General features: G+C 60.0%; 41 protein-coding genes and 2 pseudogenes (1 of these 43 cut by a window edge). 17 read left to right on the top strand and 26 right to left on the bottom strand.

The features are described from left to right. Positions 1-65 carry the 5' portion of an alpha-1,4-glucan--maltose-1-phosphate maltosyltransferase gene (locus OYW20_RS12250; RefSeq protein WP_268800938.1) on the bottom strand. The gene continues 1,972 nt to the left of window position 1, outside the view, so 65 of the gene's 2,037 nt are visible here — the first part of the coding sequence; it begins with the start codon at positions 63-65; its stop codon lies beyond the left edge, outside the window. Positions 66-400: 335 nt separating this feature from the next. On the opposite strand from OYW20_RS12250, the gene OYW20_RS12245 reads away from it, so the two are divergent. Beyond that, positions 401-574: a hypothetical protein gene (locus OYW20_RS12245; protein ID WP_268800937.1), complete on the top strand. Its 174-nt coding sequence runs from the start codon at positions 401-403 to the stop codon at positions 572-574. An 18-nt stretch (positions 575-592) separates the two neighbouring features. Here the strand turns inward: OYW20_RS12245 and OYW20_RS12240 are convergent. From OYW20_RS12240 to OYW20_RS12200, 9 genes and pseudogenes are all read right to left on the bottom strand, one after another. Further along, positions 593-904, bottom strand: a pseudogene (locus OYW20_RS12240) (MgtC/SapB family protein); the annotation flags it as partial. 88 nt (positions 905-992) lie between these two features. Next, positions 993-1,739 carry an SDR family oxidoreductase gene (locus OYW20_RS12235; protein WP_268800936.1) on the bottom strand — a complete coding sequence of 249 codons (747 nt, stop codon included), beginning with the start codon at positions 1,737-1,739 and terminating at the stop codon, positions 993-995. Positions 1,740-1,793: 54 nt separating this feature from the next. Beyond that, a pseudogene (locus OYW20_RS12230) lies at positions 1,794-3,883 on the bottom strand (putative bifunctional diguanylate cyclase/phosphodiesterase). 129 nt (positions 3,884-4,012) lie between these two features. Next, positions 4,013-5,506, bottom strand: a complete 1,494-nt coding sequence (locus tag OYW20_RS12225) for an efflux transporter outer membrane subunit (RefSeq protein WP_268800935.1) — start codon at positions 5,504-5,506, stop codon at positions 4,013-4,015. After that, positions 5,503-8,610, bottom strand: a complete 3,108-nt coding sequence (locus tag OYW20_RS12220) for an efflux RND transporter permease subunit (RefSeq protein ID WP_268800934.1) — start codon at positions 8,608-8,610, stop codon at positions 5,503-5,505. Before OYW20_RS12220 ends, OYW20_RS12225 begins: the two co-directional genes overlap by 4 nt. Before the next feature lie 124 nt (positions 8,611-8,734). Continuing rightward, a complete protein-coding gene (locus OYW20_RS12215) occupies positions 8,735-11,830 on the bottom strand; it encodes an MdtB/MuxB family multidrug efflux RND transporter permease subunit (protein WP_268800933.1) in 3,096 nt (1,031 codons plus the stop codon). Continuing rightward, on the bottom strand, positions 11,827-13,167 hold the full coding sequence (locus OYW20_RS12210) for an MdtA/MuxA family multidrug efflux RND transporter periplasmic adaptor subunit (protein WP_268801110.1): 1,341 nt from the start codon (positions 13,165-13,167) through the stop codon (positions 11,827-11,829). The genes OYW20_RS12215 and OYW20_RS12210 overlap by 4 nt, the downstream gene beginning before the upstream one ends. A 193-nt stretch (positions 13,168-13,360) precedes the next feature. After that, positions 13,361-13,861, bottom strand: a complete 501-nt coding sequence (tpx, locus tag OYW20_RS12205; protein WP_268800932.1) for a thiol peroxidase — start codon at positions 13,859-13,861, stop codon at positions 13,361-13,363. A 76-nt stretch (positions 13,862-13,937) separates the two neighbouring features. After that, on the bottom strand, positions 13,938-14,879 hold the full coding sequence (locus OYW20_RS12200) for a LysR family transcriptional regulator (RefSeq protein WP_268800931.1): 942 nt from the start codon (positions 14,877-14,879) through the stop codon (positions 13,938-13,940). A 128-nt stretch (positions 14,880-15,007) separates the two neighbouring features. On the opposite strand from OYW20_RS12200, the gene OYW20_RS12195 reads away from it, so the two are divergent. Further along, complete coding sequence (locus OYW20_RS12195) at positions 15,008-16,003, top strand: aldo/keto reductase (RefSeq protein ID WP_268800930.1); 996 nt, start codon at positions 15,008-15,010, stop codon at positions 16,001-16,003. 354 nt (positions 16,004-16,357) lie between these two features. On the opposite strand, the gene OYW20_RS12190 is transcribed toward OYW20_RS12195, so the two are convergent. The 3 genes from OYW20_RS12190 to OYW20_RS12180 all read right to left on the bottom strand — a co-directional run bounded on the left by OYW20_RS12190 (position 16,358) and on the right by OYW20_RS12180 (position 22,508). After that, the gene (locus OYW20_RS12190; RefSeq protein ID WP_268801109.1) at positions 16,358-19,990 is read right to left on the bottom strand and encodes a translocation/assembly module TamB domain-containing protein; all 3,633 of its coding nucleotides are present in this window, start codon (positions 19,988-19,990) and stop codon (positions 16,358-16,360) included. Between the two features lie 56 nt (positions 19,991-20,046). Then, positions 20,047-21,777, bottom strand: coding sequence for an autotransporter assembly complex protein TamA (locus OYW20_RS12185; RefSeq protein WP_268800929.1), 1,731 nt, complete (start codon positions 21,775-21,777; stop codon positions 20,047-20,049). Between the two features lie 68 nt (positions 21,778-21,845). Beyond that, the gene (locus OYW20_RS12180; RefSeq protein WP_268800928.1) at positions 21,846-22,508 is read right to left on the bottom strand and encodes a GNAT family N-acetyltransferase; all 663 of its coding nucleotides are present in this window, start codon (positions 22,506-22,508) and stop codon (positions 21,846-21,848) included. Between the two features lie 224 nt (positions 22,509-22,732). Here OYW20_RS12180 and xthA point away from each other — a divergent pair, with 224 nt between their 5' ends. Both xthA and OYW20_RS12170 read left to right on the top strand, forming a co-directional pair. Further along, a complete protein-coding gene (xthA, locus tag OYW20_RS12175) occupies positions 22,733-23,545 on the top strand; it encodes an exodeoxyribonuclease III (protein WP_268800927.1) in 813 nt (270 codons plus the stop codon). Between the two features lie 98 nt (positions 23,546-23,643). Beyond that, the gene (locus tag OYW20_RS12170) at positions 23,644-24,987 is read left to right on the top strand and encodes a phosphate ABC transporter substrate-binding/OmpA family protein (protein WP_268800926.1); all 1,344 of its coding nucleotides are present in this window, start codon (positions 23,644-23,646) and stop codon (positions 24,985-24,987) included. A 47-nt stretch (positions 24,988-25,034) separates the two neighbouring features. Here the strand turns inward: OYW20_RS12170 and OYW20_RS12165 are convergent, their stop codons facing one another. Further along, complete coding sequence (locus OYW20_RS12165; protein ID WP_268800925.1) at positions 25,035-26,267, bottom strand: acyl-CoA dehydrogenase; 1,233 nt, start codon at positions 26,265-26,267, stop codon at positions 25,035-25,037. Positions 26,268-26,425: 158 nt separating this feature from the next. On the opposite strand from OYW20_RS12165, the gene OYW20_RS12160 reads away from it, so the two are divergent. The 7 genes from OYW20_RS12160 to OYW20_RS12130 all read left to right on the top strand — a co-directional run bounded on the left by OYW20_RS12160 (position 26,426) and on the right by OYW20_RS12130 (position 35,222). Continuing rightward, positions 26,426-27,361 carry a LysR family transcriptional regulator gene (locus tag OYW20_RS12160; protein WP_268800924.1) on the top strand — a complete coding sequence of 312 codons (936 nt, stop codon included), beginning with the start codon at positions 26,426-26,428 and terminating at the stop codon, positions 27,359-27,361. Between the two features lie 160 nt (positions 27,362-27,521). Then, entirely contained in the window at positions 27,522-27,902 is a 381-nt protein-coding gene (locus OYW20_RS12155; protein ID WP_268800923.1) for a MerR family transcriptional regulator, read from the top strand. A 56-nt stretch (positions 27,903-27,958) separates the two neighbouring features. Beyond that, positions 27,959-28,858, top strand: coding sequence for a hydroxymethylglutaryl-CoA lyase (locus tag OYW20_RS12150; RefSeq protein ID WP_268800922.1), 900 nt, complete (start codon positions 27,959-27,961; stop codon positions 28,856-28,858). A 693-nt stretch (positions 28,859-29,551) separates the two neighbouring features. Then, entirely contained in the window at positions 29,552-30,715 is a 1,164-nt protein-coding gene (locus tag OYW20_RS12145; protein ID WP_268800921.1) for an isovaleryl-CoA dehydrogenase, read from the top strand. A gap of 99 nt (positions 30,716-30,814) precedes the next feature. Further along, positions 30,815-32,422 (top strand): carboxyl transferase domain-containing protein, encoded by a 1,608-nt coding sequence (locus OYW20_RS12140; protein WP_268800920.1) that lies wholly within the window; start codon positions 30,815-30,817, stop codon positions 32,420-32,422. Positions 32,423-32,436: 14 nt separating this feature from the next. Beyond that, the gene (locus tag OYW20_RS12135) at positions 32,437-33,255 is read left to right on the top strand and encodes a gamma-carboxygeranoyl-CoA hydratase (RefSeq protein WP_268800919.1); all 819 of its coding nucleotides are present in this window, start codon (positions 32,437-32,439) and stop codon (positions 33,253-33,255) included. After that, positions 33,252-35,222: an acetyl/propionyl/methylcrotonyl-CoA carboxylase subunit alpha gene (locus OYW20_RS12130; protein ID WP_268800918.1), complete on the top strand. Its 1,971-nt coding sequence runs from the start codon at positions 33,252-33,254 to the stop codon at positions 35,220-35,222. The genes OYW20_RS12135 and OYW20_RS12130 overlap by 4 nt, the downstream gene beginning before the upstream one ends. A gap of 199 nt (positions 35,223-35,421) precedes the next feature. On the opposite strand, the gene OYW20_RS12125 is transcribed toward OYW20_RS12130, so the two are convergent. Beyond that, complete coding sequence (locus OYW20_RS12125) at positions 35,422-38,913, bottom strand: indolepyruvate ferredoxin oxidoreductase family protein (RefSeq protein ID WP_268800917.1); 3,492 nt, start codon at positions 38,911-38,913, stop codon at positions 35,422-35,424. Positions 38,914-39,125: 212 nt separating this feature from the next. Here OYW20_RS12125 and OYW20_RS12120 point away from each other — a divergent pair, with 212 nt between their 5' ends. The 3 genes from OYW20_RS12120 to OYW20_RS12110 all read left to right on the top strand — a co-directional run bounded on the left by OYW20_RS12120 (position 39,126) and on the right by OYW20_RS12110 (position 41,964). After that, positions 39,126-39,593, top strand: a complete 468-nt coding sequence (locus OYW20_RS12120) for an Lrp/AsnC family transcriptional regulator (protein WP_268800916.1) — start codon at positions 39,126-39,128, stop codon at positions 39,591-39,593. A gap of 513 nt (positions 39,594-40,106) precedes the next feature. After that, positions 40,107-40,652: a sigma factor-like helix-turn-helix DNA-binding protein gene (locus tag OYW20_RS12115; RefSeq protein WP_268800915.1), complete on the top strand. Its 546-nt coding sequence runs from the start codon at positions 40,107-40,109 to the stop codon at positions 40,650-40,652. Positions 40,653-40,821: 169 nt separating this feature from the next. Continuing rightward, positions 40,822-41,964 carry a M14 family metallopeptidase gene (locus OYW20_RS12110; protein WP_268800914.1) on the top strand — a complete coding sequence of 381 codons (1,143 nt, stop codon included), beginning with the start codon at positions 40,822-40,824 and terminating at the stop codon, positions 41,962-41,964. Between the two features lie 147 nt (positions 41,965-42,111). Here OYW20_RS12110 and OYW20_RS12105 read toward each other — a convergent pair whose 3' ends face one another. The 4 genes from OYW20_RS12105 to OYW20_RS12090 all read right to left on the bottom strand — a co-directional run bounded on the left by OYW20_RS12105 (position 42,112) and on the right by OYW20_RS12090 (position 46,808). Next, positions 42,112-42,648: a cytochrome b gene (locus tag OYW20_RS12105; RefSeq protein WP_268800913.1), complete on the bottom strand. Its 537-nt coding sequence runs from the start codon at positions 42,646-42,648 to the stop codon at positions 42,112-42,114. Next, on the bottom strand, positions 42,645-43,736 hold the full coding sequence (locus OYW20_RS12100; RefSeq protein ID WP_268800912.1) for a catalase family peroxidase: 1,092 nt from the start codon (positions 43,734-43,736) through the stop codon (positions 42,645-42,647). Before OYW20_RS12100 ends, OYW20_RS12105 begins: the two co-directional genes overlap by 4 nt. A gap of 145 nt (positions 43,737-43,881) precedes the next feature. After that, on the bottom strand, positions 43,882-45,456 hold the full coding sequence (locus OYW20_RS12095; RefSeq protein ID WP_268800911.1) for a lactate dehydrogenase: 1,575 nt from the start codon (positions 45,454-45,456) through the stop codon (positions 43,882-43,884). Between the two features lie 104 nt (positions 45,457-45,560). Then, positions 45,561-46,808, bottom strand: coding sequence for an MFS transporter (locus OYW20_RS12090; RefSeq protein WP_268800910.1), 1,248 nt, complete (start codon positions 46,806-46,808; stop codon positions 45,561-45,563). 105 nt (positions 46,809-46,913) lie between these two features. On the opposite strand from OYW20_RS12090, the gene OYW20_RS12085 reads away from it, so the two are divergent. Next, positions 46,914-47,462, top strand: a complete 549-nt coding sequence (locus OYW20_RS12085) for a TetR/AcrR family transcriptional regulator (protein WP_268800909.1) — start codon at positions 46,914-46,916, stop codon at positions 47,460-47,462. A gap of 92 nt (positions 47,463-47,554) precedes the next feature. Further along, positions 47,555-48,865 carry a leucine-rich repeat-containing protein kinase family protein gene (locus OYW20_RS12080; protein ID WP_268800908.1) on the top strand — a complete coding sequence of 437 codons (1,311 nt, stop codon included), beginning with the start codon at positions 47,555-47,557 and terminating at the stop codon, positions 48,863-48,865. Positions 48,866-48,912: 47 nt separating this feature from the next. Here the strand turns inward: OYW20_RS12080 and OYW20_RS12075 are convergent, their stop codons facing one another. Further along, a complete protein-coding gene (locus tag OYW20_RS12075) occupies positions 48,913-49,617 on the bottom strand; it encodes a YebC/PmpR family DNA-binding transcriptional regulator (RefSeq protein ID WP_268800907.1) in 705 nt (234 codons plus the stop codon). 337 nt (positions 49,618-49,954) lie between these two features. Between OYW20_RS12075 and OYW20_RS12070 the strand changes: the two genes are divergently transcribed. Continuing rightward, complete coding sequence (locus OYW20_RS12070) at positions 49,955-51,490, top strand: contractile injection system protein, VgrG/Pvc8 family (RefSeq protein ID WP_268800905.1); 1,536 nt, start codon at positions 49,955-49,957, stop codon at positions 51,488-51,490. Here OYW20_RS12070 and OYW20_RS12065 read toward each other — a convergent pair. The 6 genes from OYW20_RS12065 to OYW20_RS12040 all read right to left on the bottom strand — a co-directional run bounded on the left by OYW20_RS12065 (position 51,477) and on the right by OYW20_RS12040 (position 57,593). After that, positions 51,477-52,250, bottom strand: coding sequence for an enoyl-CoA hydratase (locus OYW20_RS12065; protein WP_268800903.1), 774 nt, complete (start codon positions 52,248-52,250; stop codon positions 51,477-51,479). The genes OYW20_RS12070 and OYW20_RS12065 overlap by 14 nt on opposite strands. A gap of 91 nt (positions 52,251-52,341) precedes the next feature. Next, positions 52,342-53,544 carry an acetyl-CoA C-acyltransferase gene (locus tag OYW20_RS12060; protein WP_268800902.1) on the bottom strand — a complete coding sequence of 401 codons (1,203 nt, stop codon included), beginning with the start codon at positions 53,542-53,544 and terminating at the stop codon, positions 52,342-52,344. Positions 53,545-53,558: 14 nt separating this feature from the next. Further along, positions 53,559-54,326, bottom strand: coding sequence for a 3-hydroxyacyl-CoA dehydrogenase (locus tag OYW20_RS12055; protein WP_268800900.1), 768 nt, complete (start codon positions 54,324-54,326; stop codon positions 53,559-53,561). A 155-nt stretch (positions 54,327-54,481) separates the two neighbouring features. Beyond that, the gene (locus OYW20_RS12050) at positions 54,482-55,441 is read right to left on the bottom strand and encodes a 3-hydroxyacyl-CoA dehydrogenase (RefSeq protein WP_268800899.1); all 960 of its coding nucleotides are present in this window, start codon (positions 55,439-55,441) and stop codon (positions 54,482-54,484) included. A gap of 60 nt (positions 55,442-55,501) precedes the next feature. Next, on the bottom strand, positions 55,502-56,389 hold the full coding sequence (locus OYW20_RS12045) for a DMT family transporter (RefSeq protein ID WP_268800898.1): 888 nt from the start codon (positions 56,387-56,389) through the stop codon (positions 55,502-55,504). Positions 56,390-56,993: 604 nt separating this feature from the next. Then, complete coding sequence (locus tag OYW20_RS12040) at positions 56,994-57,593, bottom strand: biliverdin-producing heme oxygenase (RefSeq protein WP_408005512.1); 600 nt, start codon at positions 57,591-57,593, stop codon at positions 56,994-56,996. Between the last annotated feature and the right edge of the window lie 78 nt (positions 57,594-57,671).

Genomic DNA, 57,671 nt, shown 5'->3' with positions numbered 1-57,671 from the left:
GTTGGATGGGGAACATCAGTGGCCAGGGAATCCGGACCGTATGGCTGATCAGCAGTCACATTCATCGAGCATCACTCCTCACGCCCCAGGGACGCTCCTTGTGCGAGTCCATTCAATTCGATATCCGTTATATAGAAGAAGGCGAGCTCGTCGGAGCAAAAGACGTCCAACGTCGCCGCATAGGTTCCGAACGTGGGCCGAGGGGTAAAGTTCAAAGAGCTTGTGCTTTGAAATACGCTTTCGATGCTGGCGTTTCACGCGCTGCTGCAACCGACACCGCGGGCAGGGAATCTGTGCTGAGTCATTGCGCGAGGGGCGTGGTCACAAGAAGGTAGCAGTGCCTGTGTCTTTCCTCACGCAACGTGTCACCCACGCAACGCAACGTATTGAAGGTGAAGCAATGAGCATTCCAATTCCGGCTGAAACCCCCGAACCGAACATCGACGACCCCAACCTGCCGGTGCCAAAGCCACAGGATCCGCCTGACACCATGCCCCCGGTGATCGAGCCTCCGGTGGGCGACCCGCCGTCGAAAGAGCCGCCAGCGGTGCTTGACGACGGATTCCCGGAATAGCCTGTCAGCCGATGAGCGTTAGGGCTGATCGGTCTCAACGCCGCTATCGGCCGGTGGATCGAAACGGTTAACGATCCATGGCATCAGGCTGAAAATGCCCAGCGCCAGCATCGTACTCAGCACCGCAGTCGCCTCGCGGCCCATACCGGCCGCGATGCCGATGGCTGCGGTCATCCACAAGCCTGCTGCGGTGGTCAGGCCCTTCACTTGATTGGTGTTGATTTCCTTGCCCTTCAAGATCGTGCCAGCCCCGAGAAATCCAATCCCGGCGACGATCCCCTGAACCACGCGGCTCAAGGCTGCGCCGTCAGCCCCGTCCCTGCTGGGCAGTGGACGCGCTGCAGGTTGAAAATGCCAGGGACAGGCGCCACCGCAGCATGGGTGTCGCGCAGGGTGAAGATTGCGCGGCGATGTGAATTCAGCGACCGCCACCCAAATCTATGAACGTGCCGGTGGAGTACGAAGCCTTGTCCGAGAGCAACCATACAATCGCCTCGGCCACTTCATCGGCCAGGCCGCCGCGCCCCATGGGAATGGTCGGTTCGAGTTTGCTTACGCGCTGCGCGTCGCCACTCAGGGCGTGAAACTCGGTGAAGATATAACCGGGACGCACCGCGTTGACCCGCACGCCCTCGCCGGCCACTTCTTTCGCCAGGCCAATGGTGAAGGTGTCCAGCGCGCCCTTGGAAGCGGCATAATCCACGTACTCACCCGGCGACCCCAGCCGCGCGGCCACGGACGACACGTTGACGATGCTGCCACCCCGCCCGCCATGGCGCGGCAACATGCGCTGCAAGGCGTGTTTGCTGCACAGCATCGGGCCCACCACGTTGCTCATCATGATCTTGAGCAGACGAAACTCCGACATCGACTCAACCCGCGACGCTTGCGCCACAGTGCCGGCGTTGTTGACCAGCGCCGTCAGGCGCCCCAGTTCGGCATCTACCCGCGCGAACAGATGAATGATCTCATCCTCGTTACTGACATCGGCCTGCACGGCGATGGCATGACCACCGGCTTCGCGAATCTGCCCGCACACCCGCTCCGCTGCTGCGTGGTTGGTCAGGTAGTTGATGCACACACGATAACCCTGCGCCGCCGCGAGAAGCGCGGTGGCCGCGCCAATTCCGCGCGATCCACCGGTGATCAGTAAATTCTTGTCCATGAAGAGTTCTTCCGAATTAATGCCACTGCTTTATTGTGAGCCAAGCGAAAACGGTCAGTCGCTGGGCTCAAGAGGCTGTCGTTGCGCGGCATTAATATCGGCCATGAAACGCTCGGCTGGCAATGGGCGTCCCAGTAAATAACCCTGTAGCGCGTCGCAGCCAAGGCGGGTCAGGAAACGTTGCTGGCTGCTGGTCTCCACGCCCTCGGCGACGATGCGCAGGTTAAGCGCCCTGCCCAGCGCGACGATGGCCGACACAATTGCGGCATCGTCACTGTCGTTCTCCAGATCGCGTACAAAGCCGCGATCAATCTTCAGCTCGTTGGCCGGCAGACGTTTGAGGTACATCAGGCTCGAATAGCCGGTGCCGAAGTCATCGATGGACAGGTCGATGCCCATTGCCGACAACTGCTCCAGCACCGCCATGCTCGCATCGACGTCGCTCATGGCCGTGGTTTCAGTGATTTCAAGGGTCAGGCTGTTGGCCGGCAAACCGTGTGTTTGCAGGGCATCGGCCACCGTCGCAACCAGCCCCGCGTGACAGAACTGGACCGCCGACAGGTTGACCGCCATGCGCCAATGGCTAAACCCCATGTCGTACCAGACCCGCATCTGCCGACAGGCTTCATTCAGCACCCAGTCGCCCAGGGGAATGATCAGACCGGTGCGTTCTGCCAGTGCGATAAATTTATCGGGCATCAGCAAACCTGCTGCGGGTGATTCCAGCACACCAGCGCTTCAGCGCCTAAAGGCTGGCCATCGGCGGCATTGAATTTGGGCTGGTAATGCAGGCAGAACTGCTGCTCTCGCACGGCAACGCGCAGGTCTTGCAGCAACTGCAACTGGTTGCGCGCATTGGTGTTCATCGATACATCAAAGAAGCTGTAGCCGTTTTTGCCGGCACTTTTGGCGTGGTACATCGCGGCATCGGCGTTCATCAGCAACTCTTGCTGCGTGACACCGTTGCCCGGATACAAGGTGATTCCGATGCTCACCGAGACCTGTAACGACTGGTCGCCAACGCAGAACTGACTGGCGATCAACGAGACCTGCCGAGCAGCAACCACGCTGACGTCGTCGGGGCTGTCGACTTCAACCAACAGCACGAATTCGTCGCCACCAATGCGCGCCAGCGTGTCGTGGCGGTGAAAGTTTTCGCGCAGGCGCAACGCGACTTCGCGAAGCAATTGGTCACCCACGTGATGACCGAACGCATCATTGACGGGTTTGAAGCCGTCCAGGTCCATGAACATCAGGGCAAACATGCCGCCCTCCGTATCGACCTTGGCCATCGCCTGTTCGATGCGAGCAGCCAGCAGGACGCGGTTGGGCAAACCGGTGAGCGTGTCATGCAACGCCAACTGGATCAGCTCACGATTGGCTTCGTGCAGCGAGTTGGACAGCTCGGCGGTGCGCGCCTCCATGCGGGCGTCGAGGATTGAGGTCAGCAAGGTGATGGTGAGGACTGCAAGGATGGTGACCAGCACCAGTTTGCCGAGCCCATCGGTGCGCAGCCCGCCATCGAGCGCACCACAAAAGCTGCCTTCGTCAAAATTGGCGGCCGCCATGCCGGTGTAATGCATGCCGACGATGGCGAAGCCCATCACCACTGCCGCGCCGCTGCGCGCCAGCACCACGTGAGGCGTTTGTTGACGCAGCCTGAAAGCGATCCACAGGGCCACAGCGGACGCCGTCACCGCGATCAGCAGTGAGGCGACGAACAACGCGGGGTCGTAGTCGATGCCCGGCTGCATGCGCATGGCGACCATGCCGGTGTAGTGCATCGCGCTGATACCCATGCCCATCGCCAGCGCGGCGAGCGCCAGTTGCCAGAACGGAAACAGCGGTTGTGTTACCAGCCACAGCGCAAGTCCCGAGGACAGGATGGCGATGGCCAGCGACAACAGCGTGATGGGGATATCGAAGCCCATATCAATCGGCAGGCTGAAGGCAAGCATACCGATGAAGTGCATCGACCATACGCCGATGCCCATCGACATGGCGCCACCGCCGATCCACACCCAGACCGCGCGGCCTTTGGCCGAAGTAATTCGACCTGTCAGATCAAGCGCTGTGTAAGAGGCAAGGCTCGCGACCAGAGTGGAAATCAGGACCAGAGAGAACGTGTACTGCCCAATTAACATGGCGGCGACTCAAGACTGCACGATAGAACGGTAGAAGAGGCTAAATAGCCACTACGCGATTGTACCGATTGGAACAGAAAAGTCGCCTACCTCTAACACAGTAATAGCAATGAGCCAGTTATTTGTTCTCTATCGCTCCGAGACTCGCGGCGCAGGTTCGCTTAAGCCCGTCTGAGCATTCCAGCCGCCGCCCAGCGCAGCAATCAGCTGGACACTGGCAATCAGCCGGCTTTGCAGCACGTTCAGCACGCTTCGCTCATTGCTCAACGCAGTGGCTTGAACGTTCACGACATCCAGATAACCGATCAGCCCGGCCTTGTACTGGTTGCTGGTCAGACGCAGCGACTCGCGGGCGGCGGCGAGGGCCTCGGCGCGTATGCCTGCCTCGTCCTCGTACACCTTGAGCTGAACCATGTAGTCCTCGACTTCACGGAAACCGTCGAGCACGGTCTGCCGGTATTGAGCCACGGTCTGGTCGTAGACCGCTTCGGTGCGGTCCACTTCGGCGGCACGCTGCCCACCGTCGAACAGCGTCATCGCCAATTGCGGCCCGACCGACCAGAACCGGTTAGGCAAGCTGATCCAGTTGCTGAAGATGCTGCTGCTGTAACCGCCACTCAGGCTCAGGGAAAGGTCCGGGTAATAAGCGGCCTTGGCCACGCCGATATTGGCGTTGGCCGCCATCACCGAGCGTTCAGCCGCGGCAATGTCCGGACGTCGTTCCAGCAATTGCGACGGCACCTGCACGGGAATCTGCGGCAGGATTGGAATGTCTTTGGTGATCGCCAGATCAAAATCTGCCGGAGCACGGCCCATCAACACCGCAATCGCGTTTTCGAACTGGGCGCGTTGCCAGGCCAGGTCGATGAGGTCCGCCTGCGTGCTTTTGAGCTGGGTCTGCGCCTGGGCCACGGCGTCGCGGCCGGAAATGCCGGCGCGGTACTGGTTTTGAGTGAGGTTGAGCGAGCGCTGGTACGCATCGACGGTCGCTTCGAGCAAGCGCTTTTGCTCATCGAGCACCCGCAGTTGCAGGTAGTTCTGAACCAGTTCCGATTGCAGGCTCAATTGCATCGATGCCAGATCGGCAAGGCTGGCCTGGGCACTGGCCTTGTCGGCTTCCAGGCCGCGGCGCAACTTGCCCCAGATGTCTGCCTCCCAACTGACGCCCAACTGAGCGTTATAAGTGTCGCGAATGCCGCTGCTGGAGCTGCTGAGGCTCGAACTGCTGCTGCCGGTGCCCTGGCTGGATCGGTTTTTGCTGCCTGTCAGATCCAGCGTCGGGAAGAAGGCCCCGCGGGCGCTGCGCACCAGGGCCTGAGCCTGGCGATATTGCGCTTCGTATTGGGCAACCGTCTGGTTGGAGCGGTTGAGTTGCTCCACCAGGCCATTGAGCTGCGGGTCGTTGTAGACCTCCCACCACGCGCCGCGGGCCATGGCGTCGCTCGGCGTTGCCTGGGTCCAGCCCTCGGCCTGCTTGAATTGCGCCGGTGCAGGCATGTCCGGGGTGCGGTAATCGGGGCCCACCGCGCAGCCGCCCAAAAGCAACGCGCACAGGCCGATGCCGAAACGCCGTTTAAAGGCGCGTGTCCGCAGTTGCAGAGAAAGGTGCAGGCGATCGGTCATAGCGGAGTGTCCAGGGCAGCATCCGTCCGCACACCGCGCCACTTGTTGACGCGATGACGCAGACGGTCGAGATAAAGGTAAACCACCGGGGTGGTGTACAGCGTGAGTATCTGGCTGAGGATCAGCCCGCCGATGATCGTCAGGCCAAGGGGCCGGCGCATTTCCGCACCTTCGGCACTGCTCAGAAGAAGCGGCACAGCGCCAAGAATGGCGGCCAGCGTGGTCATCAAGATCGGCCGCAGGCGCTGCAGGCAGGCATGACGAATGGAGTCCAGCGGGGTCATGCCGCTGTCACGCTCAAGCTGCAGCGCAAGGTCGATCATCAGGATGGCGTTCTTCTTCACCACACCGATCAGCAGGAACAGGCCCAGCAGGGAAATCAGGCTGAACTGCCCACCCGTGAGGTAAATGCTGAGCAGTGCACCGACACCCGCCGAAGGCAGTGTCGAGAGAATCGTCAGAGGGTGAACGTAGCTTTCGTAGAGAATCCCCAGCACCAGGTACACCGCCACCAGCGCCCCGAGAATCATCCACGGCTGGCTTTTCTGGGTGGCGGCGAATGCGTTGGCGGTGCCGGCCATTTTGGCGATCACGTCCTCGGGCAAGCCCACCGCCGCGACTGCACGCTCGATGGCGGTGGTCGCCTGATCCAGCGAGACGCCCTCGGCCAGGTCGAACGAGACGTTATCTGACGCGAACTGGCCATCGTGAACCACCCGGTCATCTTCCAGGCTGCGCTCGTAATGGGCGAATGCCGACAGCGGCACCCGCGCGCCATCGGCAGTGATCACTTGCACCTGCTCCAGCGTGGCGGGGTCCTGGGCGTATTTGGGATTGACCTCCATCACCACCTGATACTGGTTGAGCGGGTCATAAATGGTCGAAACCTGGCGCTGGCTGTAGGCGTTGTTAAGCACCGTGGTGACCATGTTCATGTCGATGCCCAGACGCTTTGCGGCATCACGATCAACCTTGAGCGTCACTTGCTGGGTGCCGCCGCCATCGTTGGCGTCGATGGACGTCAGCTCCTTCAGGGATTTGAGCGCCGCCACGACTTTCGGGTACCACAGACGCAGGCTGTCCAGATCACCGCTTTGCAGGATGTATTGATACTGCGAGGTGGTCTGCTCGCGACCGCCGCCCAGTTGCAGGTCTTGATCCGGTTGCAGGAACAAACGCCCGCCCGGCACTTTGGGCATCTCCTTGCGCAGCCGCTCAACCACCTGTTCAGCACCGATCCCGCGCTCCTTGATGGGTTTGAGACGCACGATGATGAACGCGTTGCCGGTGCCGCCGTTACCGCCGATAAACCCGGCAACGCTCTCCACCGCAGGGTCCTTGAGGATGGCCGTGCGGTAGATATCCATTTTTGGCTGCATGACCGAGAACGACAGACCGTCGTCGCCGCGAACGAAGCCCATGAGCTGACCGGTATCCTGCTGCGGCAGGAAGGTCTTGGGCACCACGATGTACAAGGCTATGTTCACGCCCACCGTGATCAGCAGTGTCAGCAGGGTCAGGCGGCGGTGCTTGAACACCCAGCCCAGGCTGCGATCGTAGCCTGCCACCATGCGGTCATTGACCCGCTGGCTCCAGCGTTGCAGGCGGTTTTCCTGTCCCGGCACGTGCGGCTTGAGCCACCGCGCGCAGAGCATTGGCGTCAGGGTGAGCGAGACGATCAGCGACACGATGATCGAGGCCGACAGGGTGATCGAGAACTCGCGGAACAGGCTCTCCACCAGACCGCCCATGAACAGGATCGAGATGAACACAGCCACCAGCGACACGTTCATCGACAGCAAGGTAAAGCCGACTTCTTTGGCGCCCAAGTACGCGGCCTCCATCGGCGGCACCCCTTTATCGATGTGCCGGGAAATGTTTTCCAGCACCACGATGGCATCGTCCACCACCAGCCCGGTAGCCAGAATCAGCGCCATCAGCGAGAGGTTGTTCAGCGAAAAGCCGAACAGGTACATGATCGCGAAGGTGCCGACCAGCGACACCGGCACTGCCAGCGTGGGGATCAGCGAGGCACGGAAGTTACCCAAAAACGCGAACACCACCAGAATCACCAGCACTACGGCGATCAGCAGGGTCATTTCCGCTTCGTGCAGCGTGGCCTTGATCACCGGGGACCGGTCCATCGCAAGGTCCAGCGTTACGCTCGCCGGCAACACCGCTTGCAACGCCGGCAATTGCGCCTTGATGCTGGCCACCGTCTCGATGATGTTGGCCCCGGCCTGACGGTTGATCACCAGCAGCACGGCGGCCTTTTCATTGAAGAAACCGCTGTTGTAACGGTCCTCGACCGAATCCCTGACTTTGGCCACATCCTTGATACGCAGCGCCGCACCGTCTTTGTAGCGAATGATCAGCGGCTCATAATCCTTGGCTTTTTCCAGCTGATCATTGGCCTGAACCTGCCAGTTGTGTTGTGCGTTTTCGACCGAACCCTTGGGTCGGCGAACATTGGAATTGGAGATGGTGGTGCGCACCTCATCCAGCGACACGCCGTACTGGTCGAGCATTTTCGGTTCCAGCTCGACCCGCACTGCCGGCAACGAACTGCCCCCAATCTGCACCTCCCCCACGCCAGTCACCTGAGACAGGCTTTGCGACAGAATGGTCGAGGCCAGATCGTAAAGCTGACCCTTCTCCAACACGTCAGAGGTCAGAGACAGGACCATGATCGGCGCCTGCGAAGGGTTGACCTTCTTGTAGGTCGGCATGCTGCGCATACCGCTGGGCAACAGACTGCGCGCCGCGTTGATCGCCGCTTGCACTTCCCGCGCGGCGCCATTGATGTCGCGGTCCATGTCGAACTGCAAAATGACCCGCGTGCTGCCCTGGCTTGAGCGACTGCTCATGGTGTTGACGCCGGCAATTGAGCCCAGCGAGCGCTCCAGCGGGGTTGCCACGCTGGACGCCATGATCTCGGGGCTGGCACCGGGTAACGAGGCCGAAACCACGATCACCGGGAAATCCATGTTGGGCAGCGGCGCTACAGGCAACAGGCCAAAGCTCATACCACCCAGCAGCATGATCGCCAGACTCAGGAGCATGGTTGCCACGGGGCGGCGGATGAACGGACCTGAGAGATTCATGAGCAGCAGCTCCAAGCGGCAAGCTTCAAGCTGCAAGTAAAAGCAGAAGCAAAAGCCACGGCGTGCGCAGTCCTGCTTCTAGCTTGCGGCTTGAAGCTTGACGCTTGCAGCTCACAAGCGCCCGTCACCCTGCCACCTCGGTATCGGCTTTGCGGCTAAACCTGCGACCCAGCCGATCAAAGTACAAATAAATGACCGGCGTGGTGAACAGCGTCAGCACCTGACTGACCAGCAGACCGCCGACCATCACCAGCCCCAGGGGCTGACGCAACTCGGCGCCGGAACCGGTGGCCAGCATCAGCGGGATAGCGCCAAACAGCGCCGCCATGGTGGTCATCAGAATCGGTCTGAAGCGCAACAGCGCAGCCTCATAGATGGCGGTTTCCGGGTCAACGCCACGGTTGCGCTCAGCGTCCAGCGCAAAGTCGATCATCATGATCGCGTTCTTTTTGACGATACCGATCAACAGGATGATGCCGATGATCGCGATCATCCCCAGGTCATTACCGCTGATGAGCAGCGCCAGCAACGCGCCAATGGCCGCCGATGGCAGGGTCGACAAGATTGTGATCGGGTGGATGTAACTCTCGTACAGCACCCCCAGCACGATGTACATCGTGACCACGGCCGCCAGTATCAGCAACAGCGTGCTCGACAGCGACGCCTGAAACGCCTCGGCCGCACCCTGAAATTGCGTCTGCACGCCAATCGGCATGCCGATGTCTTTCTGCACCTGCTCGATAATGTCCACCGCGTGCCCGAGTGCAACGCCCTCGGCGAGGTTGAACGACATCATCACCGCCGGGAACTGGCCAATGTGAGCGATCGCCAGTTGCGCCTGACGTTGCTCGACCTTGCCCAGACTCGACAGTTTGACCTGCCCGCCATCGGTGGTCTTGACGTGAATCTGCTCCAGCGCCTGAGGCCCGATATCGGCACTGGACGCGGCCTGCAGCACCACACGGTACTGACTGGCCTGGGTGTAGATGGTCGAAATCTGCCGCTGACCGAACGCGTCGTACAGTGCGTCGGTGATGTTGGCCACCGTCACACCCAGGCGGCTCGCAGCGTCGCGGTCGATGTTGAGGTACACCTGAAGACCTTTGTCCTGCAGGTCACTGGCGACATCCGTCAACTCGGGCCGCTGAGCCAAAGCGTCCACCAGCTTGCCGCTCCACAGCGCGAGCAGGTCGGGATCGGGCGATGACATGCTGAACTGGTATTGCGTGCGGCTGACCCGGTCTTCGATGGTCAGGTCCTGTACCGGCTGCATGTAAAGACGAATGCCCGGCAGATCCGCCAACTTCGGTTGCAGGCGCTGAATCACCTGCGCCGCGGTCAAGTCACGCTGTGCATGCGCCTTGAGATTGATCAGCAAGCGCCCGCTGTTGAGCGTGGCGTTGTCGCCGTCCACGCCAATGTAGGACGACAGGCTGGCCACGGCGGGGTCTTGCAGAATGATCTTCGCCAGTGACTGTTGACGCTCGCTCATGGCCGCGAACGACACCGACTGCGGCGCTTCGGAAATGCCCTGAATGACACCTGTGTCCTGCACCGGGAAAAACCCCTTGGGCACAACCAGATACAGCAAAACGGTGATACCCAGGGTCGCAATCGCCACCAGCAAGGTCAGGGGCTGATGCTTGAGCACCCAACGCAGCCCACGCCCGTAACCGCTGATGAGCCAGTCGATCCACGCGCCACTCGCGCGGTAAAACCGGCTCTGCTCTTCTTCCTTGGGCTCACGCTTGAGCAATCGCGCGCACATCATCGGTGTCAGGGTGAGCGACACCACCAGCGAAATCAGGATCGCCACCGCCAATGTGATGGCGAATTCGCGAAACAGCCGTCCCACCACGTCGGCCATGAACAGCAACGGGATCAACACGGCAATCAGCGAAACGGTCAGGGAGATCAGGGTGAATCCAATCTGCCTGGCGCCCTTGAGCGCGGCCTGCAAAGGTGTTTCACCCTCCTCCAGGTGCCGGGAAATGTTCTCCAGCATGACGATGGCATCGTCCACCACAAAGCCGGTGGCAATGGTCATCGCCATCAGGGTCAGGTTGTTGATCGAGAAGCCGGCCAGGTACATCACGCCAAACGTACCGATCAGCGACAGAGGCACCGCAACCGAAGGGATGATCGTGGCGCTGAACCGGCGCAGGAACAGAAAGGTGACCAACACCACCAGCACAATGGCAATCAGCAACTCGTGCTGGACGTCAGTGACCGAGGCGCGAATGGTCTGCGTGCGGTCCGTGAGCACTGTTACGTCCAGCCCTGCGGGCAGGTTGTCGGTGATGCTTGGCAGCAGCGTCTTGATCCGGTCGACCACGTCGATCACGTTCGCGCCGGGCTGACGCTGAATATTGAGCAGCACGGCCTGATTTTCATTGGCCCACGCGGCGAGGCGGTCGTTTTCCGCACCGTCGACGATCTGCGCCACGTCCTTTAACCGCAGCGGTCCGCCGTTGGCATACGCGAGGATCAGGTTGGCGTATTCCTCGGGGGACTTGAGCTGATCGTTGGCGTCGAGCATCGACACCCGCGTCGGGCCATCGAAGTTGCCTTTGGGCGTATTGACGTTGGACGCGCTGACCAGCGTACGCACATCGGCCAGGTTCAGGCCATTGGCCGCGAGCGCCTCGGGGTTGACCTTGATCCGCACGGCCTGGCGCTGACCGCCGGCAATACTGACCATGCCGACGCCGCTGATCTGGGCGATCTTCTGCGCCATGCGCGTATCGACCAGATCGTTGAGCTTGGGCAGGAGCATGGTTTTGGAAGTGATCGCCAGGGTCAACACCGGGGTGTCGCCCGGGTTGACCTTGTTGTAGGTGGGAGGCGCCGGCAAGTCGGTCGGCAGCAGATTGGTCGCGCCGTTGATTGCCGCCTGCACTTCCTGCTCGGCCACATCCATGTTGAGGTCCAGGCTGAAACGCAGGGTGATCACCGAGGCGCCGCCAGAACTGGTCGAGGCCATCTGCGTGAGTCCCGGCATCTGCCCGAACTGGCGTTCCAGGGGCGCCGTCACCGCACTGGTCATCACTTGCGGACTGGCGCCGGGATACAGCGTCATCACCCGTATCGTCGGGTAATCCACCTGCGGCAACGCTGACACCGGCAGCAACGTGTAGGCGATCAGGCCGGACAGCACAATCGCCAGCATGCTCAGCGTGGTTGCGACCGGCCTCAGGATGAACAGGCGAGACAGGTTCATACGTTGCCTTTTTTCACGGCGCCGGTGTCTGCGGACTCACCCGACGTCTTTGACGGCTGGCCCTGCAAATGCTGGCCCGGGGTGGTGGGTACGTCCTTGCTGTCGTTGACCACTTCGACTTCGCTGCCGTCCTTGAGTCGGTCAGTGCCCTCAAGCACCACGCGATCCCCCGCGGCCAGGCCTTCGGTGATGACGGTCGAAACCTCGTCGCTGGCACCGGTTTTCAGCGAGCGAATCTTGACCTTCTTGTCACCCTCCATCACGTACACGAACGTACCGTTCACGCCAAACTGCACGGCCGCTGTCGGCACCAGCACGACCTGTTTGAGCGTGTCGGCACGCAGGCGCACGTTGACGAACTGGTTGGGAAACAGCACTTCATCCTGGTTGTCGAAACGGGCCTTGAACTTGAGCGTGCCGGTGGTGATGTCGATCTGGTTGTCGAGGCTTGCGAGTACGCCAGTTGATTGCAGCTTCACGTCGCCGCGGTCCCAGGCCTCGACCGGCAGTTTGTCGCCGCTGCGGTAGCGGGCGATGACCGCCGACAGGTCTTTCTCGGGCAAGGTGAAATTGACAGTGATGGGTTTGGTTTGCGTGATAACCGCGAGCGCGGTGGTGTCGTTGGCGGCCACCAGGTTGCCGACGTCCAGCTGACGCAGGCCGATACGGCCGGAGATCGGTGCGCGGATCTTGGCGAAGTCGAGGTTCAGCTTGGCGTCGCCGACGGCGGCCTGATTGGTCTTGATCGTGCCTTGGTACTGGCCGACCAGGGACTCAGCGGTGTCGAGCGTCTGTTTGGCGATGCTGTCTTCTTTGAACAAGCCCCGGTAACGCTGCACGTCGATCTGGGCGTTCTTGAGCAGCGCCTGGTTTTGCATCAGCGTACCTTCGGCCTGCTGCAACGCAATCTGATAGCTGCGCGGGTCGATTTCCGCCAGCAGGTCGCCAGCCTTGACCAGTTGTCCTTCCTGGAAATTGAGCTTGACCAACTCCCCCGCCACTCGACTGCGCACGTTGATGGTGTTCATCGCCGTGACCGTGCCCAGCGCCTTGTAGAGGATCGGGAAATCACCCGTTGTCGCAGCAGCGACGCGCACAGGAATCGGACCCGTCGAGCCACCGAAACCCGGACGGTTGGAAACGGCTTTGCCAGCGCCGCCCGAGCGGCTTGCACCTTTTTGGGTGGTCTCGCCGGAGGTGGCCGTGGCGCCTTTGTGCACGCCTGAACCTGGCCAGAACCACCAGCAAAGGCCCGCAATGATCAACAAAACCAACAGGCTAATCAGCCAGCGACGGGAATTACGAGGGCCAGACGATTGCATGTATATATCAACCAGTGTGCGCGTGAGCGTCTTCGGGAAGCTGAACAATAAGCACAGATAAGGCCAGCGCAAAGCGCCTTTACCGGCAATTTACCTAGTGCTTACTTTGGTTAAGGTGCTGAAGCATAAATAAAAACGGCCTGAACAGGTCAGGCCGCCGAATATTGCCCGTGTGTACCCTATAGGTACCTATCGGGCGACAACCACGTTACTTGAGGACTGACAACGCTGCGTCGTAGTCTGGCTCCTGGCCGATTTCCGGTACCAGTTCGCTGTGCAGCACGTGGTTGTTTTCATCCAGTACCACGACCGCACGCGCGGTCAGGCCAGCCATCGGGCCATCAACAATGGCAACGCCGTAGGTTTCCATGAAGTCCGCGCCACGCATGGTGGACAGATTCTTCACGTTGTCCAGGCCTTCGGCGCCGCAGAATCGAGCCTGTGCGAACGGCAGATCAGCCGAAATACACAGCACCACGGCATTGCTCACATCGTTGGCCTGCGCGTTGAACTTACGCACGGAAGTGGCGCAGGTCGGGGTATCGACGCTTGGAAAAATATTCAGCACCTTGCGCTTGCCAGCGAAGGTTTCAAGGGTTACGTCCGCCAGATCGCCACCCACCAGTGTGAATGCTGGGGCGGTGCTGCCAACCTGGGGCAATTCACCTTTGATCTGAACCGGGGTGCCGCGACGAGTCACTTGAGGCATGAGCTGGGTCCTTGTGTTGAGTTGCAATGCTGGGTTTCAGAAAACCACGAAGTTAACCACGAAAGTGCTGAGCGACCTACGGGTGGTGGCCAGTTTGTTCACACGTATCGAGCTTGTCCAGCAGTCCGGGACGCTGGCACAGTTCGACCAGCCAGTCGATGAACACCCTCACCCTTCGCGACATTTGCCGATGCGCCTGATACAACGCAGTCAACGGCAGCCGCGGCTGGGGAAAAAGTCCCAGCACCTCGATTAGAGCACCGCAGCGCAACGGTTCCGCAGCATGGTAGTAAGGCGTCTGCACCAGGCCGTAGCCCGCTTCGCAGGCAGCCAGATAACCATCGGCGCTGTTGATCGACAAGGCTTTGGCCATGCTGACTTCTCGGTCCCTGCCGTCGATCACAAACTCCAGCCCGTAGCGCTTGTTGGAGCCGCTGGAGAAATATTCAATCACCTTGTGCTGAGCCAGGTCGTCAAGGGTCAGGGGCATGCCGTGGCGCTCCAGGTATTCCCGGCTGGCACACACGACCTGCCGCATCTGGGCCAAAGGACGCGCAACCAATGAATGGTCCAGCGACTGACCGCCGCGCACCACGCAATCGACGCCTTCACGGATCAGGTCCACCGGCCGGTCCGTCATGCCCACTTCCAGCTCTATCTGCGGATAGCGATTCGTGAACTCAGGCAGCGCGGGCATGACGATCAGACGGCCGAAGCCTGCGGGCAGATCAATTCTCAGCACGCCTTTTGGGGCGCTGCCGATGGCAGAAAAAGCGGTTTCGGTTTCTTCGAGGTCGCTGAGCAGGGAGACGCAGCGCTGGTAATAAGCCTGACCGTCCAGTGTCGGGCTGACGTGCCGGGTGGTGCGTTGCAGGAGCTGCACGCCCAAATGCGCCTCAAGCTGCTTGATCAGAATGGTCACCGAGGCGCGTGGCATGTGCAGATCGTCGGCGGCCTTGGCGAACCCTCCCAGCTCGACAATGCGCGTGAACGCGCGCATGGCGTTGAATTTGTCCAAGGCAATTCCTGACCTTTTCTGGATGACTGTTTAGAAAATCCGAACAGTGAAAGCACTTTTAGCCGGTTTATTCCTGTTCTGTCGAGGGGTAACAATGGGCGGTCTTTTTATCCAGCAAGGATTCTTTCATGCAAACCCGTCAACTCGGCAAGAACGGTCCTCAAGTCTCAGCCATAGGTCTGGGCTGCATGGGCATGACCGATTTCTACACCACCGGCACCGATACCCGCGAGGCCATTGCCACCCTCCATCGCGCACTGGAGCTGGGCGTGACGCTGCTCGATACCGCAGACATGTATGGCCCGCACACCAATGAAGAGCTGATTGGCAAAGCCTTGCAGGGCAAGCGCGACCAGGTGTTTCTCGCCAGTAAATTCGGCTTTGTACGTGACGCCAACGATGCCGCGGCGCGAGGCGTCAATGGCAGCCCGGAATACATTCGTACGGCCATCGAAGGCACGTTGCAGCGCCTGAAAATCGACACGCTCGACCTGTATTACCAACACCGCATCGACCCGCAAATCTCGGTCGAGGAATCGGTAGGCGCCATGGCTGAACTGGTCAAGGAAGGCAAAGTTCGCTATCTGGGATTGAGCGAAGCGTCCTCCGCCACACTGGAGCGCGCGCAGAAGGTGCATCCAATCACCGCGTTGCAGACCGAATATTCGCTGTGGAGCCGCGACCCCGAGGAAAACGGCGTGCTCGAAACCTGTCGCCGACTGGGGATTGGCTTTGTCCCGTACAGCCCGCTTGGCCGAGGCTTTCTGACCGGAACGTTGAAAAGCCCCGATGATTTCGCCGCCGACGACTACCGCCGCAACAGTCCGCGCTTTCAAGGTGAGAACTTCACCAAAAATCTGCTGCTGGTGGACAAAGTACAGAAGCTTGCGACAGACAAAGGCGTTACGGCAGGTCAGCTGGCGCTGGCGTGGGTTCTGGCCCAGGGCAATGACGTGATCCCGATCCCCGGCACCAAGCAGCGTAAATACCTCGAGGAGAACGTCGCAGCCTTGGACATCTCCCTCAGCGCCGAGGAACTGAAAGCGCTTAAAGATCTTTTCCCGGTCAGCGCGGTGGCGGGTAAACGGTATACCGAAGCGTCGTTAAAGCTGGTGAACGGCTAGCCGGCTTGAATCAATTGCGCCGCCACGCGAATGAATTCGCGGCTACAGGTCGGCCACCGATTCTTTAGGAGCTGACGAGCCCTGGCGAGGCCGCGATGCAATGTGTCTGACACACCGCAATCGCGGCCTCGCGCTGGCTCGTCAACTCCTACAAAAAGCAATCGGGCCGTCTCTTACCGTTTTTGTTCCTGCAGCACTCATGAGCAACGGGGCGCTACGCTAACGAATTCGCGCCTACAGATAAATATGGGGGTAAAACCCCGCGCGAACGGCGAACCTGATTCTGTAGGAGCCAACTTGTTGGCGAGGCGGCTTCAATGGCTACCTCTAAGTCTGAGACGCACCGGCCTTACCCTAGAAATCCCGTTTGTAGAAAATATCCAGCGAACTGGCCACGCCTCCCGCCACCTCCAGATACACCTTTTTGCTAAGCAAATACCTTAAAGCAAGGGTGTTGGCAGGCTCAAATACCCCAACCCCGTAACGCAGGCTGAGCTTGTCGGTGATCTTACCGCTGGCCACTACCGCCGTGGTGTTGCCACTCCCTGAAGTGTCCAGCTCGAAATCCTTGATCCCCAAATCTGTTGCCAGCTTGCCAGCAGTTGAGGAGCTTCCGGCCAACCCGAGAGCCAACGCGGCCTGGGCCATCATGTTGCTGTCTTCCCCGCTGGTGCTCAACGGACGACCGAGCACCAGATACGACAGCGCCTGTTCCTGGCTCATGGCCGGTTCGGAAAACACTTCTGTCGTGGGTTGCTCTGCGCTGCCGGTCAAGCGTATGCCTGCGATGACCTCGTCAGTCTGGCGAATGGCTTCGATGTCCAGATATGGCTGATCGATAGGCCCGGCAAACAGTAGCCGGGCCTTGCGGATGGTCAACCGCTGCCCATAAGCCCGGTAGCGGCCGTCATTCAGATTCAGCTCGCCGCGCGTGTCGAGGTTGTCACCAATGTGCACACGCCCCGCGAGATTGGCAGTCAGGCCAAACCCGGTAAAGGTCAGCTTGTCTTTGCCGACCTCGACATCAATGTCCATGGCAATTGCCATTGGCGGTTTGCCTTGCTCCGTCTGTTGACCAACGATCACCGTGTCATCCGACACCTTGACGGTGGACGGAGGCAACTGGCGAACGGTGATGTCGCCCGTAGGCACCAGCACCTTGCCGGACACCGCCAGCTTGTCTCCCTGAAGGCTGATTTTGAGATCCGGCGCCGCTTCAAGCTTGGCGTAAGGTTCGACCGTGATGGGCAGCCGTGTGCCTTTGAGGCTCACATCAACATCCAGTCCTTGCGCCCACGCAATCTGCCCGGCCAAGGTGCCCTGCCCGTTTGGACCGCTGTTCCATCGCCCTTGCAACTGCACTGCCTCACCTGCAATCACCGCCTGAACATTGAGCTTTTCCAGACTGACAGGCAGTTCGGGGCCGGACACTTCGCCGTCGCTCAGCACTACATTGCCGTTAACCTGAGGCGCCAACAGCCCGCCAGAGATGCGACCGCTGCCATTGAGACGGCCATTGAGTTTTTCGACGATCGATACAAAAGGTCGCGCAACGGAAATATCCAGGCCCGTCAGTTTGAAGTCGCCGTTGATGGTTTTGTCTTTGGCCAGCGGATCAATCGTGGCATTCAATTGCAACGATCCCAGCTTGCCGCCCCTGAAATCCAGATTGGCGTCGACACGCTTGGGCTTGAACGTGCTGGTCACTTTCAGGCTTTCATAAGGGAAATCCAGCCACTGAGTCTTGTCACGCATCCGCAACGTACCGCCGCTGGCGTCCACCGACAGCTGCCCGCTGGGGCCGGACGCTGGCAGGTCCAGTTGCACATCGGCGTTGAGTGCGCCTTTCCAGGCGAAATCCTTGGGCAGCCATTGCGCGAGACTTTCCAGCGGGAATTGCTTGAGGTGATAACGCAGGCGGGGGTCGGGCATAAGCCGCTGATCTTCACCGCACAGGCTCGCCGGCCCGGACAGCCAGCAGTGAGCGCCGAAGTTGACCTTGCCATCCGCCAGCCGCTCCAGTTTGGCGGGCTGTTGCAGGCGCCAGTCCTGGCCACCGGTCTGGATGTCGCCACTGGCAAGCCGGCCTCGCCAGTTGCCTTTATCAAGCGTGCCATCCAGCGCCAGTGCCAGCTTGAGCAATGGACCTTGCAGGTCCAGCTTGGCCTGCTGACGCTTGACGTCGCCCTGAGCGTTGACGTTCAAAGTGCCCAGCTCGGTATCGCCAGCCCTGATGCCAACGGTTTTCAGATCGACCACCGCCTTTTGCGCAGCATCAAGCCTGGCATTCAACGCGAGCGACTGGAGGCGATTGTCTTCGAAGGCGAGCTGCGAACCCAGAAGCGCAAGCTGGCCTTGAGGCGATTGCAACGTGCCCGCAAGATCCAGACGGCCTTTGGCCTGCCCCTGCAAGCGTGGCCAGAGTTGCGCCAGGCGTGGCAGATTCAGATCCAGCTGCGCGACCAGTTTTTGCTGAAGACTGCTACTCCCCTGAATCCGGTTATCGCCCAGACGAATGTCCACCACGCTGACATTCCAGCTTTGCCCGACGCCGCTGGCTTTGGTTTGCAGCACGGCCGGCTGACCGCGAAGCCGGCCTTTGAGGTCCAGGTCGGCGCTGACACTCAGCACCTGGTCTTTCAACGAGCCCTTGCTGCGCAGCGGACCGGCGAGCGTGCCCGGCAGCTCAGCCACCCAATAGGAAGGGTCGAACGCGCTAAGGTCCAACGCCGTATCCCAGGCAATTCCGTCAGCGAACTGCATATCCAGATGCCCGGCCGCCTTGCCTTTGCCGGCAATCAGCTCAAGCTGGGGAAGGAAAATTTTCTGCAGATCGCCGCTGAAGGGGCTGGTGAGGCTGAACGGGCCTGCCGGACCGGTGAAGTCGCCCGAGAAATTGCCCAGGTACTGACCGTCGGTGTAGGAAATCTCGCCGTTGAAGGTATGAACCTTGACGTCTGGCTCCGCGATAACGGGATACAGGCGGTGCCACGGAAAGTCCAGCCAGTCGACTTTGGCATCCGCGCTCAAGCCTTTCTGCCAATCGAGTCTGCCACTTAGCTTGAAACGCTGGGCATCGCTGGCAGTCAGGTCAAGCGCTGCGATGTCGGCACCTTTTGCATCCACCCGGCCTTGTAGCGCCAGCGCAATCGGCCCCTGCTCGGCAGGCAGGCTCGCGTTGCCCAGAATTGCGTAGCCACGGGCAAGATCGCCTTTGGCATTGAGTGTGAGTTGATTGAGCTGCAAGGTTTCAGGTAAATCAGCGGCTGGCGTGAACCGGTCCGCCGTCACGGTCAGCTCGACGGGCAGGTTTTCAACCAGTGGCTGTAGTTCGCCGACAATCTTCGCGTCGATATAGCCCGTGCTTTGTGCATTGAGCTTCAGGGTTTTCAGTAGATCGCCATCGATGTTCAGCGCCAGAGAGAGTGGTTGACCGGCAACCGGAGGCAACTGCAACTTGCCCTGCGCAGTCAATGGCCAGTCCGCCTGAGGCTTGAGCAACCCGTTTAGATCGAGAATCAGGTCATCGCGTTGCAGGTGCGCCGAGTCGATCTTCAGGCCCTCTGCGGTCCAGTGCGCAGCAAGCGTCAGGTCTCGCAACTGCTCTGTGCCGTCGAGTCGCACACTGCCGAGCTTGACGTCGCCCAACTCGATTGCCAGCGGCAGCTTGAGGTCCGGCAATGTCAAAGGCCCGGAGGATGGTTCGCTGGTAGACGGCGCAAATTGCAGGCGGACATCACCCGTGTTGAGGGTGTTGATGCACAGCGTCATACGAGTCAGGCACAGTGGCGACCAGTCGAAGACCGGCGCATCGACCTCGACCGAGTCGGCCCCCGACGCCCAGCGCAGATGATCGGCGCTCCAGCGCCCACCCAGACGTCCGGCAAAATTGTCGACGTGCAAACCGGGCACCCAGCCCAGCGCCCATCGGCTGCCAACCTGAGTGCCCAGCACCAGACTGACGCCCACCACCAGCAATAGGATCATGAGGAGGAGCGCAAGGGCGCCGATGATGCCAGCGCGTTTGAGCCGTGCAGTGTTCGTCACAGTTCAGGTCCCATCGAGAAATGCAGACGAATACCGCCGTCGTCATCCAGCGCGTGCGCCAGGTCAAGGCGCAGAGGCCCCACCGGCGACACCCAGCGAATGCCGATGCCGACGCCGGTTTTCAGGCTCGGCAGGTCAAGGCTATTGAACGAGTTGCCCTGATCGACGAAGGTCGCGATGCGCCACTTTTCGGCAATCGAATATTGGTATTCGGCGCTGGCCGTCATCATGTAACGCCCGCCGATCTTGTCGCCGTCGGAGTTTTCCGGAGACAGCGACTGATAGTCATAGCCACGCACGCTTTGATCCCCACCTGCGAAGAACCGCAGCGATGGCGGAATCGATTTATAGCCATTGGTGAAGCTACCGCCGACCTGCACCCGCCCTAAAAACCGGTGGTTATCCCACAGCGTGGTCAAGCCTTTGACCAGGGCCGTGCCATGAACCAGATTGGCGTCGGACCCAAGGCCCTCCTTAGCCACCTGCGTTTCGAACTGCAAGCGATAACCGTTATGCGGGTCGATGCGATTGTCACTGCGCAGATAGGAGTAACTCACTCCGGGCATCAGCAAGGTGCTCAGGCCCGTGTCATTGCCTAGGCGGTACTCCTCGCGCTGCCACTTGAGCGATACCACCCGCTCCCATCCGCTGGGCAACTTGCTGTGCCACTCAGGGCCGAGCGTCAGCAGTTTGCTCAAACTGTCGGTGTCGGCGATTTCTTCGTACTGATACCCGCCAGCGAAACGCAGCTTATCGGTGAGCGGCGGGTCGAGCGGAATGTCATACCAGAGACCGACGTTCTGCCGGGGCGCCGACAGCTCCATTTCAGCGCCGTAGCTGTGGCCCTGGGCATTGACCCAATGGCGCGTCCAGTTGGCTTTGGCGCGTGGGCCCACGTCGGTGGAGTAACCCAGGCCCAGGCCCATGGTGCGCGGCTTGCGGGTCTCGAGCTGGACCTCGACCGGAATCACCTGCCCCTGCGCGGAGGTCGGCGTGGCATCGACACGTACGCCTTCGAAATAACCGCTGGCCTGCATCGCCTGATTGAGCTCGGCAATCAGCTCGGAGTCATACGGCGTGTTTTCCTTGAAGGGCACCATGCGCTTGAGCAGGTCATCGTCAAACGGCGCGTCACCGCTGAATGAGACCTTGCCCAGTGAAAAGCGCGGGCCGCTGTCGTAAACCAGCTCGATGTCGGCAACGCCCGCTCTGGGGTCAACCGACAACCGTTGTGAGGTGAACCGTCCGTTGAAGAAGCCGTAGCGCGCGGCCTGATTCTGGATCAAGCGTTTGGCGTCTTCGTAATACCCGTGATTGAGCACTGCGCCGGGTGCGAGGGCATCTGTCTTGGGGACGCGAAACGCCTTCAAATCATGGGCCGGGCCGTCGATACGCACGGTGACGCGACGCAGGTGAATAGGCTCGCCCGCTTGAACGTTCATAACGAGTTGAGGGCTATTGCCCAGAGTTTTGATTTCGGTGTCGATCTGCGCCTGGTAATAACCCAAGGCTTGCGCAGCCTTTTGCGCTTGCTCGACGGCGCCAACGCTGAAGCGTTCAAGCGCTTGCTCATCACGCTCGCCAAGATCGCCGACGTAACCTTCGATATTGGCTTTGAGCGCGGCATTGGATGGCTTGATCCGTACATCCAGTTGATCGGCGGAAAACGCCGTGACACTGGAGAACATAAGGAGAAAACCGCTGGCGTATCGACTGGGAAGCTTCATAGGCGCGAATGCTAGCACGAGCTGTGGGGTGAACTGGACCCCCACAGGTTGTCAGAACTTTCGTGCATTCAGACCATAGCCTCGTCGGCAACCCGAGAACGCGCTTGAGGATTTGGGTGAAAAAACACGTGCTCGCGGATGGGCCCTACAGCGACCTCTCCAATTTCCTCGTAGCCATGGCGTTTGTAAAAATCGAGGTAGTGGACATTACCCGTGTCGAGCACGATGCCTTCGGAATGTTCGTCAACTGCGCACCAGTCATGCAGCGCTTCGAGCAACTGTTCGCCGTAACGCTGGCCCTGAAAATCCGGATGCACGCCCACCAACGGCAATACGTGGACGGCATCGGACGGCAGGCAGGCCAGCACAGCGTGGTAATACTCAAGATAGCGCTGGGTGCAGCGTAACCCGGTGCGCATCACCATGCGCAAACGCCATGCCCAGCTCTCGGTGATACCCAAACGACGAGACGGAGGCGCGATCAGGGCAACGCCGATCAGACGGTCCCCAACAAACAGCCCAAGCGCTGGCAAGTCCTGCAGGAAATGCTGTTTGACCAGTTCACGGATGGTCGCGCGAACCCGCTCCTCGTACCCCTCCCGGTCTGACTCGAACAAGTAGGCGAAGCTCGGTTCGTGTCGATAAGCCTGATACAGCAGCGAGCGTGCCTCTCGTGAGTAACCGCCGTCCAGTTGGCGGATAAGCGCGGGCGCATGTGCAGATTCGGGCATGGATTTCGACCTCGTGGTGGCGACGCGCATGACGCGCATGATGACGCAAGCGTATGCAATATGTGACTTCGAGTCAGCGCAGGCGCTGACAGTTCACGCTTTTTTCTTATTGCGACGTTCAGGCGTAGCCGGCACCCAGACGCAGCCATGAGCTGCCGCTGCGCTGGCCGTCTCCGTGAAGGTCAGCTAGCATCGCGTTTTGTTTTTTGCCAGGACTGCCGCCCATGAAAATTGTGTCTTTTAACATCAACGGCCTGCGAGCCCGTCCGCATCAGCTGGCGGCGCTGATCGAAAAACACCAGCCGGATGTCATCGGCCTCCAGGAAACGAAGGTGTCCGACGAGCAGTTTCCCCACGCCGAGATCGAAGCCCTGGGTTATCACGTGCATTTTCACGGACAAAAAGGGCATTACGGGGTCGCCCTGCTCTCGCGTCTTCCGCCGCTAGCACTGCACAAAGGTTTCGACACTGATGATGAGGAAGCGCAAAAGCGCTTCATCTGGGGCACCTACGCTGATCGCAACGGTGTACCGGTGACCATCATGAACGGCTACTTCCCTCAGGGCGAAAGCCGCGAGCACCCCACCAAGTTCCCCGCCAAGCAGCGTTTCTACGCCGACTTGCAGCAGTTGCTGGAAACGCGTTTCAGCAATGATCAGGCGCTGGTGGTCATGGGCGATGTGAACATCTCACCGGAAGACAGCGACATCGGCATCGGCCCGGACAACGCCAAACGCTGGCTGAAGACCGGGAAGTGCAGCTTCCTGCCCGAAGAGCGCGAGTGGATGGCGAAATTGAAAAATTGGGGATTGGTGGACAGTTTCCGTCATCTCTACCCTGAAGTGATTGATCAGTTCAGCTGGTTCGACTACCGCAGCCGCGGCTTCGAGGATTTACCCAAGCGCGGCCTGCGCATCGACCTGATCATGGCGTCCCATGGGTTGCAGCCGCGGATAAAAGCGGCGGGCGTGGATTACGACCTGCGCGGCATGGAAAAACCTTCGGACCATGCCCCTATCTGGCTCGAATTGAGCTAAACCTGCGGGATCGCAAATCTGCCGCGGCGGGCTGTCATCTCGCAGTAACGCGCCTGTCTTATTCTCGTGGCATTTCTGCTCACAGGAAGTTGCCGCAGATGCTGCGCTCTTTGCGTTATTCAGTCCTTCACGCGCTGCTGATCGGGCTCTGGCCGTTGTCAGCACTGGCCGTTTCGGCGCAGGACAGTGCCCCCGTGCTGCGCATTCAGGGCTCCAACACCATCGGCGCCCAGCTCGGGCCCGCCCTGGTCGACGGCCTGCTGGCGGAGCAAGGTTTCTCTGCTATTGAAAAGCAGCCATTGGCCAACGCCAATGAGGTGCGCATCAGGGGTCGCACGCGCACCGGGCAGCTGCTTCATGTCGACGTTGCCGCCCATGGCTCAAGCACCGGTTTTACTGCATTAAAGGCTGGCAATACTGATCTGGCCGCGTCATCACGCCCCATCAAGGACACCGAGGCCAACGACTTACGCGCATTGGGCGACCTCAAAAGCCATGATGCCGAGCACGTGATTGCCATTGATGGCGTCGCCGTCATCCTGCACCCGGCCAATCCGGTGCGCGAGTTGAGCATCGTTCAACTGGCGAAGATTTTTTCCGGTGATATTCAGGATTGGCAGCAACTCGGCGGCCCGCCGGGACCGATCAAGGTGTACGCACGCGATCAGCAGTCCGGCACGTATGACACCTTCCATGAGCTGGTACTGGCCAAATCCGGGAAATCCCTGACCACCGGGGCCCTGCGCTTCGAGTCCAGCGAGCAGTTGTCCGATGAAGTCAGTCAGGATCGGCAAGCCATTGGCTTCATCGGGTTGCCGTACGTACGCCGCGCCAGGGCAGTGGCGATCATCGACGGGGAATCCAGACCAATGTTGCCCACCGTCGGCCTGATCGCGACCGAAGATTATCCGCTGTCGCGGCGTCTGTATTTTTATCTGCCCCCGCAGTCCACTCAACGGTGGGCGCAAGAGCTGGTGCGCTTCACTCAAAGCGCTGCGGGCCAAGCCATCGTCGCTGCCAATGGCTTTGTGTCGCAAACCGTGCAGGCGGTGAAAATACGCGCAAACCCGGACATGCCCGCCCAATATCAGGCCCTGGCCCGTGACAGCGAAAGGCTTTCAGTCAATTTCCGGTTCGCCCGGGGCAGCGCCTCGCTGGACAACAAAGCGAAGATGGATGTGCAACGGGTGGTGGACTACTTGCGCGATCACGACAAGCTCAATCAGCGGGTAACACTGGCAGGCTTCGGCGATGCGAAGGACGATTCGGCGCGGGCGCGGCTGCTGTCCAGGCTGCGCGCGCTGGCGGTGCGCAGGGAACTGGTCAAAAACCAGGTGATCCTGCGCGATGTACTGGGGTTCGGCGACGTGATGCCGGTGGCCAGCAACGACGCCGACGAAGGCCGAATCAAAAACCGCCGCGTTGAAGTCTGGGTGGAGTGAATCGGCTATTCACCCCTGAGCGTGAAGGCCACAGGCCGTTCGGTTCTTCAACGCGGTTCGCTGCGCATCATCTCTCTTGGCACATATTTGCCCACTTCATACTTGCCGATCGCGGCGCGATGAACCTCATCCGGGCCGTCAGCCAGGCGCAAGGTGCGCTGCATGGCGTACATGTAGGCCAACGGAAAGTCCCCTGAAACACCGGCCCCGCCGTGGATCTGAATCGCGCGGTCGATCACCCTCAGTGCGACGTTGGGTGCCACCACCTTGATCTGCGCGATTTCGCTTTTAGCGACTTTGTTGCCTACCGTGTCCATCATGTAGGCCGCCTTGAGGGTCAGGAGACGCGCCATGTCGATCTCCATGCGCGAGTCGGCGATCTTGTCGATGTTGCCGCCCAGTCGCGCAAGCGGTCGACCGAACGCCGTTCGCTGCACCGAACGCTTGCACATCAACTCCAGCGCACGCTCGGCCATGCCAACCGAGCGCATGCAGTGATGAATCCGACCAGGGCCGAGGCGACCCTGGGCAATTTCAAAACCGCGCCCTTCTCCCAGCAACACGTTTTCGTATGGCACCCGCACGTTGTCGAACAGCACCTCGGCGTGGCCATGGGGCGCATCGTCGTAGCCGAATACCGGGAGGGGGCGGACGATCTTCACGCCAGGTGTGTCGGTAGGCACCAGAATCATCGAGTGCTGCTGGTGACGCGGGCCATCGGGATCGCTCAAGCCCATGAAGATCATGATTTTGCACCGAGGATCGCAAGCGCCCGAGGTCCACCACTTGCGCCCGTTAATCACCCATTCATCACCGTCGCGAGTGGCGCGGGCCGCCATGTTGGTTGCGTCGGAAGACGCTACGTCAGGTTCGGTCATCGCGAAAGCGGAGCGGATCTCCCCGCGCAGCAACGGCTCCAGCCATTGTTGCTTCTGCCTCTCGCTGGCGTAGCGCACCAGCACCTCCATGTTGCCGGTGTCGGGGGCAGAGCAATTGAATGGCTCCGGGCCCAATAACGAACGCCCCATGATTTCTGCCAACGGCGCGTACTCAAGGTTACTCAGCCCGGCGCCCAGTTCCGATTCCGGCAGGAACAGGTTCCACAGCCCCTCGCTCTTGGCCTTGGCTTTGAGCTCTTCCATGATCGCGGTGGGCTGCCAACGGTCGCCTTCAGCAACCTGGCGTTCAAAGACAGGCTCTGCCGGATAGACGTAGGCGTCCATGAACGCTGTCACCCGCTCGCGCAGATCCTGAACCTTGGGGGAGTAAGCGAAATCCATGGCAGCACCCTTATAAGCAAATTATTTAAGTCATGCTCCGGATGCTAAAACACGGCCTACCATTTATCTAACCTATTCTCGGCGTGTATAAACATTCATAACCGATATATGATCGGGCAATTAATCCCAAAAACAAAAACAGCACGAGGCGCACAGCGATGAACCTGAGCAAGGTCGATCTCAACCTCTTTATTGTGTTTGACGCCATCTACACCGAAGCCAATCTGACCCGCGCCGGCCAGATCGTCGGCATCACCCAACCTGCCGTTTCCAATGCTCTGGCCCGCCTGCGCGAGACCTTTAACGACCCGCTGTTTGTGCGTACCGCCCAAGGCATGGTGCCAACGCCGATGGCGCAGAACATCATCAATCCGGTGCGCAATGCGCTGTCTTTGCTGCGGGTTTCGGTCCAGGAAAGCCGGATTTTCAACCCATTGCAGGCCAACAAGAACTACCGCATCAGCATGACCGACCTCACGGAAGCGGTGATTTTGCCCTCGCTGTTTCAGCGCCTGCGGCGTCTGGCACCCACCGTGGTGATCGAGAGCTTTTTATCCAAACGCCGGGAAACCACCAAGGAACTGGCGGCGGGACGGCTGGATTTCGCGATCGATGCGCCACTCAATACCGATCCACAGGTGCGCCACGTCAAGCTCATGGAGGACAAATACGTGTGCGCGATGCGCAAAGGGCATCCGCTGGCAAGCAAGGAGACGATCACGCTGGACGATTACCTGGGGCTGACCCATATCCATATTTCAAGCCGTCGCGCCGGACTTGGTCATGTGGATCTGGCCTTGGGCAAGATGGGGATTCAGCGCAAGATTGCCCTGCGTTCTCAGCACTACCTCATGGCGTCTCAGGTTTTGCAGCAAACCGACATGGTGATGACCGTGCCCGAGCGCTTCGCACGGCGTAACGATCTGCACTATGTCTATCTGCCCGTGAACGATGTGCCGACGGTTGAGAGCCACTTGTACTGGCATGAAAGCACTGACCAGGACCCGGCAAATCGGTGGATGCGCGAGCAGATTATCGAGCTGTGCCAACTGCTTACAGCCAACGAAAAACGTCTCGAAATAGAATCAGCTTAATCTTCTAGATCATTGATTATTAAAGCCAACTGTCGAAGTTAATGCTGATTCTATAAGCCTGCTGGCCAGTTGCGAGAGAACGGATGGAGAGCGCCCTGCTTGACGTTAACGTCAAGGGCGCCGTAGCTTAGCCCGCATGCCCATTGCCCCGAGCCTCTCCATGAGCAACCAGACTTACAGCATCTCCGACCTGGCTCGAGAGCTGGACATCACTACTCGTACCATTCGGTTTTACGAAGAACAAGGCATGCTGACCCCGGAGCGCCGTGGCCTGGAGCGGATCTACACCGCTCGCGACAAGGTCACGCTGCGCTTGATTCTGCGTGGCAAGCGCATCGGGTTCTCGCTTGCAGAATGCCGAGACCTCATCGGTTTGTATGACCCGCAGGGCGGCAATCGGAAGCAACTGCAGACAATGCTCGAAAAGATCAACGAGCGTCGGGCGCAGCTGGATCAGCAGCTCCTGGACATCCAGCAGATGCAACTCGAACTGGATACCGCCGAAGAACGCTGCACATTGGCCCTCAGTCAATCCACTTAAAATCAATAGCTTGAAGCCGATACCTAAAACAATAATCAACATAAGCGGTGATTCAAATGCCTCTTCCTCAACAGGTTCGCCTGGTCGAAGTCGGTCCGCGAGACGGACTACAGAACGAGTCCCGCCCGATCAGCGTGGCCGATAAAGTCAGCCTGGTGGATGCGCTCAGCGACGCCGGGCTGATTTATATCGAGGTGGGGAGCTTCGTGTCACCCAAGTGGGTGCCGCAGATGGCTGGCTCCGCACAGGTGTTTGCACAGATTCGGCGCCGACCCGGCGTCACCTATGCGGCGCTGACGCCAAACCTGCGCGGCTTCGAGGACGCAATCGAATGCGGTGTGAAGGAAGTGGCGGTGTTTGCAGCAGCGTCGGAGTCGTTTTCTCAGCGCAACATCAATTGCTCGATCAGCGAAAGTCTTGAGCGATTCGTACCGCTGATGGAGGCAGCGCGCGCGCGCGGCGTCAAAGTGCGTGGGTATGTGTCATGCGTACTCGGTTGCCCGTATGAGGGCGCTATTGAGACTGCCCAGGTGGCGTCGGTGGCCAACGAGCTTCTCGCGATGGGTTGCTACGAGATTTCACTGGGTGACACCATCGGCACCGGCACGCCCGGCGCCACACGCACCTTGTTCGAAGCGGTCAGCCGGCAGATTCCGCGCAGCCAGCTCGCAGGGCATTTTCACGATACATACGGCCAGGCGCTGGCCAACATTTACGCCAGCCTGCTCGAAGGGATTGAGGTATTCGACAGTTCGGTGGCGGGCCTTGGCGGCTGTCCATATGCCAAAGGGGCGACTGGCAACGTTGCCACGGAGGACGTGCTTTACCTGCTCAACGGCCTGGGAATCGAAACGGGCGTCGACCTGGATCGGTTGATCGTGGCGGGCCAGCATATCTGTACGGCCGTTAAGCGTAGCAATGGATCGCGGGTGGCGAAGGCACGTCTGTCGGGTTAAGGGTGCGACAACTTGTCACACAGTGTTACCCTCCGTTGTATCGAGTCTCGCTGAACGGGTAACACGGAAACACATGATCGCCTCCAACGGCATCGAAGAATCCGCAGTTCCCCCCAACCCTCTGTTTTCAAAGGACTTGGCAAAATTGGCACGGCATCTGCTATGTCTCAGGCATAACAAAAATAATAAACGGCAGTACCCCAATAAAAACAAAACGTATCGGCTCTGACACAACAAGAACAACACGGACAGAGACGCAGCTAACAGATTTTTTTGGAGTGGATCGCTTTTCGCAGGCCTTGGCCTCGCAACCGGATAGAGAACAATAAAACTGCCACAAGGCAGCACCTGAATCGGTTGAACAGTTGCTCTGTATAGAGGGACAGGAAAAGCAGTATCAGCGCTCAAAAAAATACGTTTGCTCTTAGCCCCGATTGGGGGTCGCTCAGAAAAGCAAAAGAGGCTGGTTGCCAAAAACAAAAACAGACCGCCTAAAAATAAAAAAGAGCATGCAACTGAAAATTGAAGGGGAGCCTCGGCTCCCCTTCGTGCTGTCTGGCGCTCCATAACCCTCCCCCCTTGTCCTGCAATCTGGCCGTTGACATGCCTTTGTTAACAGGTTTACGTTAACGTAAAGGTGATACCCATATTGCTGCCCGACAGCATTCCAGAACAACAGGGAAACCCAGCCAGATGAACTACCCCAGCCTCAACTTTGCCCTTGGCGAAACCATCGACATGCTGCGCGATCAGGTGCAGCACTTTGTCGCTGTTCACATCTCCCCACGCGCCGCCCAGATCGACCGGGAGAACCTGTTCCCGGAGGACCTGTGGCGCAAGTTCGGGGACATGGGCTTGTTGGGGATTACCGTCAGTGAGGAATACGGCGGTGCCGGGCTTGGCTATCTCGCGCACGTGATAGCCATGGAAGAAATCAGTCGCGGCTCGGCCTCGGTTGCGCTGTCTTACGGCGCGCATTCCAACTTGTGCGTCAATCAGATCAACCGTAACGGCAACGACGGGCAAAAGGCCCGTTACCTGCCCAAACTGATTTCTGGCGAGCACATCGGGGCTCTCGCCATGAGCGAGCCCAACGCAGGCTCCGACGTGGTCTCGATGAAGCTGCGCGCCGACAAACGTGGCGACTGTTTCGTGCTCAATGGCAGCAAAACCTGGATCACCAATGGTCCTGATGCCAACACTTACGTGATCTACGCCAAGACCGATCTTGAAAAAGGCGCACACGGGATCAGCGCGTTTATTGTCGAACGCGACTGGAAAGGTTTTTCTCGAGGCAGCAAGTTCGACAAGCTCGGCATGCGCGGCTCCAATACCTGCGAGCTGTTTTTCGACGACGTTGAAGTACCGGAGGAAAACCTGCTCGGCGCGCTCAATGGCGGCGTGAAAGTCCTGATGAGCGGCCTCGATTATGAGCGCGTCGTGCTCGCGGGCGGTCCGACCGGCATCATGCAGGCCTGCATGGATGTCGTCCTTCCCTACATTCACGACCGCAAACAATTCGGCCAGAGCATCGGTGAGTTTCAGTTGATCCAAGGCAAGGTCGCCGACATGTACACCCAACTCAACGCCAGTCGAGCGTATCTCTACGCCGTTGCGCAAGCGTGCGAGCGCGGTGAGACCACACGCAAGGACGCCGCCGGGGTCATCCTGTATTCAGCCGAACGCGCCACGCAAATGGCGCTGGAAACCATTCAGATCCTCGGTGGCAACGGCTACATCAATGAGTTTCCGGCTGGCCGCCTGCTGCGGGACGCCAAGCTCTACGAAATCGGCGCGGGCACCAGCGAGATACGGCGAATGCTGATCGGCCGTGAACTGTTCAACGAAACAAGGTGAACGGTGCGAGTTGCACGCTTGAAGCAGTAGGGGCGAAGCAGGCGCATCTGCCGTACGGGATTCAGGTCCGGCGCCCATCTTTTTCGGAGTAGGGTTTTCATGGCGATTATCAAAACACAGATCAACCCGCGCTCGGCCGAGTTCGGAACCAACGCACACGCCATGCGCAGTCAGGTCAATGCCCTGCGCCAGTTGCTCAAGCAGGTGCAGCAAGGCGGCGGCGCGACTGCGCAGGAGCGCCACACCTCGAGAGGCAAACTGTTGCCCCGTGAGCGGATCAACCGCTTGCTGGACATCGGCTCGCCATTCCTGGAACTCAGTCAACTGGCCGCCTACCACGTGTACGGTGAAGAGGTGCCAGCAGCCGGTTTGATTGCCGGGATAGGCCGCGTTGAAGGCGTCGAATGCATGATCATCGCTAACGACGCCACCGTGAAAGGCGGTTCCTACTACCCGCTGACCGTCAAAAAACACCTGCGCGCGCAGACCATAGCCCAACAAAACCGGTTGCCCTGCATTTACCTGGTGGACTCAGGTGGCGCCAACCTGCCCCGTCAGGACGAGGTGTTCCCGGACCGCGAGCACTTCGGGCGGATCTTCTTCAATCAAGCCAACATGAGCGCCATGGGCATCGCGCAGATTGCCGTGGTGATGGGCTCCTGCACGGCTGGCGGCGCGTACGTGCCCGCCATGGCGGACGAGGCGATCATGGTGCGCAACCAGGCGACGATTTTCCTGGCGGGCCCGCCGTTGGTCAAAGCCGCCACCGGTGAGGTGGTCAGTGCCGAGGATCTGGGCGGCGCCGATGTTCACTGCAAAGTGTCTGGTGTGGCTGACCACTACGCCGAGAATGACGAACACGCGCTCGCACTGGCCCGACGCAGCATCGCCAATCTCAACTGGCGTAAACAGGGCCAGCCGACTACCCAGGCTCCCGTTGCCCCGCTCTACTCCGGTGAAGAGCTGTATGGCGTGATCTCCGCCGACCCGAAACAGCCGTATGACGTGCGCGAGGTCATCGCCAGGCTGGTGGACGGATCCGTGTTCGATGAATTCAAAGCACTGTTCGGTATCACGCTGGTCTGCGGCTTCGCCCACCTGCACGGTTACCCGGTGGCGATTCTGGCCAACAACGGCATTCTGTTCGCCGAAGCCGCCCAAAAAGGCGCGCACTTAATCGAGCTGGCGTGCCAGCGCGGGATTGCGCTGCTGTTTCTGCAGAACATTACCGGCTTCATGGTGGGACAAAAATACGAGGCCGGGGGCATTGCCAAGCACGGCGCCAAGCTGGTGACCGCCGTAGCCTGCGCGCAAGTACCCAAATTCACGGTGATCATCGGCGGCAGCTTCGGTGCAGGTAACTACGGCATGTGCGGCCGTGCATACGACCCGCGTTTTCTGTGGATGTGGCCCAACGCACGCATCGGCGTAATGGGCGGCGAGCAAGCGGCAGGCGTGTTGGTGCAGGTCAAACGCGAGCAGGCCGAACGTGGCGCACAGGCTTTCACTGAAGAACAGGAAGCGGCCATTAAACAGCCGATCCTCGACCAGTACGAAACCCAGGGCCATCCGTATTACTCCAGTGCGCGCTTGTGGGACGACGGCGTCATTGACCCGGCACAGACACGCGACATTCTCGCCCTTGCCCTTGGCGCCTCTCTCAACGCACCCATCGAGCCTACGCGGTTCGGTGTGTTCCGCATGTAATCCGGAGGTTGACCATGACTGACTTCGAAACCGTCGAGGTAGAACACGATCCGCGCGGCTTTGCCACGCTGTGGCTAAATCGACCCGCGAAACACAACGCCTTCAACGCGTTGATGATCCGTGAATTGATCATCGCCCTGGACCAGCTTCAGGCCGACGCCAGCCTGCGCTTTGTTTTACTACGCGGGCGCGGCAGGCATTTCAGCGCGGGCGCCGATCTGGCCTGGATGCAGGAATCGGCCAATCTGGACTACAACACCAACCTGCGTGACGCGCAGGAACTGGCCGAGCTGATGTACAACCTGGCGCGGCTGAAAATGCCGACCCTGGCGGTGGTGCAAGGCGCTGCCTACGGCGGCGCACTGGGTTTGATCAGTTGCTGCGACATGGCCATCGGCAGCACAGACGCGCAGTTTTGCCTGTCCGAGGTGCGTATCGGTCTGGCGCCTGCAGTCATAAGCCCGTTCGTTGTGCAGGCCATCGGTGAACGTGCAGCGCGGCGCTACACCTTGACCGCCGAGCGTTTCAGCGGCGAACGCGCGCGGCAGATCGGACTGCTGGATGAGTGTTGTCCCGCGGACGAACTCGACCTGCAGGTGCAGCATTGGGTCGACAATCTGCTGCTCAACAGCCCCAAGGCGATGCGCGCCAGCAAGGATCTGCTGCGTGAAATGGGTAACGGAGAACTCACACCCGCGCGCCGCAGGTTCTGTGAAAACGCCATTGCGAGGATCCGCGTGAGCCCCGAAGGCCAGGAAGGGCTGCGCGCCTTTCTGCAAAAGCGCTCACCCGGCTGGCAACCACACGACAACACAGGGGATTCACCTGAATGAGCGCTCTAGAACCCGTTACGCTGACGACGCTGCTGGTTGCCAACCGTGGCGAAATCGCCTGCCGCGTGATGCGCACGGCCAAAGCCATGGGCCTGACGACAGTGGCCGTCCACAGTGAAGTTGACCGTGACGCCCGACACGCCCGGGAAGCCGATATCTGCGTCGATCTGGGCGGCAGCAAAGCGGCAGACAGCTATTTGCTTGTCGATAAGCTGATCGCTGCCGCCGTGTCTTCGGGCGCTCAAGCCATTCATCCGGGCTATGGTTTTTTGTCCGAAAATGCCGCGTTCGCCCGCGCAATTGAAGCGGCAGGTCTGATTTTTCTCGGTCCGCCCGCCTCGGCCATCGACGCCATGGGCAGCAAATCAGCAGCAAAGTCCTTGATGGAAAAAGCCGGGGTGCCCTTGGTGCCGGGTTACCACGGCGAAGCGCAAGATGCCCAGACCTTTCGCGACGCAGCCGCCCGCATCGGCTATCCGGTCTTGCTCAAGGCCACTGCGGGCGGTGGCGGCAAAGGCATGAAAGTGGTCGAGCGCGATGCCGATCTGGCCGAGGCGCTGGCTTCCGCCCAGCGTGAGGCGCAGTCGTCCTTTGGCGATTCGAGAATGCTGGTCGAAAAATACGTCCTCAAGCCACGCCACGTGGAAATTCAGGTGTTCGCCGACCAGCACGGCAACTGCCTGTATCTCAACGAACGGGACTGTTCGATTCAGCGGCGTCACCAGAAGGTGGTCGAAGAAGCCCCCGCGCCGGGATTGAGCCCTGAACTGCGAAAGGCGATGGGGGAATCGGCGGTGTGTGCGGCACAGGCCATCGGCTACGTCGGCGCTGGCACGGTAGAGTTTTTGCTGGATGCGCGGGGCGAGTTTTTCTTCATGGAAATGAACACTCGCTTGCAGGTCGAGCATCCGGTGACCGAGGCGATCACAGGCCTGGACCTGGTTGCCTGGCAAATCCGTGTAGCCCAAGGTGAACCGCTGCCGATGACCCAGGCTGAGGTGCCATTGAAGGGGCACGCCATCGAAGTGCGTTTGTACGCAGAAGACCCTGCCAATGATTTTCTCCCGGCGACAGGCACGCTGAGCGTCTACCGCGAATCAGCGCAAGGACCGGGTCGCAGGGTCGACAGCGGCGTGGCCCAAGGCGATGAAGTCTCGCCGTTCTACGACCCCATGCTCGGTAAATTGATTGCCTGGGGGGAAGACCGTGAGCAGGCGCGCCTGCGTTTATTGGCGATGCTGGATGAATTCGCGGTGGGCGGTGTGCGCACCAATCTGACGTTTTTGCGGCGCATCATTGCTCACCCGGCCTTCGCGTCGGCTGAACTGGACACCGACTTCATACCGCGTTACCAGGCGCAATTGCTCCCTGCGCCTAAGGGGTTGCCGGTTGAGTTCTGGCACGCGGCCGCCGAGGCCTTTCGCCAAAGCACCCCGCTGCGGGTGCGCGACGATGATCCTCATTCCCCGTGGGCGAGCCTTTCGGGCCTGCGCCTTGGGCTGCCCAGCGAGGTTGACGTGCACTTGAGCTGCGCTGGCGAGACGCAACACGTCAAGCTGCGTACCTTGGAGGCCGCGAACATCACGCTGAACGGTGAGCATCTTTCGGTCGAACATAACGGCGTGCGTCGTCAGCATCAGGTCATTCGTCACGGCGACACGTTGTATCTGCAATGGCAAGGCGAGTTGCACGCGGTCAGTCAGGTCGACGCGCTTGCATTGGTCGCGGCCAGCAACCATCCGCAGGCTGGCCTGACGGCGCCCATGAACGGCAGCATTGTCCGGGTATTGGTTGAAGTCGGCCAACGCGTCGAAGCCGGTACGCAGTTGGTGGTGCTGGAAGCCATGAAGATGGAGCACAGCGTACGGGCTGCCCACGATGGCACCGTTGGCGCGTTGTACTGCGTTGAGGGCGAGATGGTGAGCGAGGGAACCGTGCTGGTGTCGCTGGAAGCGACAGAGGCCTGAGGCTTTATCGCGAGCAAGCTCCCTCTCACCAAAGATCAGATATGTCGTTGATTTAAAGAGGCCTAAAATTTCGCTTCTGCCGCAGGCGTGGGAGTCTTGCCAGCGGGGGATCTCCTACCGGCCAGCAAGTCAGGGCCTACAGGTTGGATAACCTCTAGGCCCTGAGTCATTCGCAAAGCGTCGGGGCTGATTCAAACCGTCAAGCGGCCACTTCGTACAACATCGGCAGCACCCCTTCTCCGCTGATCAGGCTTTGGCGCATCCGTGCCGCCTGCAAGGCTGCGGCGTTCATCGCGCTTTCTTTGATGTGGCCGTAACCGCGAATCTTCTCGGGCAAGCGAGCAAGGCTCAGCGCGATGTGGCGATTGCTGACAGTCAAGTGCTTGAGGATCAGCTCGACATCGCTTACGTAGTGATCAATCAACGCACGCTCCTGTTGCCGTTCAAGACTGCGACCGAACGGGTCAAACGCGGTGCCCCGCAAGAACTTGAACCTGGCCAGCACATCGAACGCCTTCAACATCCACGGACCGAAGCTGCGTTTGCGCGGCGTGCCGCTATGTGGATCGCGCTTGGCAAGCCATGAGGGCGCCAGGTGAAACTCCAGTCGATAATCGCCTTCGAACTGCGCCTGCAATTGACGGGTGAACTCGCCGTTGCTGTAAAGCCGGGCGACCTCGTACTCATCCTTGTAAGCCAACAGCTTGAAGTAACTGAACGCAACCGCTTCGGTGAGCGCAGGTTGCTGCCCCGGGAACAGCGTTTGTTCCGCATCACGTACCCGATACACCAATTGCAGGTAGCGCTCGGCATAGGCTTTGTTCTGGTATTCAGCCAGCTGTTTGACGTTCAGCTCAAGGCGCTCATCAAGGTCCGGATCCAGCGTGCTCGACTGCGCAAACGTGGCAGTTTCAGGGTGGGCGGCCGCTTGCACCGCAGGCAGATCATGGGCCGCGCGACGCCCCCACAAAAACGCCTGCTGATTGAGATTGACCTGCACGCCATTGAGCTCGATGGCCTTCTCGATCGCTGCGGACGTCAACGGAATCAGCCCGGACTGGTACGCAAAACCGAGCATGAACAGGTTGCTGGCGATACTGTCGCCCATCAATCTGGTGGCCAGGTCAGTGGCTTGCACGAAGTGGGTTTTCTCCGCGCCGACGGCTTCCCGGATGGTCTGCATCATTGCTTCGGCCGGGAACTCGGCGTCCGGGTTACGCGTGAACTCCGCCGTGGGCGTTTGCTGACTGTTGATCACGGCATAGGATTTTGCGCTGTTGAGCTTGGCGATGGCATCAGGCCCTGACGCCACCAGCAAGTCGCAGCCCAACAGCAGATTGGCCTCACCCGCGGCGATCCGCACGGCGAACAAATCAGCCTGCCGCGCAGCAATCCGGATATGACTGACCACTGGCCCGAACTTCTGGGCCAGACCCGCCTGATCCAGCACGCTGCAACCCTTGCCTTCCAGATTGGCGGCGTAGCCCAACATGGCGCCCACGGTGGTCACGCCCGTGCCGCCAACGCCCGACAGCAAAATATTGAACGGCCGATCAAGCCCCGGCAATGTCGGCTCTGGCAGCGCGGCGAACGTCGGTGCCTGCGCCGGCAACGTCGGTTTACGCAGCGTGCCGCCATGAACCGTCACAAAGCTTGGGCAGAAGCCCTCCACGCAACTGAAATCCTTGTTGCAGGCGCTTTGGTCGATCTCGCGCTTGCGTCCCCGAAGGGTTTCCTTGGGCAACACTGACAGGCAACCGGATTTAACGCCGCAGTCGCCACAACCCTCGCACACGGCCGGATTGATCACCGCACGCTTGTCCAGGTCGAGCATCGTCCCGCGTTTACGGCGGCGGCGTTTTTCCGTGGCACAGGTCTGATCGTAAATGATCACTGACACGCCTTTGAACTCGCGCAACTCTCGCTGCACCGTGTCCAGATCGCGCCGGTGATGGAACGTGGTGATCGGCGCAAAATCTTCGCGGGTCGGGTATTTCTCCGGTTCGTCCGAGACCAGCGCAATGCGCTTCACACCCTCGTTGAACACCTGGCGGCTCAGTTGATCCACACGCAGAATGCCGTCGATGGGCTGGCCACCGGTCATGGCCACCGCATCGTTGTACAGAATCTTGTAGGTGATATTGACCTTGGCCGCGACGGCCGCACGCAAGGCCAGATGCCCTGAGTGGAAATAAGTCCCGTCGCCGAGGTTCTGGAACACGTGCGGCGTTTCGGTGAAAGGCGCCTGACCGATCCAGGTCACGCCCTCGCCACCCATCTGCGTGAACGTCTCGGTTTCCCGGTCCATCCAGATGGTCATGTAGTGGCAGCCAATGCCGGCTAACGCGCGACTGCCCTCAGGCACGCGGGTCGAGGTGTTGTGCGGACAGCCGGAACAGAAATGCGGGATGCGCTGGGTGTTGAACAATGGCGCCGCAAGGGCTTTTTCCTTGTCCTGCAAAAACTGCAGCCGCGCTTCGATTTTCGGACTGGTGTAGAACGGTGCGAGGCGCTTGGCGATGACCCGCGCAATCATCGCGGGCGTCAATTCAGCCAGATTGGGTAGCAATGAACGTCCTTCTTCGTCGAATTCGCCGACTACCCTCGGGCGTTGATCAACTGGCCAGTTGTACAACTGACCGGTGAGCTGATCTTCAATCACGCTGCGCTTTTCTTCGACGACCAGAATTTCGTCCAGACCTTCGGCAAAGCCGTGCACCGACACCGGCTCAAGCGGCCAGCTCATCCCCACTTTAAGCACGCGAATGCCGACCTGAGCGCAGAGATCCTCATCGATCCCCAGCTCCTCGAGCGCCTGACGCACGTCCAGATAAGATTTGCCGGTGGTGATGATCCCCAGGCGCGGTTGAGCCGAGTCGATCATCACGGTATTTAGATTGTTGGCCCGGGCGAATGCGCGGGCGGCGTAGATTTTGTAGGTGTTGAGGCGTGCTTCCTGGGCCAGAGGCGGGTCCGGCCAGCGGATGTGCAGGCCGTCTTTGGGCAGGTCGAAGTCCTCCGGAATACGCAGCTTGATTCGCAGCGGGTCGACCTCCACCACCGCCGAAGAGTCAACGTTTTCTGCGATGGTCTTCATCGCCACCCAGCAACCGCTGTAGCGTGAAAGCTCCCAGCCGATGATGCCGTAATCGAGTATTTCCTGAACGTTGCTCGGGTTGAGCACCGGAATCATCGAGGCGATGAACGCATGCTCGCTCTGATGGGCGATGGTCGAAGACTTGCAGCCATGGTCGTCGCCTGCCAGCACCAGCACGCCGCCGTGTTCCGAGACCCCGGCTGAGTTGGCGTGCTTGAACACGTCGCCGCAGCGATCCACGCCCGGTCCTTTGCCGTACCACAGCGCGAACACACCGTCGTATTTGCCATGCGGGAACAGGTTGACCTGTTGACTGCCCCAGACGGCGGTCGCTGCAAGCTCTTCGTTAACGCCTGGCTGGAAATGAATGGCGTTCTCTTGCAGGTAATCCTTGGCATCCCACAGGCTCTTGTCGAGATTGCCCAAGGGCGAGCCGCGATAGCCAGAGATAAAGCCTGCGGTGTTCAACCCACGCGCTTCATCACGCTGCTTTTGCAGCATTGGCAAACGGGTCAGCGCCTGAGTACCGGTCAGATAGAGATTGCCGGTTGCGAGGCGGTATTTGTCGTCCAGACGGATATCGGCCAAGGACATTCATGCACTCCTTTGTTTTTATACGGTGCGTTTTGAATGGTGCGGGCAGCGGGGACCTTGAAGGTCTCGCTGCGCAAACGGCGGCACGGTCAGGCCGTCGCGCATGGCTAAAATAGTGCCCGTGGCGCAGAGGCTTTTTCTTTCTAAATGAGGGCGAATCTGTTCGAATCCTGCATGCCTGTTTCATTTGAATAATAAAAAAGGGTCAATTCATGCAGGTCAAATTAAGTGCCATCGACCGTAAAATCCTGCGTCTGCTGCAGCATGACGCCGACCTCTCGGCAGCGGAGATTGCCGAGCGTGTCGAGCTCTCCCAGTCGCCATGCTGGAGACGCATAAACCGATTGCAGGAAGAAGGTGTCATTGAGCGCAAAGTCGCCCTGCTCAATCCGGCCAAACTGGGCCTGACCATGACCGTATTTGTCGACGTCAAGCTTTCGGGACATGGCCGCCGTTACCTGACCGAGTTCGAGGAGGCGATCATCGGCTACCCCGAAGTGCTGGAGTGCTACACGATGGCCGGAGACATGGATTTTTTGCTGAAGGTTGTGGTGCAGGACATCGCCAGCTACGAGCGTTTTTTGCGCGATCATCTGCTCCAGAGCCCGCATGTGCAGGAAGCGCATTCCAATATCGCGATGAGTGAAGTGAAGCGCACGACAGAGTTGCCGATTGAGTAGCAGCTGCAAGCTGCAAGCTTGGAGCCGAAAGCTTCAAATCCAGCGCAGATTAGCTTGCCGCTTGAAGCTTATGGCTTGCAGCTAAAAAAACCTTTGACTCACAAATGGGAATGGTTATTATTAAAACCAGTCGGTCGCAAGATCGACTGGGTAACCCAGAAGCCTTAGGTCGGCTTCCGGATTATCTCCTCATCAGGCTAATCACGGTTTTTGACCCGGCTCTATAGGCCGGGTCTTTTTTTTGGCGTGGCCTTTGCGGCCATCGAGGTTCGTGGTGCTGCTTTTCTTCAGGCTAATGAAGAGGTGTCGTTTCGATGGCGAGGATCATAGCAAAAGAATACCGGCCACTGAAGACGCGACAGCGCCTAAAACGACACATTATGAAATAAACGACCTTGATCGAATGCACTTCTTGAGAATGAATCTCAGGAAGACTAGTCTCTGTGGGCATCAGGGACGGTGCCCCACCCATCATTCAAGGATGAGCATGGACGAGCTGCGAGTGAACTCACCATGACAGGTCAATCTGCGTCACTGCTGCCGTTGTCCACGCAGCAACCCGATATGCCACTCCGTCCCGAGAGCGACGAACTGCGTCGGCGTATTCAAACACTGCCACGTCGCACGCAGCAGGTTTTCCTGCTCAGCCGTCTCGACCGCCTGCCCTACGCCGACATCGCACACTGGCTGGACATCAGCACCGCTGCGGTCGAGCGAGCGATGGTTCGGGTGTTCGAGTCATGCGCTGCGCCACAGCCCAGCGACGTCAACGAGGCGGCATCCGTCCAGGCTCAGCGCTGGTACGTGCACCTGCAAAGTCCACACGCGACCGCCAGCCAGCGCATCGAATTTCGCCATTGGCTGGACGCGGACCTCTCGCATTTGAGAGCCTTCGAGGGTGCCGAGTGGCTATGGCGTCAGCTTGAGGCGCCTTCGGCGGTACTCGGCGCCAGCGGCTGGCATCGGCGCAAGCGACGGGTCTACATCGGCTGGTTGCTGCTGACGGCGTTTCTGTGCAGTTTGCTGATGACGGCCGAAGCGATCTCCGCCCTGGCCTGATCGCCCGCTCACTGGGATTGCGCGATGGCCGTTTCACGGAACAATACGTCGCAGTTCAGCGTGGTGATCGGTGTAAAGTAAGTGTCATAACAGCCCGGGAACCGCGTGCAGCGCTAAGCTGCGGTCTTCACACGGTGCGAGGTGGCACTAACGTACTCAGGATGTCTCCGTGACCCAGAACTCTCTCTCCATCAGCGCTGATTTCGACAGCGGCAATATCTCCCTACTCGATGCCAGCGACCCGCAACACATCAAGTTGGCGATCAGACCCGATACCAAAAGCGCACATTTCCAGTGGTTCCATTTCAAGGTGGACGGGATGCAGGTCGGTCAGCCTCACGGCTTCAGCCTGACCAACGCCAGTGAATCCAGCTATAACCGTGCCTGGACCGGTTACAACGCGGCCGCTTCCTACGACCAGAAAACCTGGTTTCGTGTCCCCAGCACGTTCGATGGCAAGGCCCTGAATTTCAATCTCACGCCCACCGAACCGCAGATCTGGTTTGCCTACTTCGAACCCTACAGCCGTGAGCGCCACGATTGGCTGATCAAGCGGGCGCTGAACGTCCCAGGTGTCGAGTGTCTGGCCACTGGCAAGAGCGTTGAAGGCAGGGACATCCCGCTGCTGCGTATAGGCGACGGCGCGGCTGGAAAACGCAACATCTGGATCATTGCGCAACAGCATCCCGGCGAGCACATGGCCGAATGGTTCATGGAAGGCGTGATCGAGCGCTTGCAGCAGCACGATGTCGAGTTGGCCGGGTTGCTTGAGCACGCGGACCTGTATCTGGTACCGCACATGAACCCGGACGGCTCTTTCCACGGGCATTTGCGTACTAACGCGCAGGGCAAAGACCTCAATCGTGCCTGGCAGGATTGCACCCCGGAACTGAGCCCGGAAGTGTTCTTCGTCAGAGACCAGATGGAAAAATACGGTGTGGATATGTTCCTCGACGTGCACGGCGATGAACAAATACCTTACGTGTTCACCGCGGCCTGCGAAGGCAATCCGGGCTATACGCCCAAACAGGAAGCGCTTGAAGCCGACTTCCGCAAGCGACTGAGCGGTATCACCAAAGACTTCCAGACACGCTACGGCTACCCCCGCTCCACACCGGGCAACGCGAACATGAATCTGGCGTGCAACAGCGTCGGCGAGCGTTTCAAATGCCTGGCCCTGACGCTGGAGATGCCGTTCAAGGACAACGACGATGCGCCGGACGTCAAGACCGGCTGGTCAGGGGAGCGCTCCAAACAGCTGGCCAAAGACGTACTGACCACCTTGGCGCAGATGGTCTCAGTCCTGCGCTGAGCCCCCCAAGCCCTAAAGCCACTCTGTAGGCGCGAATTCATTCGTGCGGCGGCATGAATGATTCGACGCGCAAGACGCCTCGCCAACGAGTTGGCTTCTACAGAGCGGCGCGCGCCCCGCAGGCGTGCATTCATTCGCGTGGCGCGATCATCTCCCTCGCAGCATGCTGTCCAGCACTTCATCCCTTCTGATCCAGCCATGAAACAGTGCAGCCGCCAGGTGCATAAGGATCGTCAGGAAAAACAGATACGACAGATACCGGTGCGCCCCACGCAAGAAGGCGAAGGTCTCAGCGTCCGCGCCGACAATCGATGGCAGGCGAACACTTTCGCTGAGCATCACCGGGTCACCTGCGGCCGAAATCATCGTCCAGCCGATCAAAGGCATCGCCAGCATCAGGGCGTACAACAGGTAGTGCGAGAGCTTGGCTGCGAGCGCTTGCCAAACCGGTAGATCGGCCGGCAGCGGTGCTGTCGTCGTCGAAAACCGCACGATCAAACGCACAGTCACCAACACCAGAATCGCGATACCCAGCGGTTTATGCAGATTCAGTAGCCACTCATGCCGTTGCGACACCGAGGCGACCATTCCGGCGCCGATGAACAACATGGCAATCACCATCAGCGCCATCAGCCAGTGCAGCAGCCGCGCCAAGGGTGCGAAGTGAGACGTCGGGGTACTCATGGTTGCTTCTCCTGTGCAGGGGCGGCGTTGAGCTCATTCACTTCACGGGTGCGGCGCTCATAGGATGCGGCGTACGCCGCTGAGCGTGCGGCAAGCAACGGATCATCCGAACCTTCGATCCCGTTCGGCAGCACCAGCGGATCGTAGTTGATGTCCCGGCAATCGCCTGTCAACTCAGGCTGGGTCTCGTCCAGCACCAGCGTGCCCGCATCCACTGTTTTGCGATCCGCAGGCCACGCCTTGCTGGCGTCGTTGGTGGGGTCTCCGGGTTGAGCCAGCGTCAGCATCAGGCTGAAGCGTTGCGGGCTGGCGGCCAGTTTCTCGACCAGGTCCTTTTCCAGAAAATCTTTATCTTGCGGCGTGGGCGCCACCCGCGAATCCTGATTTTGCGGCACCACACTCCAGCGCACTGCCTGACGCTTGCCATCGGCTGACACCAGCACAAACGCGTTCACCGAGTTGTAGGTTTCGGTGACGTAACTGGCAGAGGGCCTGGCGGTTTTGATCCATGCGAGAAACGGCGCGGTTTCCGGATGCGCTGCAAAAAACGCAGGAGGTTTGGCCGGGTCAGGCTTGCCGGTTTTCGGGTCCGGGGCGGTTGCAATTTGCAGGTCGATGAACGCATCCGGCGTGCCCACCGGAAACCGCGGCATGCTGTTGACGCCCGTGCGCCACTGCTGACCGTTGGCCTGAGTGAACTGCAGCGCCAGACTGCGAATCGGCGCCGCGTTATCAGGCGAATAGGGATTGCCGGTCGGCAGCGCAAAGCGCCCCACCACCGGCGTGCGCCCGGCTGCAAACACTTGGGCGCTGGACAAGGATGCTGCCGCACCGCTGCTCTCGAAATAACCGGCCACGCAGCTGCCTTTGGAGTGATTGCGGCGGTAGCCGGGGAACAGGCCGTTGTTGTGCTCCAAGAGGTCCACCACCCGCGCCGGTGTCAGCCGGTGGGGATCAAGCGTGCCGTTGACGTAGGCGAAAGCACCGGCGATCACCACCACCACCGCGCCGATACCGGCCAGACGCACGATGATTTGGGGCGTACTGAGTGGAGGTTTGGCGTGCTGCGGTGGTTCGCGCTCAATCATAGGAAGCATCTCCGGGCCTTTGGCCTCTCATCACAGTGTTAAAGCTGTGACGTCGCGACGATGTAACTATTCCCCAGTGTCGACACTATTTTTCAGGCCCAGAGCAGGCTTGATCAGCGTGCGCAGTCAGGGCGCGAAGTGGGGTTCATGACAGCCGTTGCGGCTGCATCACACGCTCGCGAATTGACGCCAGCGCATCCGCCAGGGTTGAGCGCCCGGTTTGCAGCCTCGACTTCGTGTCCGCCTGCAACGCTGCCTCGACAAGGCTGCTCAGGTTTTCCCGCTGCTGGTGGTTCTCCGGCGTCAGGGTGTCCTCAATGAGCTTGCCCAACTCGTACTTGGAAATCCGAGTGGACTGGCTGACCGATTTGCTCACCGACGCGTCGATCAGCTTGCCTTTGTCGTACTCCATTCGCAGCGACGTGCTGGTACTGTCTTCGATCTGATAGTAGGCGTAGCTCTGCGATTCGGCGTCCGTCCCCAACTTGAGCGCCGCCCCGGGATAAAGCGCCTGGTGGTAACTGGCCGTCAGATGGGATTGTCGAGTCTGCTCGACGGTGCGATTGAGCTGATCCTGGCCCTGACTCTTGCTGGATTGCGACACTTGATAGGCAAATGCATCCAGCTCGTCCAGCCGATACGGGTTGCTCGCCTCAGTGCGCGCCTTGACGGAGGCACTGAAGTCCGCCAGCCCTGTGAGCAGGGCGTGATCGGCATCGGTCAGGCTGATGCTGTTAACGGTTTGCGGCGCACCGGACGCTGGAGAAGTGTCGGGGTAATGGCTGTTCAGGGTTTTGAACGTGTCGGCGAACAGGGTCATCAGTTGGTCGTCGCCATGCCCACGCTGACGTGCGGAATCAAATTGCTTGAGGTACGACTGCAGCGCCTTCTCCTGCTGATCGGCGTTGCCGAGGATGGCGGAGTTTTGCAAGTCCAACGACAGCTGAAAGCTGCCAACAGAACCGGTCATGTCCACTGACCGGCCTGCGCTGTCGGCCCGAAAACTCAAGGTTTGCGGAGTGCCGTCGGCGCCTTTGAGCTGGGCTTTGAGGTCGATGGAGGAAAACACGCTTGTGTCGTATTGGGTCAGCTTGTCCAGGTTGAGCGCTGGAGGGTTGGAGGACAATCCATCGATCGCTGACTGAAATCCATCGGCCAGACTCGCCAATCCGGCCAGTTCGTCGTCGTTGAGAGTGCCACCGGTGACATCAGCCGACACCGCAAGCCCGTTATCCTTGCTACTCAGATTCAGGCTGACGGTGGCGCCGCTGGCTGTCTTGATGGTGAGGGTGATGCTGTTCTCGGCCTTGCCGTGAAGCGCCAATTGCGCCGCCGACAACTCGGCTGTCTGCAGCGCGCCATTGGATCTGACCAGAGACTGCGAATAATCGCTGCCGTTGCTCGCCAGTTGCTTCAGTAACGCCGCGCCGAGGCCCTGAAACCGGCCCGCTGTGGCGGACACCGCGAAGTTGCCCGACATTACCGCAGACACCTTGTTCACGGCCTCGGCTTCCCAGGCCAGCGACACTTCTGTGCCCGGCAGCAAGCCACGGGAGGAATAGAGCGCGCTCTGTACAGCCGATTGCTGGCCGAGCAACACCACCGACGCCGGGGACGAAACCTGGGTGGACCCGGCTTCGTCATTCACCGCAGGGGCCAAAGCTGTGGCGGGTTTGAGGGCTAAAAGCTGGCCCTGACTGACTGCACTGATGCTGGTCATGGTGTACGTCTTTGTGAGTTGCGATCCTGATTGATAAGAGCGCCGCTTAATCAGGATAACGGCGCACGCGTCACAAACTTTAGCCTGGCGCCTGCTGCAAGCTTTTAACGCGGCTCATCCAGCGCCTGATCGATTTCCAGCGAAACGGGTTGAGATCCTCGCCGGTTTGCCCGTTGGATCAACAAGGCCGCCAAGGCGATCAACGCCAGCAACACTACGATGGCCCCATAGACGTTGGTCGTCGCAATCAGCCCCACTTGTTTCATCGATAACCCTGCGATCAACGCAGGGACGCAGAACGCCAGATAACTGAGCACGTAGAACGCCGACATCAGGCCTGCGCGCTCGTGAGCATGTGCCAGCGGCAACAACAGCCGCATCGCCCCAAGAAAGCTCGAACCAAAGCCGATGCCCGCCACAACCGTTCCCACGAAGAACAGCCACAGCAGCCCGAGATTGACCGCCGCGAGAACCACCAGCACGCCCATCGCCAGAAAGCTGCATCCGACCCACAAGGCCAGGACCGGTGCGCGAGTACGAAGGTAAGCGATCGCCACGGCGCCACTGATGGTCAACGCTGCCACTGCAAACCCGCCATTGAGCACCGACGTGGAGCCGGTAGCCGCTGCCAGCAGTGACGGACTCAGCGACAGAAAAAAACCGCCCAGTGCCCAAGCGGCAATGTCCGCAGGCAAGACCAGCCAGAGCGTCCCGCGGGCCTGCGCCGGCACATGCAAAGAAGGCCGCAAAGAACCCCACACCCCCGCCTGCGGCGTAACGGTCTCTTCAATGCGCCACAGGTAAAGCGCTTGTGCTGTGAACAAGGCCAGCAACACCGCATACGCGAGCAGCAACGGCAGCGGTGCGTACTCAACCAGCGCGCTGGTGCCCAGTGCGCCGGCAGCCATGCCGAACATGGGGGCGATGCTATTGACCAGTGGACCTTGCGCGGGGTCGGTGTCGAGCAACGCCGCGCCGAGCGCGCTGGTCGCCATACCCGTCGCAAAACCTTGCACCACGCGAGCCGCCAACAACCATCCGACATCGCTGGCAGCCATGAACAGCGCCATCGATAGCATCTCCAGCAGCAGCGCGGCAAAGATCACCGGCCGTCGCCCGAGATAATCGGACAACGATCCGAAGACCAGCAGCGCCACCAGCAGACTCAACGCATACACGGCGAAGATCAGGGTCAGCAGCGCCGGAGAAAAGCCCCAGCCCTGTTGGTAGAGATGGTAAAGCGGCGTGGGTGTGCTGGACGCTGCGAAGAAGCACAGGAGGACGAACGCGAGGAAACCCAGGTGACCTCGATCCCTCACATCGACTTTCGGGTTCTGCAAAGATTCAGACACGGGTACACTCTCCAAAAAACCACGACGCAAAAGCAAAGACTTAGCTTTACGGAGTGTGCGAGCTGAACCCGCTTAAAGCAAATACTTTGTGTTAAGGTCCGATTCATGGCTATCAAAGAAGGCATCCGCACGGGCGGCCGCAGTGCTCGTGTACAGACATCCATCTACGCCGCCGTGCGCGACTTGCTGCAAGAGCAGGACCGCTCGGCGATCAGTGTGCCGGTCATTGCAGCCCGCGCAGGCGTGACGCCCTCGACCATCTACCGTCGCTGGGGCGACCTCACTGCCTTGCTGGCCGACGCGGCCGTAGAACGCTTGCGGCCCGACGAGCCTGTCGATTGCGGCAATCTGCGTGACGACCTGCGCAACTGGACCGAAGTCTATCTGGATGAAATGAGTTCCGAGCCCGGCCGGGAAATGATGCGTGATGTGGTGGCCAGCAGCGCCACCTTGTGCTCGGGCAAATGCCTGAACATCGTTCGCGATCAATTCCAGATCATGATTGACCGGGCACGCGAGCGCGGCGAACGCACGCCGTCTGCTGACGAGCTGATCGATGCCGTTGTCGCGCCGATGATCTACCGCATCCTCTACGCCGAGACACCGCCCAGCCTCGAGCGCATGCATCAACTGCTCGACCGCTGCCTGGGCTGAGTATCGGTCGATCGCGATTGGAGCGCATCACTGCCTCGCGGCGGCGCAAATCGTTATGATGGCCGACTAAATCTGCCACCCGTGACCTCTCTATGCACACTCTCGCAGACCTGCGCGCCGGCAAACTGGCCGGTATCACGCGACTTTCCCTGGCCTGCGGCCTGACGGAGTTCCCGCCGGAAATCTTCAGCCTCAGCGACTCACTGGAAACACTCGACCTGAGCGGCAACGCCTTGACCGGGCTGCCCGATGATCTGCACCGGCTCACGCACCTGAAGATCCTGTTCTGCTCGAACAACCCCTTCACCCGGCTGCCGGACGCCATCGGCCAGTGCGCGCAACTGGAAGTGGTCGGTTTCAAGGCGTGCCAGATCCAGGAGGTGCCAGCGCGCGCACTGCCTGTGCGCCTGCGTTCGTTGATCCTGACCGACAACCGCATCGAGTCGCTGCCCCAAGCGCTGGGCGACTGCCGATACCTGCAGAAACTGATGATGGCTGGCAACCGGCTGCGCGATCTTCCTGCGTCACTGGCTCGTTGCGAACGCCTGGAACTGCTGCGGATTTCGGCCAATAACATTCAGCGACTCCCTGACTGGGTGCTGAACATGCCCGCCCTCGCGTGGCTGGCCTGCGCCGGCAACCCGCTTTCATCGCCTCGGGGCGACACGCCCATCCATGCCATCCGCTGGCAAGACCTGGAGTTGCAGCAGGTATTGGGGCAAGGGGCGTCCGGCGTGATTCAACAAGCGTTATGGCGCAACGATCAGCAAACGCGGCAAGCGGTTGCGGTCAAGCTGTACAAGGGCGCCGTGACCAGCGACGGCTCCCCGCTCAATGAAATGGCAGCCTGCATCGCCGCAGGCAACCACCCCAATCTGATCAACGTCGAAGGCAAGATCCACGGCCATCCCGCAGAGGTTGATGGCTTGGTCATGCAATTGATCAGCCCTGATTTCACCAACCTGGCGGGTCCACCGAGCCTGCAAAGCTGCACCCGTGACAGGTACGGCAACGGTCGGTTTTCACCCTCGGTGGCACTGAACATTGCCGCCGGTATCGCCGCCGCCACCGCACATTTGCATGCACAAGGCCTTACTCACGGCGACCTGTACGGGCACAACATTCTCTGGAACGAGCGCGGAGACTGTTTACTGGGGGACTTCGGTGCAGCGTCGTTCTATCCCGATGCCAACACCGGCGCGCAGCTTGAGCGCCTCGAGGCACGGGCGTTCGGCATACTGCTGGGAGAGTTGATCGAGCGCTGCGACGCAATGGATGCGGACATGGAAGCCCGCCTGAATGCGCTGCAAGCCGATTGCACTCAACCTGTGGTTGCGCAACGGCCTGGGTTTTCAGAGATAGCGCAGAGACTGTCGGCAATCAGCGCATTGCGACGCGCCTGATAGTTCTGCTATGCGGCGACCGCCAGGGTTGCCGCAAAGGTCTGGTTTCAGCCTGCGAGGCCGACGTAGACGTTCTGCACGTCATCGTTTCCGTCGATGGCTTCGAGAAACGCCTCGACTTCAGCCATCTGCTCGTCGGTCAAACCTTCAACGAAACTTTTTGGGCGGTAACCAATGTGAGCCGATTGCACGGTAAATCCGTGCTCTGGGAGCGCCTTGCAGACCGCGTCCAGGTCAGTGATTTCAGTGAAGAACACAGTGGCGCCCTCCTCACCTGCCTCAAAATCCTGAGCGCCGGCTTCGATGGCTGCCTCTTCAGGGTCGGCCTCAGAGCTGACCGGAACAGCCTCGACCATCCCTTGATGCAGGAAATCCCACGACACAGAGCCCGCTGCGCCCAACTGACCCTTGCGGAACAGCACGCGGATTTCAGACACCGTGCGATTGATGTTGTCGGTCAGGCACTCGACGATCACCGGCACCTTGTGCGGCGCAAAGCCCTCATAGGTCAGCTTCTCGAAGTGCACATGCTCACCGAGCAAACCGGCACCCTTCTTGATAGCTCGCTCGAGAGTTTCACGCGGCATCGAAGCTTTTTTCGCCTGCTCTACCACCAGCCGCAAGCGCGAGTTCATGTCTGGATCAGCGCCAGACCGCGCAGCAATCATGATTTCCTTGGACAGCTTGCCGAAAATACGCCCCTTGGCATTGGCTGCTGCTTCTTTGTGCTTGACCTTCCACTGTGCGCCCATGAGTGCTCTCTTGTTTCGATGGCGTCTTACTGTCAGGGACCGGCGACCGGCATGGCGTGCCGTTCGCGGGACAATAAGCGCTGAAAAATAGTGACTGTCGCCGACGCGTCGGGGAAACCCGCAACGCCGGCGCATTTTATACGCGCTGACGCCAGATGAAACCCCTGGCGGCACACCATCGATCAAACCGAAGCATTTAAGTTGCTTCGCTCAGGCCGGTTCGTAGCAGGTGTCATGCAGATGCGCGGTGTAGTCCTTTTCCGAAATACTCGCCAGCCCTGACGCCACAGCCCTGCTTTTCGTACCCTCTGCACCCTGATTCCCAAGGTAAGAGACGATGCCAATACCCCAAGACAAGCAAGGGCCACTGACACTGGCAATCAATGACAGCCAGATGGACCTGCGGGTCGTTGGTTTTTCAGGCCATGAGGCGCTGAACCAGCCCTATCGATTCGACGTGGACCTGGTCAGCCGGCACCCGGACCTTGATTGCGCCAGCCTGCGAGGCATCAGCGCCTATCTGGCCTTCGGCGCGCCCTGTCAAGGCATCCATGGCTGTATCGACGAAGCCCTCTTGCTGCACGCGGGCACCAGCTTGAGCCTCTACCGGGTCACCCTAGTGCCAGGCCTGATGCGACTGGCCGAGCCGCGCAGTCGCCGGACCTTCAATGGCATGAGCGTGCCGCAGATCATCAGCCACTTGCTTGAGGACGGCGCCTCGGGCGGCGTGGATTATCGGTTCGATCCCATCAGCGGCGTTTACCCGGCGCGCGAGCACTGCGTGCAATACCGGGAAAACAGCCTTCATTTGCTGCAACGGCTGTGCGAAGAAGAAGGCATCAGCTTCCGCTTCGAGCACACCCCTGGCGGCCATACGCTGATTTTTGGTGACGATCCGGCCACCTTTCCGGCGTTGATGCAGTCGCGGGCGGTGAAGGTCATCAGCCCACAAGACGACGGCGAGCCGGGCATCACGCATCTGGCCGAACAGTTTGCAATTCGCCCCAGTTACAGCAGCCACGCATGTCGCAATCAACCTTCCGCCAGCCACACCGCGCAACAGCGTCAGATCAGCGCCAGGACACTGGAGCGACTGCGCTGCGAGCGGCGCGTGATAAAAGGTCGTAGCAACCAGCCAGCGCTGGTGAGCGGGCAGATCATGCAAGTCGGCCAGCATCCGGACCGACTCATGAACGATCAGTGGCTGCTGACTGAGATTCGTCACGAGGGCATTCAACTGAGCGTACTCAAGGGCGGTGATCGGCAGGATATCGCCGCGATTGTCCAGGCCACCCTGGCGAGGCGCACCCTGCGCTCAGGCTGTTCGTTGCCGATCAGCGCAGTACCGGCGGGCACGCGCATCTCGACCTGTCGTTACCAGAATGAGTTTGCAGTCCTCCCGTGGGCCATGCCGTTCAGACCGTCGCTCGATCACCCAAAACCTGCGGTCAGCGACACGCAGGTCGCAACGCTGACTGCACCGCAGCAATCCGATGCACCGGGAAGGCTGAGGCTGCGCTTCGACTGGCAGCCTGCCTGCGCAGAGAAAGGCGGCGAAGACAGTTGGGCCAGACTCTGCCGTGGGGTAGACATCAGCCCTGAAACAACCGCCGTCGCGGTGCGTTTTTTTGAAGATGACCCTGACCAGCCATTGATCTGCGGCATCGTGCAGCGAACCCTTGTCGAGCAGGCGATGCTCGGCTCAAGCGTCTCCAGCGGCGTCGATAACGAGACAGACCTCACAGGCTTACGCTTGGCGCCCGGCGAGCATCTGACACTGCGCGGTACCCAGACGCTTCAGGTGCGGACCTCGCAGGCGACGCTGGAACTGGCCCCGGATCGCCTGACATTCAGTGCGCTTACCGATGCTTGAAGTGCGGCTCACGCTTTTCGATGAACGCTGCCATGCCTTCCTTCTGGTCCTCACTGGCGAAGGCGGAATGAAACACACGACGCTCGAAGCGGATACCTTCCGACAGGCTGACCTCAAAGGCCCGATTGACGCTTTCCTTGACCATCATGGCGACCGGTAGCGATTTGCCGGCAATGGCCGTCGCGACTTTGATCGCCTCCTCCAGCAATTGATCCAGCGGCACGATGCGTGACACCAGACCTGCGCGTTCGGCCTCAACCGCGTCCAGCAGGCGGCCGGTCAGGCACATCTCCATGGCTTTGGCCTTGCCGATGGCACGCGTCAGGCGCTGGGTGCCACCCATGCCGGGCAACACACCCAGCTTGATTTCCGGTTGCCCGAAGCGTGCGTTATCAGCGGCCAGGATAAAGTCGCACATCAACGCCAGTTCACAGCCACCACCCAGCGCGAAGCCTGCCACCGCTGCGATGATCGGTTTACGTCGCCCCGCCACGCGGTCGCTCTCGCTGAACAGGTCATCCAGATAGATTTGCGGGTACTTCAGTTCAGCCATTTCCTTGATGTCAGCGCCCGCTGCGAAAGCCTTGGAGGAACCGGTAAGGACCACGCAACCTACATCTGGATCGCGCTCGATCTCGTCCAGCGCATGATTGAGTTCGGTGATGATTTGCGCATTCAGCGCGTTGAGAGCCTGGGGACGGTTGAGCGTAAGCAGCACGACCCGACCTTTGACTTCTTTGAGGATTGATTCATAACTCATTGTTTTTGTTCCATATCCTGTTTATCGAGAAACAACCGAATATTCTCATGTAGTTTCTAGCTATTAAATTCAGGTTATTGATTTATAAAGATTAAATTATTTCTATTGCCATCGCAGTCGCTTCGCCGCCGCCGATACAGATCGCCGCCACGCCGCGGGTGAGTTGCCGTTGCTTCAGCGCAGCGATCAACGTCACCAGAATGCGTGCGCCAGAGGCACCAATGGGATGACCCAATGCACAGGCGCCGCCGTTAACGTTCACTTTGGCGTGGGGCAGTTGCAGCTTTTTCATGGCGACGAGCGCCACCACCGCGAACGCCTCGTTGATCTCGAAGAGGTCCACCTCGGCCAGCGACCAACCGGTCTTTTTCATCAGCTTTTCGATGGCACCAATAGGCGCGGTAGGGAACAAGGCGGGTTCGCTGGCGTAAGCGCTGTGGCCGCGTATGACCGCGATCGGTGCCAGCCCGAGGCGGTCGGCCTGCGACTGACGCATCATTACCAGCGCAGCGGAACCGTCGGAAATCGAACTGGCGTTGGCAGCCGTGACCGTTCCGCCTTCGCGAAAGGCCGATTTGAGCTGTGGGATTTTTTCCAGCCGCGCTTTCGGCGGCTGCTCATCGTCGGTGATGGTGCGCTGTTCCTTACCGTCAATCACCTGCACAGGCACGATCTCCGACTGAAAGCGACCCTCCTTGATGGCATCTTGGGCACGCTTCAATGAGGCGACGGCAAAATCATCCTGCGCTTCGCGGCTGATGCCTTCGAGCCCAGCGCAATCCTCAGCGAAAGTCCCCATCAGCCGGCCGGGTTCGTAGGCGTCTTCCAGGCCATCGAGAAACATGTGGTCAATCACCTGACCATGACCCATGCGATAACCGCCACGCGCCTTGCTCAACAAATACGGGGCGTTGGACATGCTTTCCATGCCGCCTGCGATCACCACGTCCGTGCTGCCCGCCAGCAACCCATCATGGGCAAGGATGGCCGCCTGCATGCCCGAACCGCACATTTTATTGAGCGTCGTGCACAGGGTGCTGTCGCTCAAACCTGCACCGAGCGCTGCCTGACGCGCTGGCGCCTGACCCAGACCTGCTGGCAAGACGCAGCCGAAAAACACTTGATCGACCTCGATCGGTTGAATGCCCGCGCGCGCAACAGCTGCACGGATGGCCGCGGCCCCCAACTGCGGGGCCGTGAGGCTTTTCAGGTCTCCCTGAAAACCGCCCATGGGTGTGCGCACGGCACTCACGATCACCACCGGATCACTTTCTGGAGAGTGGATAGCTGCCATAAAAAGCTCCTCGGTTAACGCGCCGCCATGCGCAAGGCGCCATCCAGACGGATGACCTCGCCATTGAGCATGCTGTTTTCGATGATGTGGCGGACCAGCGCCGCGTACTCGCCTGGCTTGCCCAGACGGGGCGGAAACGGCACGCCGGCTGACAGGCTTTCGCGCACTTGGGGGGTCATGCCCGCCATCATCGGCGTCTCGAAAATCCCCGGGGCGATGGTCATGACGCGGATGCCGAATCGCGCCAGCTCACGCGCTGCGGGCAGGGTCAAGCTGACGATGGCACCCTTTGAGGCGGCATACGCGGCCTGGCCGATCTGGCCGTCATAGGCAGCAACAGAGGCGGTGTTGATAATCACGCCGCGCTCGCCGCCTTCATCGGCCGTGCCCTGCGAGATGGCTGCTGCCGCAAGGCGCAGCAGATTGAAGCTCCCAATCAGGTTGACGTTGATCACCCGGCTGAAGCTGTCGAAGCTGTGCGGGCCGTCCTTGCCGAGGATTTTTTCCGCGCCAACGATGCCAGCGCAGTTGATCAAACCGTGCAGCTGGCCAAACTCGCGCAGCGCGTTGTCGACTGCCGCCTCTGCGGCGGTTTCTTGTGTCACATCGGCCACGGTGGCTCGCGCATTGTCGCCCAGGGCTTGGGCGCGGGCCTGAACGGCCTCGGCGTTGAGGTCCACCAACATGACCCTGGCGCCCGCTTCGATCAGCATCTGCGCGGTTGCCGCCCCAAGGCCCGACGCGCCGCCACTGACCAGAAATACCTTGCCTTCAATCTGCATGACCCTGTCTTCCTTCGACTTTTATTGTTACGGCAGATACTCCGCCGTGTACTGCCCGGGAGCAATAGTCAAAGCACGCAGATTGATTGAGCGTTTTGGACAGGCCGGCGAGCCTCGTTCAAGGACGCTCGGTGAAAGGCGAAATTGTCCGCGGCTTACTCTGAGGCGTCGCGCTTCGCTGCGCTGAGGGCCATCAGCTTGCGGTCACGCCAAGCGCGCCTTTGCTCCAGATCGCCACGCTGCAAAAAGCCACGACGCTGGGACTCGACTTCGCCGATCAGCGCGTCGCTCCACTGCTGGTCATGCTTGCCGGATGCTGCGATCGAGCGGTAAAGCGGGCCAAGCCGCACGGCGTAATCGGCGATGCCGCCGGGCGCATTGAGGTCGATGGTTTCAAACGGCCCCATGAACGACCAACGCCAGCCGAGGCCGTCGCGCACGGTCTTGTCGATGTCTTCGCAGCTGGCAACGCCCTCTTCGACCAGCGCCCAGGCTTCGCGCAGCAACACCGCCTGAAGACGATTCAGCACGAAGCCTTCGACCTCCTTGCGCACGTGCACCACGCTTTGCCCGACCGCCTCCATCAGTGCCGAGACAAACGCCACGGTCTGGGGAGATGTCTCGGCAGACGGAACGATTTCCACCACCGGCACCAGATACGGCGGATTGACCGGATGTGCGATGACCACGCGCGCGGCAATCTTCAATCCGCTGGAGAACGCCGAGGCGACAATGCCTGAACTGGAACTGCCAATGATCAGGTCAGCGTCAGCCAGCGCTTCCAGGTCTTCCATCAAGGCACGCTTGAGCTCAACGCGCTCCAGAATCGATTCCTGTAGATAAGCAGCGCCGTCGATGGCATCGGCCAAGTCAGTGGCCAGGCTCAGGCGAGCAACGATGTCAGCGGCAGGCTCGTTGATCAGCCCATGGGCCTGTAGCTCAACCAGTTGCTGCTCGATGAGCGGGATGGCGGCGTTGGCAATTACCGGGTTGGCGTCGAAGATCTTGACCGCAAGCCCTGCACGCGCAAACACCAATGCCCAACCGGCCCCCACCAGCCCCGCGCCGACGATGGCGATTGAGCGGCCCTTGATCAACGTGTCGAGTTCGTTCATGGCGCACCTCATTGCAACGGTTGGTTGTGACGGGCCCGGGCCTGCGACGGCTTGATCGAATCAGTTGCCCTTCTTGCGTTGTTGCCAGGCCGCCGCAAGGCCGCTCAGGCAGATGATGGCGATGCCTGCCTGCGCGGTGAGCGACGGCGCGTGGTCGAAGAAGATGAAGCCCAGCAGCCCGGCAAATACGATCTGGCAGTAGCCGAACGGCGCAAGCATGGCCGGCGCTGCAAAGCGAAACGCCTGCGTGAGCAGCAGGTGCGCAACCATGCCGCAGGTGCCCAGCGCCAGCATCAGCGGAATGTGCTTCCACTGCGGCGATTGCCAGAAAAAAGGCACCAGCGCGCTCATCACCAGCGTATTGAACAGCCCGGCAAAGAAGTTGCTGGTGGTCGGGCTGTCGTGGGCGGCGACCAGGCGAGTGAGCAACTGATAGCAGGCAAAACACATCGCCGACCCGAGCGGCAACAGCACCGCTGGCGTGAACAGCTCGCCACCGGGGTGAATGATGATCATCACCCCGCTGAAGCCAACGAGTACGGCAATCCATTGCCCACGCGTCACATGCTCCTTGAGCAGCGGCACCGACAACGCCGTGACCAGCAGTGGAGCGAGGAAGTTGACGGCAGTGGCTTCGGCCAAGGGAATGAACATCAGCCCGCTGGTGAACAGCAGGCTGGTCCCCAACAGGCATCCGGCCCTGAGCGCCTGCAAGCCGGGCTTTTTAGTGCGCAACACGCGAAGCCCCGAAGAAGGCATGAAAATACTGGCCATCAACAGCGTATGCACCAGATAGCGCACCCATACCACCATGATGATGGGGTAGATACCGGAGAGGAATTTGGACAGGGTGTCGTGGCTGGAAAACAGGAAGGTGGCCAGGACAATGAACGCGATGCCCTTGAGTGGCTGGTTGACGCCGGAAAGTGGCGTGCTGGGGGTACTCATCAGGTTTCCTTTGGCCGTGCGTGAATACGTGGCCCACCGTCATCGATTCGAACAGCGTCAGGTGGACGCTGAAAGAATATAGAAGCTGCCGACGGATGACCAAGCAATGCTGAAACATTTGGTTATTTTTGCTGCGACCCTGCCCCAGCGCACCCAAATCTGTAGGAGCCCACGTGGTGGCGAGACGTGTTCCAGGCGAGCCCGTTATGGCGCCACGCGAATGAATTCGCGCCTACAGAGTGCTCCCTTTAAAACCAACGTTTTGGCGAGAGGCCGGTATTGATACATGGCTTCGCGAGCGCGCCACGCAGCTTCGCGGGCAAGCCTCGCCAACAAGATTGGTAGCATCGCGGGCGCACCTTGCTCCAACCAGATTGGTGGCATTGCGGGAACGCCGCATGATCGCGCTAACGTGATGTGCGTTGTGTGGGCAAACGCTGTCGCTTTTGTAGGAGTTGACGAGCCAAAGCGAGGCCGCGATGCAATCTGTCTGAGCCACCGTATGCGCGACATCCACCGGCAAGCTTCTGATGAAGCTCTGCAGGATGTAGTGGACTCAACGAACCAACGTGTTAGCGAGGCGATGTCAGCGGTTAAAGGACGTTCACGCGCTGAGCACCTGCGCCTTGTCGAGCCATTGCTCGAAACAGCGAAAGGTCTCGCAGGCCGCATCCACCACTTGATCGTTGTGCGCAGGATCATCGGCTTGCGCCAAGTCCGTAAGAAAGGCTTTCCACAAGGGGCCGGTGGACCGCCCGTAAACGTCCAGAAACTCGGCGCCGCAGTCGGCTTCGATCCCCAGTTTGTCTTTGATTACACGCCGCAGCACCTGGCCGCCCAGCGTCGCGCCTTCGATCACGTAGCGCGTGCCGAGCAAGCGATGCGGACTGCGCAGCGATGGCAACTCGACGCAGAACGGCAACGCATCGATCTGCGCTTGGGACATGCCCAGCGCTGTCAGATCGCGTAGCAGCGCAGGCACTTTAAACCGTTGATGGGCCGTCGGGCTGTCTGCCGGCAGCTCGGCGATGACACGCTCCAGTGGCTGATAAAAACCGTAGTACGCCTGGATCAGCCTCACGTACAGGCCGCGATCCAACTCTGCGCGCATAAACGGCAGACGGTCCTCCAGGGACTTGTGCGATTGCCCGGTGGCCTCGCGCAAGCGCTGCAAGACCGGCTGGCCGTGGGTCGCCACCAGCAAGGTCTCGCGTTCGGAAAGAGTGTCGATCAAGGGGCGATCCAAATGGATGGAAGTGGCGGCATTATGCAGGGACCAGAC

This window comes from Pseudomonas sp. BSw22131 (assembly GCF_026810445.1).
In the GTDB taxonomy this organism is placed as follows: Bacteria; Pseudomonadota; Gammaproteobacteria; order Pseudomonadales; family Pseudomonadaceae; genus Aquipseudomonas; species Aquipseudomonas huanghezhanensis.
The sequence above is the reverse complement of the archived record's forward strand: the minus strand, read 5'-3'. Positions and strand labels throughout refer to the sequence as shown.

Excerpts from the sequence above, each read along its gene's own strand:
- OYW20_RS12245 (WP_268800937.1), top strand. The coding sequence starts at position 401 with ATGAGCATTCCAATTCCGGCTGAAACCCCCGAACCGAACATCGACGAC.
- OYW20_RS12235 (WP_268800936.1), bottom strand. The coding sequence starts at position 1,739 with ATGGACAAGAATTTACTGATCACCGGTGGATCGCGCGGAATTGGCGCG.
- OYW20_RS12225 (WP_268800935.1), bottom strand. The coding sequence starts at position 5,506 with ATGACCGATCGCCTGCACCTTTCTCTGCAACTGCGGACACGCGCCTTT.
- OYW20_RS12220 (WP_268800934.1), bottom strand. The coding sequence starts at position 8,610 with ATGAATCTCTCAGGTCCGTTCATCCGCCGCCCCGTGGCAACCATGCTC.
- OYW20_RS12215 (WP_268800933.1), bottom strand. The coding sequence starts at position 11,830 with ATGAACCTGTCTCGCCTGTTCATCCTGAGGCCGGTCGCAACCACGCTG.
- tpx (WP_268800932.1), bottom strand. The coding sequence starts at position 13,861 with ATGCCTCAAGTGACTCGTCGCGGCACCCCGGTTCAGATCAAAGGTGAA.
- OYW20_RS12195 (WP_268800930.1), top strand. The coding sequence starts at position 15,008 with ATGCAAACCCGTCAACTCGGCAAGAACGGTCCTCAAGTCTCAGCCATA.
- OYW20_RS12190 (WP_268801109.1), bottom strand. The coding sequence starts at position 19,990 with ATGATCCTATTGCTGGTGGTGGGCGTCAGTCTGGTGCTGGGCACTCAG.
- OYW20_RS12185 (WP_268800929.1), bottom strand. The coding sequence starts at position 21,777 with ATGAAGCTTCCCAGTCGATACGCCAGCGGTTTTCTCCTTATGTTCTCC.
- OYW20_RS12180 (WP_268800928.1), bottom strand. The coding sequence starts at position 22,508 with ATGCCCGAATCTGCACATGCGCCCGCGCTTATCCGCCAACTGGACGGC.
- xthA (WP_268800927.1), top strand. The coding sequence starts at position 22,733 with ATGAAAATTGTGTCTTTTAACATCAACGGCCTGCGAGCCCGTCCGCAT.
- OYW20_RS12170 (WP_268800926.1), top strand. The coding sequence starts at position 23,644 with ATGCTGCGCTCTTTGCGTTATTCAGTCCTTCACGCGCTGCTGATCGGG.
- OYW20_RS12165 (WP_268800925.1), bottom strand. The coding sequence starts at position 26,267 with ATGGATTTCGCTTACTCCCCCAAGGTTCAGGATCTGCGCGAGCGGGTG.
- OYW20_RS12160 (WP_268800924.1), top strand. The coding sequence starts at position 26,426 with ATGAACCTGAGCAAGGTCGATCTCAACCTCTTTATTGTGTTTGACGCC.
- OYW20_RS12155 (WP_268800923.1), top strand. The coding sequence starts at position 27,522 with ATGAGCAACCAGACTTACAGCATCTCCGACCTGGCTCGAGAGCTGGAC.
- OYW20_RS12150 (WP_268800922.1), top strand. The coding sequence starts at position 27,959 with ATGCCTCTTCCTCAACAGGTTCGCCTGGTCGAAGTCGGTCCGCGAGAC.
- OYW20_RS12145 (WP_268800921.1), top strand. The coding sequence starts at position 29,552 with ATGAACTACCCCAGCCTCAACTTTGCCCTTGGCGAAACCATCGACATG.
- OYW20_RS12140 (WP_268800920.1), top strand. The coding sequence starts at position 30,815 with ATGGCGATTATCAAAACACAGATCAACCCGCGCTCGGCCGAGTTCGGA.
- OYW20_RS12135 (WP_268800919.1), top strand. The coding sequence starts at position 32,437 with ATGACTGACTTCGAAACCGTCGAGGTAGAACACGATCCGCGCGGCTTT.
- OYW20_RS12130 (WP_268800918.1), top strand. The coding sequence starts at position 33,252 with ATGAGCGCTCTAGAACCCGTTACGCTGACGACGCTGCTGGTTGCCAAC.
- OYW20_RS12125 (WP_268800917.1), bottom strand. The coding sequence starts at position 38,913 with ATGTCCTTGGCCGATATCCGTCTGGACGACAAATACCGCCTCGCAACC.
- OYW20_RS12120 (WP_268800916.1), top strand. The coding sequence starts at position 39,126 with ATGCAGGTCAAATTAAGTGCCATCGACCGTAAAATCCTGCGTCTGCTG.
- OYW20_RS12115 (WP_268800915.1), top strand. The coding sequence starts at position 40,107 with ATGACAGGTCAATCTGCGTCACTGCTGCCGTTGTCCACGCAGCAACCC.
- OYW20_RS12105 (WP_268800913.1), bottom strand. The coding sequence starts at position 42,648 with ATGAGTACCCCGACGTCTCACTTCGCACCCTTGGCGCGGCTGCTGCAC.
- OYW20_RS12100 (WP_268800912.1), bottom strand. The coding sequence starts at position 43,736 with ATGATTGAGCGCGAACCACCGCAGCACGCCAAACCTCCACTCAGTACG.
- OYW20_RS12095 (WP_268800911.1), bottom strand. The coding sequence starts at position 45,456 with ATGACCAGCATCAGTGCAGTCAGTCAGGGCCAGCTTTTAGCCCTCAAA.
- OYW20_RS12085 (WP_268800909.1), top strand. The coding sequence starts at position 46,914 with ATGGCTATCAAAGAAGGCATCCGCACGGGCGGCCGCAGTGCTCGTGTA.
- OYW20_RS12080 (WP_268800908.1), top strand. The coding sequence starts at position 47,555 with ATGCACACTCTCGCAGACCTGCGCGCCGGCAAACTGGCCGGTATCACG.
- OYW20_RS12075 (WP_268800907.1), bottom strand. The coding sequence starts at position 49,617 with ATGGGCGCACAGTGGAAGGTCAAGCACAAAGAAGCAGCAGCCAATGCC.
- OYW20_RS12070 (WP_268800905.1), top strand. The coding sequence starts at position 49,955 with ATGCCAATACCCCAAGACAAGCAAGGGCCACTGACACTGGCAATCAAT.
- OYW20_RS12065 (WP_268800903.1), bottom strand. The coding sequence starts at position 52,250 with ATGAGTTATGAATCAATCCTCAAAGAAGTCAAAGGTCGGGTCGTGCTG.
- OYW20_RS12060 (WP_268800902.1), bottom strand. The coding sequence starts at position 53,544 with ATGGCAGCTATCCACTCTCCAGAAAGTGATCCGGTGGTGATCGTGAGT.
- OYW20_RS12055 (WP_268800900.1), bottom strand. The coding sequence starts at position 54,326 with ATGCAGATTGAAGGCAAGGTATTTCTGGTCAGTGGCGGCGCGTCGGGC.
- OYW20_RS12050 (WP_268800899.1), bottom strand. The coding sequence starts at position 55,441 with ATGAACGAACTCGACACGTTGATCAAGGGCCGCTCAATCGCCATCGTC.
- OYW20_RS12045 (WP_268800898.1), bottom strand. The coding sequence starts at position 56,389 with ATGAGTACCCCCAGCACGCCACTTTCCGGCGTCAACCAGCCACTCAAG.